The organism is Roseicella frigidaeris, assembly GCF_003258945.1.
Classification (GTDB): Bacteria; Pseudomonadota; Alphaproteobacteria; order Acetobacterales; family Acetobacteraceae; genus Paracraurococcus; species Paracraurococcus frigidaeris.
On sequence record NZ_QLIX01000002.1, the window covers coordinates 1 to 56,175 of the forward strand.

Genomic DNA, 56,175 nt, shown 5'->3' on the forward strand with positions numbered 1-56,175 from the left:
GTTGTAGGCGTGCAGCCAGGGGCGCATGGCGCGGGTGCGATCGGCGGAAGACGAGAACGGCGAGGCGTAGGCCCATTCGCGAATGCTGGTCTGAATGAAGCGTTCGGCCTTGCCGTTGGTCTTTGGTGTGTAGGGCCGGGTGCGCTTGTGCTTCAGACCATGGGTTGCGATGGCGCGGGCGAAGGCCTTGCTTTTGTAGGCAGAGCCGTTGTCGGTCATGACGCGTTGGGCGATGACGCCATGGGCCTTGAACCAAGCGGTGGCGGCGTCGAGGAAAGCCACCGCGCTCTGCTTCCTCTCGTCTGGCATCATGGCGGTGAAGGCAAGGCGGGAGGCGTCGTCGATGGCGACATGGAGGTACTCCCAGCCGGTACCGCGCTTGCTGCTTTGGCCCGTGCGGTCGCTGGTGATGCGGTGGCCGATGCCATCGATGCGGCCGAGCTTCTTGCTGTCGATGTGGATCAGTTCGCCCGGGTGCTCGCGCTCGTAGCGGATGATCTCGGGCTTGGGGTCCAGCGCCCGCAGCCGGCCCAGGCCCAACCGGCGTAACTCCAACCCGACCGTCGAAACAGGCAGGCCGAGCTGACGGGCAATGGCCGGGCCGGATCGGCGCTGGCGGCGCAGTGCCTCGATCTGCGCGGTCGTATCGAGTGGCAGGCGGGTCGGGCTCCGAAACGGCCTGGCGGATCTGTCGCGCAGGCCGGCCTCGCCCTCGGCGGCAAAACGGTCACGCCACTTGCGCACCGTCTTGGCCGTGACGCCGGCCGATGCAGCAACCGCGCCGACCAGCCAGCCGTCCCGCAGCCGCTCAACCATCAGCATTCGACCCCGCGGCGTCGATNTCTAGGCAGCGCGTCGCCGATCCTCCGCCTAAAGCATCTTCACCCGTTCGAGTGTTTCCACTCGAACGGGCTCTGCTCCAGTCTCGTGCATCAGCCCGTGGCGTAGAGATCGAGGCCCGCGGCCAGCTCCTCCCATTGCCGCAGCGTGCGCTGGATGGAGGCGCGGAAGCGCGCCGGCTCCTCGTAGCCCGGCACCGTGTCGATGGCGCGCAGCCGCCGCAGCATGCCCGGCGAGGTGGCGACCTTGCGGAAGGCCTCCGCCAGCCTCTCGCAGATCGGCGCCGGCACGCGCACCGGCGCGAACAGCCCGGTGAAGCCGGTGAAGTCGAAGCGCCGGGAATAGCCGAGCTCGATCAGGGTCGGCACCTCGGCGGCCAGCGAGGGCACGCGGTCCGGCCCGCCGGTGGCCAGCGGCCGGATCCGCCGCAGCCGGATCATCTCGCCCGAGGCCGTCATGCTGTTGAAGCTGGCATGGACGCTGCTGGCCAGCAGGTCCTGCAGCATCGGCGCCTCGCCGCGATAGGCCACCTGCGTCACCCGCAGCCCGGCCTCCTGCGCCAGCAGCGCGGCGAAGGCGTGGCCGGTCGAGCCCTGGCCGTAATTGCCGAAGGCGAGGTCGCGGCCGCGGCCCCAGGCGACGAACTCGGCGAGCGTGGTGACGGCGGCCGGCACGCTCGGCCCGATGCAGAAGCTGATGGCGGTGGTGCCGAGCCGGCCTACGGGGAAGAAGTCGCCGACCGGATCGTAGGGGAAGCGCCGGAAGGTCACCGGCGCCTGCACATGGGTGGTGATGTTGTAGAGCAGGGTGTAGCCGTCGGGCACCGCCTTGGCGGCGAACTCGGTGCCGATCATGCCGCCGCCGCCGCCGCGATTCTCGATGATGATCGGCTGGCCGAGCTCGGCCTGCAGATCCTCGCAGACCATGCGCGCCCAGACATCGGTGCCGCCGCCGGCCGGGAAGGGCACGATCATCCGGATCGGCCGGTCCGGATAGCGTGCCTCGGCGCGGTCCTGCGCCCGGGCGAGGGCGGGAATGGCGAGACCCTGGGCGGCGAGGCCCAGGACGGTGCGACGATGCATGGCGATCCTCCCGCGGATGCCGCTCTCCGGCGGCTGCCGGGCGGAAGCTTCACCGATTCGGCCCGCGCAACGGCAGCGGAATCGGCGCGCGCCGAAGATCGTGAGGACCGTCCGCTGCCCCTATCCCTCCGCGGTCAGGTTCAGCCGCTCGACCAGCGCCTGCCAGAAGCGCAGATAGGCCGCGACATCGGCGCCGAAGGCCACGGGGTCGAGATACTGCGCGATGGTGTCCATGCCGGCGAGGCGCTGCAGCACCTCCGGCTGCGCCATCGCGCCGCGGAAGGCCTCGGCGAGCTGCGCCTGGATCGGCGCCGGCACCTGCACCGGCGCGAAGAGGCCGACGAAGCCGGAATTGCCGAAATAGGCGGGATAGCCGAGCGAGACGAAGCGCGGCAGCGCCGGCAGGCTCGGGATCGGCATGCTGCCGATCGTCGCCAGCGGCCGGATGCGGCCGGCGCGGATCTGCTCGCCCGAGCCGGTCATGGAGTGGAAGGCGCAGTCGACGCGCCCGCCCAGCACGTCCTGCAGCATCGGCGCCTCGCCGCGGTAGTGCACCGCGGTCATGTCGAGGCCCTCGAGGTCGGACAGCGCCTGGGCGAAGGCATGGCCGGAGGAGCCGGGCGAATAGGTGCCATAGGCCAGGTGCCGCCCCTTGGCGTAGGCGACGAACTCCGCGAGCGTCGTCACCGGCAGGTCGGCGTGGACGCAGAAGGGCAGGGGCGTGGTGCCGAGCTTGCCGAGCGGCGCGAAATCCTCGATGCGATAGGGCCAGCGCCGCAGCACCACCGGCGTCTGCACGAAGCTGGCGATGTGGAACAGGATGGTGTGGCCATCCGGCGGCGCGTTCTTCACCGCCTCGGTGCCGATCATCCCGCCGGCGCCGGCGCGGTTCTCGATGACGACGGGCTGGCCGAGGCTGGCCGCCATGGGCTCGGCCACCAGCCGGGCCCAGATATCGGTGGCGCCGCCGGGCGGCAGCGGCACCACCATGCGGATCGGGCGGCTGGGGAAGGCGGGCTGGGCGAGCGCCGGCGCGGCGAGGCCGGCGGCCGCGAGCCCAAGCAGGCTCCGGCGGTGCATGGACGTCTCCCGAAAGGCGGCCGCCGCCTGGGCGGCCCGGCGCCAAGGGTGGCCGCGGCGGCGGCCCGGCGCAATCCGCGGATGGCGTCAGGGCCGGTAGGCGGGCAGCGACCAGCCGCGCCGGATGGCGATGGCGCGGATGCCGAATCCCGTGGCCAGCCCCGCCAGCAGGGCCGGGTCCCGCCATACCCCCTCGATCCGGAGGAGCACGAAGACGGCCGCGCCGGCGAGCGCCGCCAGCGCATAGATCTCCTGCCGCAGCAGCAGCGGGATCTCGTTGCAGATCACGTCGCGCACCACGCCGCCGAAGGTCGCGGTGACGGTGCCGAGCAGCACCGCGGCCCAGGGCTGCGCGCCGGCGAGCAGCGCGATCTCGGCGCCGAGCACCGCATAGAGCGCGAGGCCGAGCGCGTCGGCCCAGAGCAGCGCCTGGAAGCGGCTCTCCAGCCGATGCCCGAGGAAGAAGACCAGCAGCGCGACGGCGCTGGCGATGGCGAGCCAGGTGGGGTCCTGCAGCCAGAAGGGCGGCATCCGGCCGAGCAGCAGGTCGCGCAGCGTGCCGCCGCCGAAGCCGGTGACGACGGCGATGACCACGAAGCCGACGGCATCGAGCCCCTTGCGGGCGGCGACCAGGGCGCCGGATGCGGCGAAGACGGCGCTGCCCGCGAGGTCCAGCCAGCGCAGCAGGGAGGCGAAGGCATCCATCCGGGCATCCTGGAACCGCCCGGGCGGGATGCCCAGGCCGCGGCTACTCGGCCGGCAGGGGATCAGCCTTGGCGCCGGCGGCCCGGGCCGAGCCCTGGGCGCTGCCCATGCAGAGCAGCGACAGGCCGAGGAAGCCGGCGATCACCGGCAGCACCAAGCCGGGATGCCCGAAATCGATCAGCAGGCCGAGCGGCACCGGGGTGATGGCGCCGCCGAGCGGCAGGCCGGCGGAGACGAAGCCGAAGACCTTGCCGATCTGGCCCGGCGGGCAGGCATCCTTCAGCATGACGTCGCGCGGGGTGCGCGAGGTGCCGAGCGCCAGGCCGGCGCAGACCGCGACCACCGGCAGCACTGCCTCGGAGAGCGGCACCAGGCCGGGCAGCAGCAGCAGCGCCATGGCGACGAGCGTCAGCAGGGTGACGAGGCCCATCAGGTTGCGCTTGCTCTTGTCGGCGATCCAGCCGCCGATCAGCGTGCCGCCGGTCGCGCCCATCATGTAGCCGGTGAGCGCCGCCGAGGCGGCCAGCACCGGCGTGCCCCACATCTTGCCGAGCACCGTCACCAGCCAGGACTGCACGCCCGAGCCGGCCATGGCGCTGAGCAGGAAGAAGGCGAAGAAGAGCAGCATCGGCCGGCTGAGCAGCAGCTCCCGCCCGCCCGGCCCGGCCTCCTGCGTCTTCGCCTTGGCCTGGTCGCGCAGCACGCCGCTCTGCAGCAGGATGGCGAAGACCACCGGCACGCCGAGCAGCCCGACGGTCAGCAGCGCCATGCGCCAGTCCATCACCGAGAGCAGCAGGGCGATGGTCGGCGGCGCCAGGGCGAAGCCGAGATTGCCGGTGAAGGTGTGCAGCGCGAAGGCGCGGCCCATGAAGCCCTTGCTGACGCTGCCGGCGAGGATGGCGTAGTCGGCCGGATGGATGACGCTGTTGCCGATGCCGGACAGCACCGCGAGCGGCAGGATCATCCAGAAGGCCGGCGCGAAGGCCATGGCGGAGATGGAGAGCGCCATCAGCAGCGTGCCGCCGACCAGGAAGGGCCGGGCGCCCCAGCGGTCCACCCAGAAGCCGACCGGGGTCTGCAGCAGCGCCGTGGTCGCGCTCATCAGCGCCACGGCGAGGCCGAGCGTGGCGTAGGAGACGCCGAATTCCTGCCGCCAGACCAGGAAGAGCGGCGGCAGGCAGAGCATGTAGAAATGCGACAGGAAGTGGCCGGTGCCGATCAGGGCGCAGATGCGCGCATCGCGTCTGCCCGCGGCGTGGTCGGGTGGGCTGGTCATGGGCGACCCCGATGAGGCGCGGCCCCGGGCACGGCGGGGCTGGCGCTGGCGATGTCCGGCGCCTTCCGGTTACCCCTGGTCTCGCCGCCGCGCAACCGGCTTCAGGCGGCCGTGGCGAGGACCGGATCGGCCAGGCTCTCCCGCAGGAAGCGGACCAGCGGCTCGGCGAGCGGGCTCTGGCCGCCGGCATCGCCGAAGAGGCACATCTCCACCGTGCCGAGCGGCGGCAGGCCCGGCACCTCGACCAGGCCGGGGGGCAGACCGCTGCGGCCCAGCACGGTCAGCGCGAAGCCCGCCTGGGCGGCGGCGGCGACGCCGAGCAGGCTGGCCGAGGTGTAGACCACCTCGAAGGCGAGCCCGGCCCGGGCCAGCGCCGCCAGGGCGCGGTCGCGGAACATGCAGCCCGGCGGCAGCATGGCGAGTGGGATCGGCCCGCCCAGGGGGCCGCCCTCCTGCGGCCAGCCCGCGGCGGGCGCCCAGTCCGGGGCGGCCACCCAGACCACGCTCTCGGTCCAGATCGGCCGGCCCGCCGTCTCGCCGTCGCGCCGCTTGCCGAGCACCAGGTCGAGCGCGCCCCGCTCCTGCGCCGTCCGCAGCTCGTGGCTGCGCCCCACCTCCACCTCCAGCCGCACCTCCGGCCAGGTGCGGGCGAAGCGGGCGAGCAGCGGGGCGAGGTTGCGCGGCACGAAATGGTCGGCGACGCCGAGCCGGAAGCGGCCGGCGACCGGCGGCGCCACCAGCCGCCGCACCGCCTCGTCGTTCAGCGCCAGGAGGCGCCGGGCATAGGCGAGCAGCGTCTCGCCGTCGCGGGTGAGGCCGGTGCTGCGGCTCGTCCGCTCGAAGACCCGCCGCTGCAGCAGCGCCTCGAGCCGTTTCACCTTCAGGCTGATGGCCGACTGCGTCAGGCCGAGCGCCTGCCCCGCGGCGGTGAAGCCGCCGCGCTCCGCCACGGCCACGAAGCAGCGGAGGAGGTCGAGATCGAGATCGGGACTGCGCATGGCGGAAGGATCGCGGAGGCCCCGGGCGATTTCAATGCGGCCGGGCGTCGGCCGCCCGGCGCCCGGATGGCCGCGCCGCCGGCCAAGGCGAGCGCCGGCCGGGCTCAGACCTCGTCGTCGTAGCCGCCGCCCGCATCGTCGAAGCCGCCGGCGCCGCTGTCGTCGTTCTGGTAGCCGGCATTGTCCGCGTAGCCGGCATTGCCGCCATCGTCATAGCCGGCGCCGGTCGCATCCGGGGCGGCATAGGCGTCCTGGCCGCCGCTGCCCCAACCCTGATCGGCCGCCGCGCTGCCCGGATCGGTCCAGGGGGAGGAGGCCGGCACCGCTTCCTGCGCGAAATCCGCGTTGCCGGCATCGAAGCCGGCCGCATGCGCCGCGCCGCCATGGCCGGAGAAGGCGTTCATCAGCATGTTGCCGAGCACCATGCCCCCGGCGACGCCGGCCGCGGTGGTCAGCGCCGTGCCGAGGAAGCTCGAGCCGCCGCGCTGCTGCAGCATGCCGGGGTTGTAGCCCGGCGGGTAGACCGGCTGCGGCGGCGGCGACATCGGCGCGGCCGGGCGCTGCGCCCCGCCGCCGCCGAACATGCCGCCGAACAGCCCGCCGCGGGCGGGTTGCTGCGCCGCCTGCGCCTGCTGCTTGGCGTTCTCCAGCTCCCATTCCAGCCGGCGGATGCGGTTCTGCGCCTCGACCAGTGCCGCCTCCTGCACGAAGGCCGTCTGGGTGATGCGGTAGCGCGCTTCCGGGTAACGGGTGAAGAGATCAGCGATGAGCGCGTCCGCCTCGCGGTCCACCGGCGGCAGCGTGGGCCGGGCCGGCTGGGTCGCGGGCACGCTGCCGCCCCAGGGGCTGGCGGCGGGGCCGGCCTGGGCGGGGGCCGCGCCGGCCACCCGCTCGACATACTGCGTGATGATCCGGCGCTCTTCGTCGTTCATCGGTCCTGCGTCTCCCATCGGTGGGCGCGGGTGCCGGCAGCCTGCGGCCCGCCGGCCTGCCCCGCCCCATCGTGCGGCTGCGAAGTGGCCCGCCCCGCCATCGCTTTCAAGTCGGCCCGGCGGCGAAAATGAACTTCATGCAATCTTCGCCGGCAGGCCGAGGCGGCGCCATTCGATGACCGGGCAGCGATCCTGCACGAAGCGCAGTCCGGCGGCGCGCGCCCGCTCGCCCGCCGCGTCGTCGCGGACGCCGAGTTGCAGCCAGACGCTGCGGGCACCGAGGCGGATCGCCTCGTCGACCACTGCGCCGGCCTCCTGGCTGCGGCGGAAGACATCCACCATGTCGAGCGGCGCCGCGGCCTCGAGCCGCCCGGCGACCGGCGCGCCGTGCAGCGCCCGGCCGGCGATGCCGGGATTGACCAGCGTGACGGCATAGCCGCGATCGACCAGGAAGCGGGCGACGCCCCAGCTCGGCCGCTCCGGCCGGTCCGAGGCGCCGACCACGGCGATGCGGCGGGTGGTCAGGAGGATGTCGCGGATCTCGTCATCGGTCATGCGGGGGTCCTCGCTCCCGGCTGGAACGCCCGGCGCCGCCGGCGGCTCCGCAACGCTTGCCAGCCCGCGCCCCAGCCGCCATCACTCGCCTGCGGCGGGGCCTGTAGCTCAATGGTCAGAGCGGACCGCTCATAACGGTTTGGTTGCAGGTTCGAGTCCTGCCGGGCCCAGTCCGCCGCCGGTCTCAGGTGAAGTGCATCCCGCCATTCACCGGCACCGTCTGCCCGGTCATGTAGGCATTCCCCGCCACCAGCAGCACGGCCTCGGCCACCTCCTCCGGCCGGCCGAGGCGGCCGAGCGGCACCTTGCGGGCCAGCGCCTCCCGCCCCTCGGCCAGCATGTCGGTCTCGATCAGCGAGGGGGCGACGGCATTGACCGTGACGCCCTCGCCGGCGAGGCGCGCGGCATAGCCGCGGGTCAGCCCCTCCAGCCCGGCCTTGGAGGCGTTGTAATGCACGCCGATGATGCCGCCGCCGCGGGCGGCGCCGGAGGAGATGTTGACGATCCGGCCCCAGCGGCGCCGGCGCATGCCCGGCAGCACCCGCTGGATGCAGAGGAAGGCGCCGGTCAGGTTCACCGCCAGGGTGCGGGCGAACTCCGCCTCGCTCAGCGCCTCGGGCGTGCGGCGGAGGGCGATGCCGGCATTGTTCACCAGGATGTCGATGGGCCCGAGCGCCGCCTCGGCCCGCGCGACCATGGCCGCCACCGCGTCGCCCTCGGCGACATCCGCGCCGAGGGCGAGGGCGCGCCGGCCGAGCGCCCGCGCCTCGGTGGCCACCGCCTCCGCCGTCGCGGCCTCCCGGCGGTAGTTCACGACGAGATCCGCCCCCGCCGCCGCGAGGGCAAGCGCGATCGCCCGGCCGATGCCGCGCGAGGCGCCGGTGACCAGCGCGACGCGGCCGCCGAAGCCGCTCATGCCGCCGGGCCGTCGAGCCAGGCGCGGATCTCGGCGTCATGCTCGCCGAGCCCGGGGGCACGGCGGCGGATGCGGGCGGGCGTCTCCTCGAGCCGGACCGGCGGCGCCAGATGCGGCAGGACACCGAGCTCGGGATCCTCGAAGGGCACCACCAGCCCGCGCGCCTGGCCCTGCGGATGCGCCAGCGCTGCGTCGTAGGAGAGCACGGGCTCGGCCGGGATGCCGGCGGCCTCGAAGGCGGCGAGCCAGTGCGCGCTCTCCCGCTCGCCGAGCGCCGCCTGCAGGATCCCGATCAGCGCCTCGTTGTTGGCGACGCGGGCGGCGTTGTCGGCGAAGCGCGGATCCTCGGCGAGCGCCGGCTGGCCGAGGATGCCGCAGAGCGCGCGCCAGAATTTCTCCTTCGAGGCGCCGAGGGTGATGTGGCCGTCGCGGGTGCGGAAGACCCGGTAGGGGGCGGAGCCGCGATGCCGCTGGCCGAGCCGCTCGGGCCGCGTGCCATGGGCGAAGACATGCGCCGCCTCGTAGACGCCGAGCGAGACGCCGGCCTCGAAGAGCGACTGGTCGATCCGCTGGCCGCGGCCGGTGCGGTGCCGCGCCTCGAGCGCGCCGAGCACGGCGATGGCGGCATACATGCCGGCGGTGAGGTCGGTGATGGCGATCGGCAGGCGGTAGGGCTCGCCCTCGGGCGGGCCGTTGCCGGCCATCAGCCCGGACATGCCCTGCGCCATCATGTCGAGCCCGCCATGCGAGGCCCAGGGGCCGGTCTGGCCGAAGCCGGAGATGGAGCACCAGATGAGGCGCGGGTTCGCGGCGCCCAGCCCCTCCCAGCCGAGGCCGAGCCGGTCCAGCGTGCCGGGGCGGAAATTCTCCACCAGGATATCCGCCCTCGCCGCCAGGCGGCGCACCAGCGCCACGTCCTCCGGCCGCTTGAGGTCGGCGGTGATGCTGCGCTTGTTGCGGTTCCACACCGCGAAGGGCTGGCTGATCCTTCCCCCGGGCCCCGCCACGAAGGGCGGCATGCGGCGGGCATCGTCGCCGCCATCCGGGCGCTCCACCTTGATGACCTCGGCGCCCATGTCGCCGAGCAGCATGGTGCAGTAGGGGCCGGAGAGGAAATTCGTCAGGTCGAGGACGACGAGGCCGTCGAGCGCCGCCGGCATGCTCTCTCCTCCCTTGGGCAAGGGGCCTTGGGCAAGGGGGCCAGCCTCCGGGCGGCAAGGGGAAGCTGTCAAGCGAGCGGCGCTCCGCCTGCGGCCGCCCGGCGGGATGCGCTATGCTCGGCCCAACCGGACAGGGGAAGCAGCATGGACACGCATATCGGCCTCGACCAGGCGGGCGCCGCGCGGGCGGCCCGGCTCGACCGGCTGGCGGAACTCGCCATCCGCGTCGGGCTGAACCTGGCGCCGGGGCAGGAGCTGGTGATGACGGCGCCGGTCGAGGCGATCGACCTCTCGCGCCGCATCACCGAGCAGGCCTATCGCGCCGGCGCCTCGCTGGTGACGACCCTGCTGGCGGACGACCGGGCGGTGCTGGCGCGCTACCGCCACGCCAGGGAGGAGAGCTTCGATACCGCCGCCGGCTGGCTCTATGACGGCATGGCGACGGCCTTCCGCAACGGCGCGGCGCGGCTGGCGATCGTCGGCGACGACCCGGCGCTGCTCGCCGGCCAGGACCCGGACCGCGTTGCCCGCGCCAACCGCGCCCGCTCCAAGGCCTATCGCCCGGCGCTGGAACTGATCTCGGCCACCGCCATCAACTGGACGCTGGTCGCGGCCGCGACGCCGGCCTGGGCCGCCGCGGTCTTCCCTGGCCTGCCGGAGGCCGAGGCGATGGACCGGCTCTGGGACGCGATCCTCGCCGCCTCCCGCGCCGACCGGCCCGACCCGGTCGCCGACTGGGCGGCGCACAACGCGGCGCTGCTGGCGCGGCGCGAGAGGCTGAACGAGCGGCGCTACGCCGCGCTGCACTTCCGCGGCCCGGGCACCGATCTCCGCGTCGGCCTGGCCGATGGCCATGCCTGGATGGGCGGGCTCTCCACCGCGAAGAACGGCATCACCGGCAACCCGAACATCCCGACCGAGGAGGTCTTCACCACCCCGCACAAGGACCGCACGGAGGGGGTGGTGGCCGCGACCAAGCCGCTCGCCTATCAGGGCACGCTGATCCAGGACATCGCCGTGCGCTTCGAGGCCGGCCGGATCACCAGCGCCACGGCGCGCACCGGCCTGCCGGTGCTGGAGCGGATGATCGGCACCGACGAGGGCGCCCGGCGGCTCGGCGAGGTGGCGCTGGTGCCACATTCCAACCCGATCGCGCAGAGCGGGCTGCTCTTCTACAACACGCTGTTCGACGAGAATGCGGCGAGCCATATCGCGCTCGGCCAGGCCTATTCGAAATGCTTCCTCGACAAGGCGCTGACCGAGGCCGAGCTGGCGGCGCGCGGCGCCAACCGCAGCCTGATCCATGTCGACTGGATGATCGGCTCGGCCGAGACGGATGTGGACGGGATCGATGCCGAGGGCCGCGCCGAGCCGCTGATGCGCGGCGGGGAGTGGGTGCGCTAGCTTTCCCCACGACGGCGCTGCGCGCCGCCGCGAGGGCGCCGGGATTCGCCTCGGGCCCGAGGGGAGCCACAGCCTGCCGCCGCAACGCCGCGGCAGGGCAACGGGTGGCGACGGGATGCGGCGAAGGGCCGGGTGGTCACGGGCCGCATGGGCTGCTGCGAGGCGCCGCGACTCGGGCTATGCTCGCCCCATGCAGCCCGCCGCCGAGTCGCAGCCTGCCGCCCAAGCTCCCGCGCGCATGCCGTGGGACTTCCACCCCGCCCTGACCGAGGAGCGGCTCCGTCTCTGCGCCCGTATGCTGGCCAACGCCCGGCGCGACGCCCTGGCCATGGCGAGCTACGAGCTCGGCGACGACCCCTGGTCGGTCGGCTGCCGCGCCTTCGCCTTCGGCCGCCACCGGCTGCGCCGCGCCGCCGAATCCGGCGACTATCCCTGGCTGGAGGTGCTGGACGACAGCGCGCATTTCGTCTTCGTCATCGGCGGCAACGGCCAGGGCGTGCCGGTGCGCTTCTATCGCGGCGCCGCCGACGACCCGACCGACCGCACCCTGCGGCGGCAGGAGACGGAATCCGAGCAGCTCTCCCTCGCCCTCGGCGAGGAAGCGGCGGCGGGGCTGGTCTTCCGCTTCGCGGTCGAGACCGGGGAGGGCGGCCGCGTCGATCGCGTGGTGTTCCTGGCGCTGCGCGGCGAGGAGCGCGTGGAGTGCTTCTGGCCGGTGCCGCTCGAGCTGCCGCCGGCCAGCGCCGGCGCCGCCGAGCAGCTTCGGCTGATCGCCGATGACGGCTATGCCGGGCCGGCGCCGCATGTGCCGGGCGCGCCGCCGGGCCCGGCCCTGCCGCGGCGCAAGCCGGTGCCGCCGCTGCATCGCCGCCAGGCCGGGCTGTTCTAGAGCAGATCCTGTCCGGATGAACTCATCCGGACAGGTGAAGATGCTCGTAAAAACAAGTACCTAGAGCATTGCAGGTGAACGGAAGTTCGCGGGAAATGCTCTAGAACGCCCCACGAAGCCGCTTCGTGGCTTCTCGGGGCCCATGGGGTCCCTCCCGCCCGAGCCGCGACGGGACAACGGGCCGCGACGGTTCCGCCAGGCGCCATTGCCCGCTGCTTGACCACTCCGGCGACGCATGGTCGCCTGCGGCAAGGCCCGTGGGCATCCCGACCCGCGGCCGCGGAGGAGGAACGCGCCATGTCCCGGTATCCGGCCAGGGGCCGCCATGGCGGGCGGCGGGCGATCCCGGCATGAGCCTCTCCGGCCAGGCCGCCGTCACCGGCATCGGCGAGACCGACTACCGGCGCGATGCCGGCGGCCGCAGCGTGCTGCGGCTGCAGCTCGAGGCCTCGCTCGCCGCCATCGCCGATGCCGGGCTGGCGCCGCGCGAGATCGACGGCATCGTCCTGCCGATGGGCACCGGCGGCACCGTCGCCGAGGATTTCGTCACCAATCTCGGCATCCCCGACCTGCGCCTCTCCACCACCACGCCGCTCGGCGGCGCCGGGGCGGTGGCGGCGGTGCAATGCGCCGTGGCGGCGGTCGCGGCCGGGCTCTGCCGGCACGTGCTGCTGCCGCTCGGCCGCACCGGGCGCACCGGCAGCCGCATCGGGGCGCGCATCCATCAGATGCCGCAATTCCGCACCGTCGGCGAGTTCGAGGCGCCGGTCGGCGCCCTCGCCCCGGCGCAGTACTACGCGCCCATGGCGCGGCGGCACATGGAGCTCTACGGCACCACCAGCCGCCAGCTCGCCGAGATCGCCGTCACCACGCGCCGGCACGCCATCCTCAACGGCAATGCCAGCATGACCGGGCCGATGACGATCGAGGACCACCAGGCCTCGCGCCTGATCGCCGACCCGCTGCGCCTGCTCGATTGCAGCCTGGAGAGCGACGGCGCCGCGGCGGTGGTGGTGAGCGCGGCCGAGATCGCCCGCGACGCGCCGCGGCCGCGCGTGCTGGTGACCGGCGTGGCGGAGGGGCATCCGGACAGCCCGAGCGCCATCACCCAGCGGCCGGACCTGACGCGGCTCGGCCTCGCCAAGGCGGCGCCGCGCGCCTTCGCCATGGCCGGGGTGACGCCGGCCGATATCCAGGTCGCCGAGATCTACGACTGCTTCACCTATATCGTGCTGTGCCAGATCGAGGATCTCGGCTTCTGCGCCAAGGGGGAGGGGGGTGCCTTCGTCGAGGGAGGCGCGCTCGGCCTCGGCGGCAGGCTGCCGGTGAACACCCATGGCGGGCTGCTCTCGCAGTCGCACATGGCGGGCATGAACCATGTGGTCGAGCTGGTGCGGCAGCTCCGTGGCGAGGCGGGGGCGGCGCAGGTCGAAGGCGCCAGCCTCGGCCTCGTCACCGGTTATGGCGATCTCGGCGACGGCACGGTCGCCATCATGGCGCGGGGCTGAGGGGATGGCTGCGACAATGACGGAGATGCCGCGGAAGCCCCTGCCCGAACCGAGCGGGGAAAGCCGGCCCTATTGGGAGGGCCTCGCCGCCGGGCGGCTCATGCTGCAGCGCTGCGCCGCCTGCGGCCGCATCCGCCACTATCCGCGTCCGCTCTGCGACGCCTGCCACTCCTTCGAGACGGGCTGGGTGGCGGCGAGCGGCGAGGCATCGGTGCAGAGCTGGACCGTCGCGCATCACCCCTACCACCCCGCCTTCCGCGGCGAGCTGCCCTACACGCTCGTCACCGCCGACCTGCCGGAGGGCGTGCGGCTGGTCGCGCAGCTCCGCGATGCCGGGCCGGAGGCGCTGCGCCTCGGCGCGCCGCTGCGCATCGGCATCGAGGAGAATGGCGAGGGGCAGGCCCTGCCGGTGCTGCGCCTCGCCGGGGGCTGAGGCGGGAGGGCAGGGGCCCCTCCCGCGGTGGCGTCAGGCCGCTGCCTGGCCGGTGGATGCCTTGCCCCAGGATTTCAGCACCGGCAGCACCTCCTTGGCGAAGAGCCGCAGGCCCCGCTCGGCGACGTCATAGGGCGTGCCGCCGAAGCGGAAGGAGACGTTGAGCTCGAAATCGCCGAGCAGCGTCCGCCGCGCCTCCAGCCCGCGCAGGATCTTCTCCGGCGTGCCCCAGCTCGCCGCCTGCATGAAGCCCTTCACCGCGCCCTCGAGCCCGCCGGCCTTCCGCGCCAGATCGGCCTTCTGCTGGTAGGAATCATAGCCCTTCACGCTGGCGAAATGCTCACCCAGGAATTCGTAGTGATGGAAGTTGCTCTCGACGAATTTGCCCTGGTAGCGATAGGCCTCCTCCTCGCAGCGCGCGAGGTCGGTGCCGCAGATCACGAACTCGGTCATCATCAGCGTCGGCGGCTCGGTGCCGTGATATTGCCGGTGCAGCGCGCGGCCGCGCTCGATCACCGGCTGGCGCATCTCCCAGGGCCGGTCGGCGAACATCACCATATGCGCGCCGAGCTTGGCCGCGGAGTTGACGGAATCCTCGCTGGACGCCACCGCGTAGATGCGGCCCTCGAAGCTGTGCTGCGGCCGCGGGCGGAGCTCGATGCGCGGCTGCTTGTAGAACTTGCCCTTGCCCTCGATGAAGCCGGTCCGCAGCGCCTCGATGATCATCGGCGCCGCCTCGTCGAAGCGCTCGCGCGATTCGTCCATGCTGACGCGGAAGGCCTCGAATTCCCGCCGCGCCAGGCCGCGGCCCATGCCGAAGCGGAACCGCCCCTTGCTCAGCAGGTCGAGCACGGCGGCGTTCTCGGCGACGCGCAGCGGGTCGTGCCAGGGCAGGATGACGGCGGCGGTGCCGACATCGATGCCCGGGCAGGCCGCCGCCAGATAGGTCATGAGCTGGATGTTGTCGGGCACGAAGGAATAGTCGTTGAAATGGTGTTCGGCCGACCACAGGCAGTCGAAGCCGGACTCGGCCGCGATGCGGGCGAGGCGCAGCTCCTCCTCCCAGACCTGGCCATCCGGGCAGCCTTCCCAGCCGTAGCTGGAGAAGATCATCATCATCCCGACATCCATGGCGTTTCTCTCCCATTCTCTTGTCGCGGGCGCGCCGCGAGGGACCGGTGCCGGGCGGGCGTCCCCGGCGCAGGCGCCGGGGCACGGCTTTGCGGCAGGACCGGGGAAGGATGCGGGCTCTTGGTCGGGCCGGCCGCCATTCCGGGGCGAGGATCCGCGCGGCACCAGGGGATCCGACGCTATCGCCCTTCCCCGGGGGCGGCAACCGGGCGCCCGCGCCCATGCCGCGCCCATGCCGCGCCCATGTCGCGCCCCTGGCCGGATCGCCGGAGCGGCCTATGCTTCCGGCACGCGGCGCCCCGAGAGGCGCCTGAGGAGAGACGCATGACCCCGCCCGACCGCCTGCGCGCCCTGCTCGCCGAGCCCGGCTTCGTCGTGATGCCCGCCGTCTGGGACGGGCTGAGCGCCAAGCTCGCCGCCGGCGCCGGCTTCCGCACCGCCTTCCTCTCCGGCTCCTGCGTCGCGGCCAGCCGCCTCGGCGGCCCGGATCTCGACCTCGTCTCCTTCGGCGAGATGTTCGACAGCTTCACCATGGTCCGCAACGCGGCGCCGGAGACGCTGATCCTCGCCGATGGCGACCATGGCTATGGCAACGCCATGAACGTGCAGCGGGTGGTGCGGCAGTATGGCCGGGCCGGCGCCGCGGCGGTGCTGATCGAGGACAAGATCACGCCGCGCGCCCTGACCGCCGCTGGCAAGCCCTGCCTGCCGCGGCAGGAGGCGCGGATGAAGATCCGCGCCGCGGTCGAGGCGGCGCGGGAGTCCGGCATCCTGGTCCTCGCCCGGACCGATTGCCGCCCCACCCAGGGCATCGACGAGGCGGTGGCCCGGATCGAGATCTTCGCCGAGGAGGGGGCCGACATCTTCCTCCTCGACAGCCCGGCCGATGCGGCGGAGATCCGCCGCGCCGTCGCCGCGACGGGCGGCCGCCCCTCCTTCGCCGTCCTCTCCCCGGGCGGCGCCCGCGCCAACCCCTCGCGCCGGGAGGCCGAGGCGCTCGGCTTCAAGATCGGCACCTATCCGACCGCCATGCTCTCGCCGGCCGTCGCCGGCCTGCAGGCCGGGCTGGCGGCGCTGCAGGCCGGCGCGGCGGAGGCGGCGAGCGCCTTGCCGCCGGCCGAGCTGCGGACGGTTCTCGGCTATGGCGATTACGATCGCGAGGCCGCGCCCTTCGCCCCGCCGGGGTGATTTCCGTCCCGGAACGCCGGTTGCGCTCGGCATGCCGCTATTTCTTGGACCTCAAAACTGTCGATGCTAATCTTCGGGATGGTGTACGTCCGTTTTGGTGAGCGGCACGCACCGTCCATGCGGGCAACGGCAATCGATGCGAGCGTCTATCCGACCTGTCGCCGGGCAGGCCGACCAGCGGGCCGATCCTGGCGGTCGCCTGGCCGGCCTGGGTGACCATCACTGGCGGCGGGTGCCGGAACGCACCGCCGCGCCGGAGGTCGGTTGCGTGGCGGATGCGGTGCCGGCGCTGATCTGGGCGACCGACGCGGCCGGCCGGATCACCTATGTCAACCGCCGCTTCGAGGCGGCCTTCGGCCCGCTGGCCGCCGGGATGCCGGGCGATGGCTGGCAGGCGATCCTCGCCCCCGCCTCCCGGACGCCCTTCCGCGACGCCTTCGCCCTGGCCATCCACGGCCGGACGGCCCTGCGGGTCGAGGTCGAGGTCCGGCTGCGCGACGGCACGCCGCGCTGGCACCGCTGCGAGGCGACCCCGACGCTGGATGCCGAGGGGCGGCTGAGCGGCTTCGCCGGCTGCAACATCGATCTCACCGAGGCCCGCGAGGCGGAGGCGGCGCTGCGCGAGCTGAACGCGACGCTGGAGCGCCGCGTGGTGGAGCGGACCGCCCAGCTCGCCGCCGAGGCCGCCGCCCGTTCGGCGGCGCAGGATCGGCTGCGCCACACCCAGAAGCTGGAGGCGCTGGGCCAGCTCTCGGGCGGCGTGGCGCATGACTTCAACAACGCCTCGGCGGCGGTGCTCGCCGGGATCGCCCTGCTCGAGAAGCGGCACGGCAAGGCGATCGCCGCTGTCGGCCCGGGCTCGGCGGGGCTGCTGGCCGGGCTGCGCGAGGCGGCGGAGCGTGGCGCCGCCATCTCGCGCCGTATGCTCGCCTTCGCCCGGCGCGAGGAGCTGCGGGCGAGCGAGGTCGAGCCGACCGAGCTGCTGCGCAACCTTCGGGCGATCCTCGCCAATGCGATCGGGCCGGTGGTGCGCATCGCGGTCGATGCCCCGGGCGCCCTGCCGTCGCTCCGCGTCGACCGGGCCCAGCTCGAGACCACGCTGATCAACCTCGCCGTCAATGCCCGGGACGCCATGCCGGAGGGCGGCACGGTGACGCTCGGCGCCGCGCTGGAGGAGGTGGCGGCCGGCCAGCCGGCTTCCCCGCAGCGCCCCGTCCTGCCGCCCGGGCCCTATCTGCGTCTCTGGGTGGCCGATACCGGCATCGGGATGGATGGCGAGATCCTGCACCGGGCGGCCGAGCCGTTCTTCACCACCAAGCCGCGCGACAAGGGCACCGGCCTCGGCCTGTCCATGGCGGATGGCTTCGCGGTGCAGTCGGGCGGCGCCATGCGGATCGAGAGCCGCCCGGGCGAGGGCACGAGGGTGACGCTCTGGCTTCCCTGCGGCCGCGACCAGCGGGCGCCGCCGCCCGAGCCGGCATCGGGCGCGCGGCGCCGGGTCCTGGTGGTCGATGACCAGCCGATGATGCGCCGCTTCCTGGCCGATTGCCTCGGCCATGAGGGGTGGGAGGTGCAGGAGGCGGAGGATAGCGGCCAAGCGCTGCTCGACCTGGCCTCCGGGAGGCCCTGCGACCTTCTCATCTCGGATCTGAGCATGCCGGGCATGGATGGCACCGCCCTCATCCAGGCCGCCCGCGAACGGCGCCCCGGTCTCGTCGCCGTGCTGCTGACGGGCACGGGCCAGATGGCCGATCTCGCCCCGCTGGCCCGACGCGGGGGGTTCACCCTGCTCCGCAAGCCGGTCTCCCCATCCGAGCTGGCGGATTGCCTGGCGGCGCTGACGCATGCGCCGCCGGTCGCCGAGCCGATGCCATGACTGTCGCCCCCCGCCCGCGGCGCTTCCCGAGGAACCCGGTGTGATCAGCGTGGCCTATGCGAAGCATTCCGATCCGGCGACGGCCGTCCGCGGCTGCGCGGCTTCGCTCGGGACCGGCCCGCTGGAGATGCTGCTCGTCTTCTGCGGCGGCAAGCACGATCCGCATGTGGTGCTGTCCGCGCTGCGGCAGGCCTTCGGCGCGGTGCCGGTCGTCGGCGGCTCGGCCGCCGGCGCCATCGCGCGGGAGGGCTTCGGCTACAGCGGCTTCGAGCTCGGCATCATCGCCTTCCGCGATCCGGCGGTGACGCCGCGCTGCGTGACGACGCGGGAGCTGCTGCCGGACGAGCGCGCCGGCGGCGCCGCGCTCGGCATGCGGGTGGCCGAGGTCGCGCATGCCGACGACGTCGTGCTGCTGTTCTTCGACAGCGTCGCCCTGGCCTCGCCGCTGCGGCTGCACCCGGCGAGCGCGATCGTGGACGGCTTCCATGCCGGCTTCGGCGAGCGCCCGGTCTGCCTGATCGGCGGCGGGCTGCTGACCGACATGAACCTGGCCGGCGGCTGGGTCTTCGACGGCGCGGCGGTGGTCAAGCACGCCGCGGTCGCCCTGGTCTTCCCCTCCCTGGTCCGCGCCGAGACGGCGGTCATGCATGGCTGCCGGCCGGTCAGCACCTTCATGGAGATCACCCGCATCGACGGCGCCGAGGTCTGTGAGCTCGACGGCCGCCCGGCCCTGACGGTGATCGAGCGCATGCTCGGCCTGCCGCTCGGCGGCAGCCGCGGCCATGAGCTGACGCTCACCGCGACGCTCGGCGAGAAGCAGGGAGATCCCTTCGCCCCCTATGACGAGAATGCCTATGTCAACCGGCTCATCCTGCGGGCCAATCCGGAAACCGGCTCGGTGACGCTGTTCGAACAGGATTTCGCCCTCGGCACCCGGGTGCAGATCATGAGCCGCGACAACTCGCTGATGCTGGAATCGGTGCGGCGGGGCGTCGCGGAGATCAACCGGGCGGTGGCCCGCAGCGAGGCGCTCTTCGGCCTCTACATCGACTGCGCCGGCCGCGGCAGCGCCCGCAGCGGCGCGCCGGTGGAGGAGGCGGCGCTGGTGCAGACGGGGCTGGATCCGGCGGTGCCGCTGCTCGGCTTCTACTCCGGCGTCGAGATCGCGCCCTTCGCCGAGGGCCGCAGCCGGCCGCTCGACTGGACCGGGGTGCTGACGGTGCTGCGGAGGCGCGCCTGATGTCGGACGGGGCGCAGGAGATCATGATCGGCCAGCTGGAGCGCGAGCTCGCCTATTACCGACGGGAATGCAACGATCTCGGCGCCCGGCTGCTCCGCCTGCAGGAGGAGCAGAGCCAGACCTTCCGCGAGGCGCGCCGCAGCCGCACCGTCGCCAAGCTGATCCGCGAGGCCTATCGCCTGGCCGATGGCGAGCTGACGCCGGCCGAGATCGGCACGCCGATGCTCGAGATCATCATCGAGAACGCGCTCTGCGACGGCGCCGCGCTGCTCGAGGAGCAGGGGGAGGGCTTCCGGATCAGCCATGCGATCGGCGTCGGCGTCGAGGCGCCCTCGCATCCGGTCGCCATCCCCTCGCCGCCGGCCTTCTTCTACACCACGGCGCGGACGCCGATCGAGCCGCTGGCCTATGAGCTGACCGGCATCCTGCGGCTGCCCTACGTGCTCTGGGCCTATGACAAGCCGACCGGCCGCGCCCTGATCCTCGGCAACCGCTCGGAGAGCAATGTCAGCCGGCCCTTCGAGGCGGGGGACCAGGAGCTGATCGAGGGCGCCCTCTCGGTCTATATCGATATCATGCTCCGCAAGCAGGCGGAGATGGCGCTGCGCGGCGCGAAGAGCACGGCCGAGCGGGCGAGCGCGGCGCGGGCGCGCTTCCTGGCCACCTTGACGCATGAGCTGCGCACGCCGCTGAACGCCATCGTCGGCTATTCCGAGATGATGGTCCCCGGCTCGCGCTACGACCCGAGCCCGGCCGATCGCGGCCGCTACACCGAGATGATCCTCGACGCGGCGCATTACCTGCTGAAGCTTGCCGACGGGATCCTCGACTACTCCTACCTGGAGCAGGCGTTGCCCTCGCTGCGGCCGGAATGGCTGCCGGCGGGCAAGGTCATCGCCAATACGGTCGCGCTCGCCTCCGGCGAGGGCCAGAGCCGCGAGGTGGCGATCAGGGCCTTCGCGATCGACCCGGCGCTCGAGCTCTGCATCGATCCGGTGCGCTTCCGGCAGGTGCTGCACAACCTGCTCGGCAATGCGGTGAAATTCTCGCCCGCCGGCAGCACCGTCGAGGTCGCCCTGCTGCAGGGCGACGATGGCGGCATCGCCGTGACGGTGCGCGATGCCGGCATCGGCATGCGGCCGGAGGACATCCCGCGCGCGCTCGAGCCCTTCCAGCAGCTCGACCATCAGGCGGCGCGCAGCTTCGGCGGCGCGGGGCTCGGCCTGCCCATCGCCAAGCGGCTGGTCGAGGCGCATGGCGGCGAGCTCAGCATCGAGAGCTGGCCGGGGACGGGGACGCTGGCGACGGTCACCCTGCCGCCGGAGCGCGTCCGCCTGCGGCTCGAGGATTAGCGCCGTGGCGGGGAGCACATCGGCGCCGGCCCTTGCAGCGGCCGGGCGCGGGGCCCGGCCGCCGATGCACGAGGCCGGGCCGGCTCAGCGGCCCAGCGCCTCCCGCGGGGTCGCCGCCAAGCTGGCCAAGTTGTGGTCGATCGCCTGGAACAGCCCCCAATTCTCGAAATAGCCGGCCGGGAAGCCCGGCGAGCCGGCCTCGAGATCCTGCTGCCGCGCATGGATGTAGTCGGCCCAGCGGCGGGTCGCCGGCTTGCGGTGGTGGAAGTCGTGGCAGGGGGCGTCGCCCACCAGCACGAAGATCCGGGCGAAGAGGTGCACGGTCAGCATCTCCGCCCACCAGGCGGCCCACTGGCAGGCGCCCCGCAGGGTGTTGGCCCGCAGCTCGGGCGGCATGACGCCGGGGAAGACGCCGGCCGTCGCGTGGCAGACGAAGTTGCGGTCACGCTTCTGCATCGTCTCCGGCTCCGGGAAGCGGTGCTCGCAGAGGATGCGGAAGACGGTCGCCATCTGCAGCAGCACCGTCACCGGCAGCACCCAGGCGAGCAGGAAGGCGGGCAGCGTGCCGGTCGCGGCGGCGAGGCCGAAGGCGCCGAGCCAGAAGCCGCGGCTCACCAGATCGTGGCGACGGTCGCCGGTGAACATGCTGGCGCCCAGGCGACGCTGCAGGAAGCGCCAGTGGAAGACCGGCGAGGCGGTGTTGACCAGCACCCGGCGCCACAGCGTGCGCTTCGGCAGGCCGGGCTCGAGGCCGCACATGCCGAGGACGAAATCGGCGAACTCATCCTCCTCGGTCAGCAGCTTGTTCGGGCTGTGGTGCAGCATGTGCTCGCGCTGGTAGTCCTCGAAGCGCTTGAAGAGCAGCAGCGCCGAGATCAGGCGCCCGGCGCGGCGGTTGGCGGCGCGGGTCCGCAGCACGGTGCCGTGCGAGCAATGATGGAACACCACGACCTGGAAGAGGCCGAGGCCGCAGCAGGTCGCCAACCAGCCGGCCGGCAGCAGCAGCCAGCTCAGCAGCGGCGGATCGGCCAGCAGCAGGGGCAGCGCGGCGAGGGTGCAGCCCAGCACGATCCAGGCGAGGGCGCCGAGCACGAAGGCGGTCGCGGAGCGGCCGGGCGCCACCTCGCCCGGCGCCGGCTTCGCCGTCAGCCAGGTCAGGAAGGGCTGCAGGAGGCGCGGCAGGCGTGCCGCCATGCGGGCACGGGGATCCGGCGGAGAAACGATCGAGAGCTGGGGCTCCTCTGCCGAGGTGAAGTTCGTGTAAGAATTGAGGGCCGTCATTTTCCATTCCTGTTCATGAGGCGGCGGCACGGGAGCCGCTGCCGCACTAACGAGTAGCAACAAACCCCAATCACTTGTTGTAGGGTTCAATCGCGTATCGTTTTCCAGGCCGCCTCAAGACCCTGGATTTGGCGACGCGGCACGATGTTCCGAACGCTGAGGTTGTCAGAGGTGTTCGCGCATCGGTTTCGAAGCTGGACGCTTCGGATCGCATTCTGTGCAGATCCGGCAGTTGCTTCGACGTCATCGGCAGGAAATCGCGCTTGGATCGACAATTCTGAAAAAGGCTTCGTGGCCTTTGCCGACTTTCGTGGACTTCCGGCGCACCGTGCCGCTTGCAGGGCGGTGGGGACCGCGAACTTGCGGCGGATTGTCAGAGGGAAGTCACGCGCTCAGAATTGCCGGAATTGTTCTTGAATCGGCGCTGGATTACGGTGCCACCGGGTCTGCGGTGGGGCTGCCGTTACTGGCGCAGGATGGAGATTCTGTCCGGAAACCGAGCGGACGGGGCCAATATTGATCCCTGTCCCCGATAAAAGAACGATGTGGAAAATCTGCAATCTGCCAATTCCGTGCGCGATCGCCTGCCGCGATGGTCCAACCTCCGCCCGCAGGCATTTTCACTTCGCATCGATTGGCCGCGGGCACCCGGACGGGCGGGCCGATCCGCCCCGGGCCGCTGCCCCCGGGCTGGGTTGTGGGGTGCGTCGTGGGATGGCAGCGCCCCAGGCATGGCCGCCGGCCCAGGCTCCACCGGCCTGCCGGTCCTGCGGGCCGTCGCATCCGATGGGCCGGCTGGTCGCCGCCACCAGATGCGCGCACCATGCGGGCAGGAGGGACGGTGGCCATGACGATCAAGAGGAAGGCCTATATCGCCGGGGCGTTCGAGCACCCGACGCGCCTGGCGAAGGACCGGAGCGTCGCGCAGCTCCACGCCGAATGCGCGCTTGGCGCGCTCCGGGATGCCGGCCTCACCAAGGAGGATGTGGACGGCTATTTCTGCGCCGGCGACGCGCCCGGCCTCGGGCCGCTGGCCATGGCCGACTACATGAACCTGACGCTGCGCCATCTCGACAGCACCGATGTCGGCGGCTGCTCCTACATCGCCCATGTCGCGCATGCGGCCGAGGCGATCGCCATGGGCAAGTGCCGGGTGGCGCTCATCACCCTGGCCGGACGGCCGCGCTCCGAAGGGCATTCCGGTGCCGTGCCGCGGGTGCGCGGGGCGGATGCGCCGGACACGCAGTGGGAATTCCCGACCGGCATCGCCACGGTCAACGCCTATGCCATGTGCGCCGCGCGGCACATGCACCAGTACGGCACCACCGCCGAGCAGCTCGCCTGGATCAAGGTGGCGGCCAGCCACCACGCGCAGTGGAACGAGCACGCCATGCTGCGCGACCTGGTCACCGTCGAGCAGGTGGTGGGCAGCCCGCTGATCGCAACCCCGCTGCACCGGCTGGATTGCTGCGTCGTCTCGGATGGCGGCGGCGCCCTCGTCGTGGTGGCGCCCGAGGTGGCGCGCAGCCTGAAGCGGCCGCTGGTGAAGGTGCTGGGCGCCGGCGAGAGCATGAAGGGGCAGATGGGCGGGGCGGTGGACCTCACCTATTCCGCCGCGGTGCGCAGCGGCCCGGCCGCCTTCGCCGAGGCGGGGGTGACGCCGAAGGACATCAAATACGCCAGCGTCTACGACAGCTTCACCATCACGGTGCTGATCCAGCTCGAGGATCTCGGCTTCTGCGAGAAGGGCCAGGGCGGAAAATTCGTCGCCGACGGCAACCTGATCTCGGGGGTCGGCAAGCTGCCCTGGAACACCGATGGCGGCGGGCTCTGCAACAACCACCCGGCCAATCGCGGCGGCATCACCAAGGTGATCGAGGCGGTGCGCCAGCTCCGCGGCGAGGCGCATCCGAAGGTGCAGGTGCCGAATTGCGACCTCGCCCTGGCGCATGGCACCGGCGGGCTGCTCGGCAGCCGGCATGGCGCCGCAACCCTCATCATGGAACGGGAGTGACCCCGATGGCCAAGGAGCGCTCGATCCCCGCGCCGCTCACCAACCCCGAGACCGAGCCCTTCTGGGCCGCCGCGCGCGAGGGCCGCTTCCTGCTGCGCGCCTGCACCGCCTGCGGCAAGGCGCATTGGTACCCGCGCGCCGTCTGCCCCTTCTGCATGAGCGAGAAGACGGAATGGCGGGAGGCCTCGGGCCGCGGCACGATCTACAGCGTCAGCGTCATGAAGCGGGCGCCGGAGGTCTATGCGGTCGCCTATGTCACGCTGGAGGAAGGCCCGACGATGATGACCAACATCGTCGATTGCGACTTCGATGCGCTGGCCATCGGCCAGGCGGTGGCGCTCACCTGGCGGCCCACGCAAGGCGACGGGCCGCCCTATCCGCAGTTCAGGCCGGCCTGATCACGCCCCGCGAAACCGCGTCGCGGCTTTGCGGGGTCCACAGGGAATCCCTCATGGTCGAGGGACGTCACAGCCTGCCGCGGCGAAGCCGCGGCAGGGCAACGGGCAGCGGTGGCTCTGACCGGCACCCCAAGAGCAGGCGAGGGCGGCACAGCCGGCAAGCGAGCCGCCCCTGGCCTGCCTCAAACAGGCGCCGGCGCCTCCAGCCGGAAGCCCTCATAGCCCTTGGCCGCCACATCGGCGCAGATGCCGCGATAGCGCGCCATGCCGCCGGCATAGGGCATGAAGACCCGCGGCTTGCCCGGCACATTGGCGCCGAGATACCAGGAATGCCCGGCCTGCGGCAGCAGCGTCGCATGCGCCGCCTCGTTCACATGCGCCACCCAGCGCTCGACCGCCGCCGGCTCCGGCTCCATCCGGGCGATGCCGTTGCCGCGCAGATGCGCGATGCAGTCGGCGATCCACTCCGCATGCTGCTCGATGCAGACCGGCATGTTGCAGAGCACCGAGGGGCTGCCCGGCCCGGTGATGGTGAAGAGGTTGGGGAAGCCGTCCACCTGCAGGCCGAGATAGGTGCGCGGCCCGGCCGCCCAGGCTTCGGCCAGCGGCAGCCCGTCGCGGCCGGTGATGTTCAGCCGCAGCAGCGGCCCGGTCATGGCATCGAAGCCGGTGGCGAAGACGATGATGTCGAGCGCGTGCTCGGTGCCGTCGCGCAGCCGGATGCCCTCGGGCGTGATGCGCTCGATCGGGTTGGCGCGGACATCGACCAGGGTGACGTTGTCGCGGTTGAAGGTCTCGAAGTAGTGGGTGTCGATCGGCGGCCGCTTCGCCGCATAGGGATGGTCGATATCGGCGAGTTTCGCCGCCGTCTCCGGGTCCTGCACGATCTCGCGGATCTTGGCCTTCAGGAAGGCGGCCGCGGTGTCGTTCGCCGCCTTGTCCATCAGCAGGTCGCGGAAGGCGGCGCGGAATTGCAGCCCGCCCTTCTCCCAGGCCGCCTCGTAGATCGCCTGCCGCTCGGCCTCGGTCACGTCCCAGGCGGAGCGGTCGGCGATGATGAAGGGATGGCCGTTGGGCGTGGATTGCGTCGTCTCGCGGATCGCCTGCCAGTTCTCCCGCGCCCAGGCCTTGAACTCGGCCGCGAGGGGGCCGTTGCGGGCCGGGACGCTGTAATTGGCGGTGCGCTGGAAGACGGTGAGGTGCTTCGCCTCGGCGGCGATGACCGGCACGGCCTGGATGCCGGTGGAGCCGGTGCCGATCTGCCCGACCCGGGCGCCGGTGAAGTCCACCCCCTCATGCGGCCACTGGCCGGTATGGTACCAGCGCCCCCCGAAGCTCTCGAGGCCGGGGATCTTCGGCACGTTGGCGGTGGAGAGGCAGCCGACCGCGGTGATCAGCCAGGTGGCGGTCAGCCGCTCGCCGGTCGCCGTCTCGACCTCCCAGAGATTGGCCGCCGCGTCGTAGCGGCAGGCGGTGACGCGGGTGTCGAAGGCGATGTCGCGCTTCAGGTCCAGCCGGTCGGCGACCCAGTTCATGTAGCGCATGATCTCGGCCTGGCCGGGATAGCGCTCGCTCCACTCCCACTCCTTGTAGAGCGCCTCGGAGAAGGTGAAGCAGTAGGAATGGCTCTCGGAATCGCAGCGGGCGCCGGGATAGCGGTTCCAGTACCAGGTGCCGCCGACGCCGCCGCCCTGCTCCAGCACCCGCGCCTTCAGCCCCAGCCGGTCCCGCAGCAGGTGAAGCTGGTACATGCCGGAAAAGCCGGCGCCGACGATGATGGCATCGAAATCCGCCGCGCCGGCGCGCGGGGCGGACTGCATCATGGTATCGGGCATGGGATCGTTGCCTCCGTCCGTTCGGGCGGAGGATAGCAGCCGTCACCCACGGGCGCAGCCCCCGGACGGTCGCCCGACCAGACCGCGCCGGCCTACCTATTGGATCGTGTAGCCCCCATCCACCACGAGGTCGTGACCCTGGATGAAATGCCCCTCGGCCGTCGCCAGGAAGGCGATCACCTCGGCGATCTCGCGCGGCTGGCCGAGCCGGCCGAGCGGCACCCGCCCGGCCATCTGCTCGGTCCGGCCCGGGATGCGGCCATAGCTCTCGATATTGTACTGGGTGGCGATCGGGCCGGGGCTGACGGAGTTCACCTCGATCCCGTCCTTCGACAGCTCATAGGCCATGTTGCGGGTGAGCTGGATCAGCGCCGCCTTCAGACTGCCATAGAGGGCGTTGTCCTCGAAGGCGACGCGCCCGGCCTGGCTGGCGACATGGATGATCCGGCCGCCACCCTGCCGCCGCATGGCCGGCAGCACCGCCTGGCTGGCGAAGAAGGCCGCGGCGAGGTTGACCGAGACCAGCGCCGTGAACTCCTCCCGCGTGAAGCTGCCGAAGGGCTTGCGGCAGCGGATCGCGGCATTGTTCACCAGCACGTCCACCCGGCCGAAGCGCTCGAGGGCGCTGCCGACCATGGCCTCCGCCGCCCCCGGCGCGGCGAGGTCGACCAGCGCCACGGCGACCTCCGGGGCCCCGGCCCGGCGGCAGGCCGCCTCCGCCTCCGCCAGCTCGGCCTCCGTCCCCTCGGCCACGAGGAAGAGGCTCAACCCCTTCGCCGCCAGCGCCTCCGCGCTCTCCCGCCCGATGCCGCGCGAGGCGCCGGTCAGCAGCGCCACCTTCCCGATCCCGGCCATGCCGCCCTCCCTGATCCGGGGATCGAGCATGCCATGCGGGCGCGGGCCTGCCACGGTCCCCTGCCGGGCCCGGGCCGGACTTCCCATCCGCGCCGCGCCTGCCCACCATGCCGGCGGGACGGAACGGCGCGCGCCGGTCGATCACGGGGAGCCCCAAGGGGAGCCCCCAAGGGGAGCCCCAAGGGGAGCCCAAGGGGAGCCAGGATGCAGTTCGGATTGTTCGGCGGCGCCCGCACCGGGACAGGCCATGGGCCCGGCGATGGACCCGGCGCCGGCCTCGCCGACAGCCAGGGCTATGAGAGCTTCATCGACTATGTGACGGAGGCCGACCGCCTCGGCTTCCGGCACATGTTCATGGTGGAGCACCACGCGACCGGCCAGGGCCAGGTCTCGGCCTCCATGACCCTGCTGGCCTATCTCGCCGCCCGGACCCGCCGGATCCGCCTCGGCACCGCCGTGTTGGTGCTGCCCTGGCACAATCCGGTGCTGATCGCCGAGCAGGCGGCAACCCTCGACCTGCTGAGCGGCGGGCGCTTCGATTTCGGCGTCGGCAAGGGCTATCGCCGCGCGGAGTTCGACGCCTTCTGCATCCCGATCGAGGAGGCAAGCGAGCGCTTCGACGAAGCCATGGCGGTGATCCGCAAGGCCTGGACCGCCCGCGGCCGCTTCAGCCATCACGGCCGGCGCTGGCATTTCGAGAACATGCTGGTGGAGCCCGCGCCGCTGCAGCGCCCGCATCCGCCGCTCTGGCTGGCCGCCGGCAGCGCCGAGAGCATCCGCCGCGCGGCGCGCGAGGGCTACAACCTGCTGCTCGACCAGCTCGCCTCCATCGAGCAGATCGGCGAGCGGATCGCGCTGTTCCGCGCCGAGTGCCGGCAGGCGGGCCGCGCCTTCCGCCCCGAGTTGGTCGGCACCGCCCGGGCCCTGCAGATGATCCATGCGGAGTCGGAGCGCGCGGCGGCCTACGAGACCCGCCGGCGCGTGCTCGGCGTGATCGGCGACCTGGCGCGCGGCCCGCTCGCCCGCCGCATCGAGGAGGACACCGCGCCGCTGCTCGGCCTGCCCGGGGAGATCGTCGCCCGGCTGCGCCAGCTTGAGGCGGTGGGCGCGACGAATATCCTGCTCGTCGATCCCGAGGCCTCGCCCGAGCGGCTCCGCGCCTTCGCGCGCGAGGTCATGCCGGCCTTCGGGGCCGAGCCCGGCGCGCCGTGACGTTGCCGCATCGATGCCTGCCGTCGCCCGGCGCGCCGCCGGCTGCACGCCGGACTTGATGCGGGCCGATAGAACCACCCGTTCCAGGAGGAGACAGCCATGCCCCGCCTTGCCACCCCGAGCCGCGACGCGCTCGACCCCGCGCAGCAGGTGGTCTGGGACCGCATCGCCTCTGGCGCCCGGGGCGGCGTCGGCGGGCCCTTCACGGCGCTGATCAGCAGCGCCGAGCTCTGCGCCCGGGTCGAGCAGCTCGGCGTCTTCATCCGCTACGACTGCAGCGTGCCGATGCGGCTGCGCGAGATCGCCATCCTCTGCGTCGGGCAACACTGGAAGGCGGCGTATGAGTGGTATGCGCATGCGCCGATCGCGGCGAAGCAGGGCGTGCCGGAGGCGGTGATCGCGGCCATCGGCCGCGGCGCGGCCGAGATCCCCTTCGAGGCGGAGGCGGACCGCGTGGTGGTCGGCTTCGTGCGCGAGCTGCTCCGCGCCGGCCAGGTCGGCGACGAGGCGTACCGCGCGGCGGTGGCGCTGCTCGGCGAGAAGGGCACGGTCGAGCTCACCGGCCTGGTCGGCTATTACAGCCTGCTGGCGATGCAGCTCAACGTCTTCCAGGTCGCGCCGCCGCCGCCCTTCGAAGCGCCCTGGGGGTGAGTCCCCCAAGGCCGTGGCGCGCCCCTCAGGCGAGCAGCGCCATGAGGCCGGCGACATCCGGCGCCGCGTCGAGCGCCCAGATGGCGGCGATCTGCGCCGCCGCGCGGTCGGCGAAGCCGCCGAGCGCGGCATTCTCGCGGAACTTCGCCTCCAGCTCGGCATCGCTGAGCGGCCGTGCCTCGCTGCCGCGCGGCGTCAGCACCGTCGCCTCCGCGCTACGCCCGTCCAGGAGGCGCAGCGTGACGCGCGCCGCGCCGCGCGGCAGCGTCTCGTCCCGCACCGCGCGCACCCGCGCGCGGAAGGCGGCCAGCGCCGGGTCCTCCACCGCCGCCGCCTCGAACTCGGCGACGCTGGCACGCCCGCGCAGCAGGCCGAGCGCCGCGGCGTGGTGGATGCTCACCCGGGCGTCGCGCGCATTCCGCACCGGCCGGTCGCCGCGGGCGAGCAGCAGCGCGTCGCCGGCGACGGTGACGCTGTCGATCGCCTCCGGCACCAGGCCGGGCCGGGCGCGCAATTCCAGGCAGGCATCGATCACCGCATGGAAGACGATGCCGGCCGGATAGGGCTTGTAGGTGTTGCGCGCGATCTCCCATCGCTCGCCAAGCCCCGCGGCGATGGCGGCGGGATCGGCCGCGTCGCCGGCGGCCCGGGCCCAGCCGAGCCGCCCCTCGATCGCCTGCGCCGCCGCCTCCCAGCCCTCGGCGGCGAAGAGCGCGGCCAGGATCCCCTGCCGCGCCGCGTTGCCGACGCCGACATTCTTCGCCGCGGTGGGCAGGTTCTCGACCGTCCCCGCCGCCTCGCTGCTGGCGATGCCGATCGCCGCCGCGACCTGCGCGGCATCGAGGCCGAGCAGCTTCGCCGCCGTCGCCGCCGCCCCGAAGGTGCCGCAGGTCGAGGTGATGTGCCAGCCGCGGTCGTAATGCCCCGGCGAGACCGCCAGGCCGATGCGGCAGGCCACCTCGCCGCCGAGCAGCAGGGCGTGCAGCGCCGCGGCGCCCGAGAGGCCGCGCTGCTCGGCCAGCGCCAGGGCCGGGGGCGCGACCGGTGCGGCGGGATGGATCACCGTGTCCAGATGCGTGTCGTCGTAGTCCAGCAGGTTGCCGGCGACGGCGTTTACGAAGGCCGCGCCCATGACGTCGAGCCGCGCGCCCTGGCCGAAGACCGTCGCCTCGACCCGGCCGCCGAGACCCCGCATCACCCGCAGCGCTCCCCGCACCGCCGGATCGCGCGCCACGCCGAGGGCGCAGCCGATATGGTTCAGCAGCGCCCGCTTCGCCTCGTGCCGCAGCGCCGGCGGCAGCTCCTCCCAGCGGGAGGCGGCGACGAAGCGGCCGAGCGCCTCGGTGGCGGTGGGGTCGGGCATGGCGGCGGGCCTTCTTCCTGGACCCGCCCGGCATAGGGCATCGCCGGCGGGGCGCCAGCCCTTTGCGCCGGCGGCGGGGCATGGAATGAATGCGGCAGGGGAAGGAGGGGATGCCCATGCGACGCCGCGGCCTGCTCGCCGCGCTGGCCCTGCCGGGGCTGGCGGCACCCTGGCCCGGCCGCGCCCAGCCCGGCTGGCCGTCGCGGCCGATCCGCCTCGTCATTCCCTTCCCGCCCGGCGGCACCACCGACATCCTGGCCCGGCTGATCGCGCCGCCGCTCGCCGCCGCGCTCGGCCAGGGCGTGGTGATCGAGAATCGCAGCGGCGGCGCCGGGGCGGTCGGGGTGGTGGAGACGCTGCGGGCGCCGCCGGATGGCCACACCATCGCCATCACCATCAGCACGCTGATCACCGCCGCGCTGCTGACCCGCCAGCCCTATCACCCGGTGAACGACGTCGCGCCGATCCTGCACCTCGCCAACGTCGCCAACATCCTGGTGGTGAACAAGGCGCTGCCGGTGACGAGTGTCGGCGAGCTGATCGCCCATGCGAAGGCGCGGCCCGGCCAGCTCTCCTACGGCTCGCCCGGCATCGGCACCTCGGTGCATCTCTCGGCGGTGATGTTCGAGCAGGCGGCGGGTGTCGAGATGGTGCATGTCCCCTATCGCGGCGGCGGGCCGGCGCTGGCGGATCTGGTCGGCGGGCAATTGCAGCTCATGTTCGGCAATGCCAGCTCGACGCTGCCCTTCGTCCGCGCCGGCGATGTCCGGCCGCTGGCGGTGACGGCGGCGCAGCGGCAGGCCTATGCGCCGACGCTGCCGACCATCGCCGAGGCGGCGATCCCGGGCTTCGAGGTCGCGGAATGGTATGCGGTGATCGGCCCGGCCGGCCTGCCGCCCGAGATCGCCGCGCGGCTGAACCGCGAGATCCTCGCCATCATCGGCACGCCGGAGGGACGGGCGAAGCTGCTCGAGCTCGGCGCCGAGGTGGTCGGCGGCACGCCGGAGGAATTCGGCGCCTTCCTCCGCGCCGATTTCGCCCGGACCGAGGCGGTGATCCAACGGGCCGGCATCAAGGCGGAGTAGGCGGCATGGCGCGCGGGTTGCGGGGCAAGGTGGCGCTGGTGAGCGGCGCGAGCAGGGGCATCGGGCGTGCCATCGTGCAGCGCCTGGTCGAGGAGGGGATGCAGGTGCTCGGCGTCGCGCGCAGCGGCTGCACGGTGCCGGGCGCCATCGGCCTCACCGCCGACCTGCGCGACCCGGCGGCGCCGGCCGCCGTGGTGGCGCGGGCCGTCGCGGATTTCGGCCGGCTGGACCTGCTGGTGAACAGCGCCGGCGCGACCCAGCGCGGCGACTTCCTGGCGCTGGACGATGCCGCCTGGCAGGACAGCTTCGCCGGAAAATTCTTCGCCGCGGTCCGGCTCAGCCGCGCCGCCTGGCCGCATCTGCAGACGACGGCGGGCAGCGTGGTGCAGATCGCCGGGGCCGGCGGCAAGATCGCCAGCGCCGATTTCACCATCGGCGGCTCGGTGAACGCGGCGCTGATGAACCTGACCAAGGCGCTGGCCGATCGCGGCGTGCGGGACGGCGTGCGGGTGAACTGCATCAATCCCGGCAGCATCCGCACCGACCGCCTGACCGGCCGCATCGCCACGGTGATGCGCGAGCAGGGCCTGGACGAGCCGGCGGCCGCCGCGGCGCTGGCCCGGGCCACCGGCGTCGCGCGCTTCGGCGAGCCGGAGGAGATCGCCGCGACGGTCGCCTTCCTCGCCAGCGCCGAGGCCGGCTACATCCAGGGCGCCATCCTCGACGTGGATGGCGGCTGGATCCGCGCCGTCTAGCTCCCCGCAAAACCGCGTTGCGGCTTTGCGGGGCCCCGGTGATTCGCATCGAGCCCAAGGGACGCCACAGCCTGCCGCGGCAAAGCCGCAGCAGGGCAACGGGCAGCGACGGCTTCGACCGGCGCTGCAAGCTGCGAGGCCCGGCTACACCCGCGAGCTTGGCCGGTAGAAGGGCTCGTGGCGCGAGGGGTCGATATAGTCGGCATAGAAGCGCCGGGCATGCGGTAGCAGCGCCTTGGAGAGCTGCCGCCGCTCCACCTCGTCATCCGAGAGCGCCCGCGCCAGGTCGTCATGCAGCGCCTTCAGCGCCCCGTCGCGGTCGACGCGGGTGAAGGCGCCGTCCTTGTAGATCACCTCGCCGTCGCACATCACGGTGGTGACGGCGCTGGCCTTGGCGCGCTGGATGACGGCATCGAGCGTCGGGGTCAGCTCGTCGAGGAAGGGGTAGGAGACGGCCTGCCAATCCACCAGCGAGAGGTCGGCGCCCTTGCCGACCTCCAGCGTGCCGAGGGTCTCGCGATAGGGCGTGGTGCGGCTGCCGCCGATCGTCGCCATGCGCAGCACCTGGGCCATGCCGGGCACCTCGCTCTCCCCCATGCCGGGCACGCGATGCGCCCGCAGCACCAGCCGCATCTCCTGCAGCATGTCGCGGTCGTCGTTGATGCCGGCCTCGTCCAGCCCGATGGCGGTGTTCACCCCCATCGCCTCGAAGCGGTTGAGCGCGGCGACGCCGGAACGGAGCCGGAAATTCGAGGAGCAGTTGTGGCAGATGCAGGTGCCGCTCGCCGCCACCTTCTCGATGTCCCGCTCGTTCAGCCAGACGCCATGGCCAAGCGTGAGGTTCGGCCCGAGCATGCCGAAGCGCTCGATATAATCGAGCGCCGTGCCGCCGCCGCGGCGCCGGGCGTATTCCTTCTGATAGGCGGTCTCGACCAGATGCATGTGCATCGGCACGTCATGGGTGCGGGAGAGGTCGGCCAGCGCCGCCAGCGCGGCATCCGAGCACCAGTGGAGGTTGGCCGGGGCGAGCTGCACCTTCACGCGGCGCTTGTCGGCATGCCCGCGATGCAGGTTGCGGAACAGGTCGAGGCTTTCCTCCAGCCCCATGCGGAAGCGCTCGAACCAGCGGCTCATCGGGCCGCGCAGCTCCTGCGGCAGGCTGGCGACGAACTCCTCGTCGGCCTGGTAGACCAGCCGGTTCTGGTCGCGCAGGGCGAAGCAGTAGGACACCCGCATGCCGATATCCTCATAGGCGCGGATGACCTCGTTGGAGCGCGCCTCCACCTCCGGCAGCGTCCCCGGCATCCAGCCATGGATGTGCTGCACCGTGGTGATGCCGGAGGCGATCATCTCGAAGGCGGAGTAGAGCGTGTCGAGATAGAGGTTCAGGTTGCGCGCCACCATGCGGGTGACGAACCAGAGCTCCAGCGGCATGTCCGGCGAGCCGAGCTGCACCGGCGTCAGCCCGACATGGTGATGGCCGTTGACGAAGCCCGGCAGCAGGATCTCGCGCCCGCTGCCGATGACGGGGACCGTCGGATGCCGGGCATGCAGGTCGGCATAGGTGCCGATGGCGGTGATGATGCCATCCTCCTGCAGCACCGCGCCGTCCGGGATCTCCTCCCATTCGGTGGCGGACAGGGTGCGGGTGATCATCGCGCGGCTGCGCACCAGGGACACGGCCATGCCGTTCTCCTCCTCGTTCTGGTCGATGGGTGACGTTCGTGGGTCGCCGAGGCGGCGGGGCTCAGCCCGCCGCCAGGGCCTCCTGCTCGGCGAAGGCGCGGTCCACCTCGCCCTTCAGCTCCTCGGTCAGCAGGCGCCGCAGCGCCTCGCTCTCCGGCGCGAAGGGGTCGCGCGGCCGCGGCAAGGTCACCGGAATGATGCTCTTGATCCGGCCGGGCCGGGCGGTGAAGACCACCACCCGGTCGGCCAGCGCCACCGCCTCGTCGATATGGTGGGTGACGAAGAGCACCGAGGCGCCGCTGTCGCGCCAGACATCGAGCAGGAAATCCTGCATCTTCGCCCGGGTCTGCACGTCGAGCGCGGCGAAGGGCTCGTCCATCAGCAGCACCTTCGGCCGCATCGCCAGGGCGCGGGCCACGGCGACCCGCTGGCGCATGCCGCCCGAGAGCTCGTCCGGCCGCTTGTCCATGGCTTCCGAGAGGCCGACGCGGGCGAGCGCCTCGCGCGCCACCGCCCGCCGCTCCGCCTCCGGCGCGCCGCGGATGGAAAGGCCGAAGGAGACGTTCTGCCAGACCGTCAGCCAGGGAAAGAGCGAGGTCTCCTGGAAGATCAGCGAACGGTCGGGGGAGGGGCCCTCGACCGGGTCGCGGAAGGCCCAGATCCGCCCCGCGGTCTGCCGCTCCAGCCCGGCGATCAGGTAGAGCAGCGTCGACTTGCCGCAGCCCGAGGGGCCGAGCAGGACGACGAACTCGCCCGGGGCGACGTCGAGATCGATGCCGCGCAGCGCCTCATGCGCCCGCGCCGTGCCCGCGGCCCAGGTCTTGCCGACGCCGCGGCAGACCACGGCGTCCTGCGAGGACCAGTCGGCATAGCTGTCAGAGGCCACGGAGCACCCCCGCCGTTTCCGGCACCCAGTAGAGCACGCGCTTCTGCACCAGCCGCAGCAGCCAATCCGAGAGGAAGCCGAGCAGGCCGATCAGGGCGATGGTGAAGAAGACCAGGGACGGGTTGAAGGTGTTGCGCGCCATCATGATCACCTGGCCGAGGCCGAAGCCGACGCCGGTGCTCTCGGCCACCAGCACCACCATCCAGGCGCCGAAGAGATTCAGCCGCAGCACGATGAGGAGCTGCGGCAGGATCGCCGGCACGATCACCCGGGTGTAGATCTGCCGCTTGGTGGCGCCCATGGTGCGGGCGACGTTGATGAAGGCGCGGCTGACATTGTCGATCTGGCTGATGGTGGACAGCACCATGTGGAAGAAGAGCGCGACCACCACCATGAAGATCGCCGGGGCGTTGCCGATGCCGAAGATGAAGATGGCGACCGGCAGCCAGGCGATGGGCGAGACCGGCGAGAGCAGGGTGATGGTGGGCAGCACCAGCTTCTCGAGCAGGCCGAAATAGCGGATCAGCACGCCGATGCCGATCGAGAGGGTGGCGGCGATCAGCAGCCCGACCAGCACCCGCATGCCCGTCGCGCCGATGGTGATCGCTACCGCCTCGTAGGGCGAGGGGCCGTCGGCCGGGTTGACGCCGATCTGCCAGCGCGTCGCGGTGTTGAAGTAGCGTGCCTGGTCGGGGATGTCGCCGAGGAAGACATGCGGCGGCGGCAGCAGCTTCGGGTCGGCCCAGCCGATCGCCCAGAGCAGCTCCCAGATCCCGGCGAAGAGCCCGACCGAGAGCACCGCCCAGCCGCAGCGCGCGAGGCTCTGCCGCAGGCCGGGCGAGAGGCCGAGGCTCGCCAGCCATGGCACCGGGCGCGGCGGCGCCGCCACGCCCGCGATGTCGCTTCGCATGGCCCGCCCTCAGGCCGACTTGTATTTCAGCGAGGCGTAGAGCGCGGCGTTCTCGGCGATCACCTGCTCCAGCAGCGTCCAGTCGATGGCGTCACGGCCGGGCTTGTTCTTGATGTAGCCCATCTCGACCAGGCTGTCGGTGCGCTGCAGGATGAAGTCGGTCTGGCTGCGGGCATCGACCACGGCGGGCTGCTTCTCCATCGCCAGCTGCGCGTTCGGCATCGAGGTCTTGTAATAGGTGCCGACCAGCTTCGGCAGCACCTCCTCGGGCTTCGTTTCGGCCATGGCCTGCGCCTTCATCATCGCCTTGATGACCGATTTCAGCGCCGCCGGATTGTCCTTGATCAGGCTCGCGCGGCAGGCGAGCACGCAATCCGTGTAGCCGGCACCGTAGATGTCGCGGCCGTCGGAGAGGCGGACGGCGCCGGGCACGTCGTTCACCAGCGCCGTCGCATAGGGCTCGATGGTGCAGATCCAGTCGATGGCGCCGGCCTTGAAGGCCTCCACCGCCTCGGGCGTGTTGCCCATGTAGCGGACCTTCACGTCCTTGAAGCTGACATTGTGCTTCTTCAGCCAGTCATAGGGCATGACCTCCAGCGTATCGAGCTGGAAGGTGCCGAGCGTCTTGCCCTTCAGCTTCGCGGCGCTGTCGAGGCCGGGGCGGGCGACGATGCTGCAGCCCTCGATGCCGCCGCCGGCGATGATCTTCACCGGCGCGCCGGCATTGAAGAGCGCGATGAAGGAGGTGTAGGGCATCAGGCCGAGATCGACCTGGCCCATGCCAAGGAAGGTCACCTGCTCGGCGAAGGTCGGCGTGTTGACGAACTGGATCTCGAGCCCGTCCTCCTTCGCCAGCTGCAGCGCATGGGCGAGGAAGAGGTTGAGGTTGCAGAAGCCCGTGCCATGCGTCGATTTCAGGCTGCCCTTGGCCTGGGCATGCGCCGGGCCGCCGAAGCCGGCGATGGTCAGCACGCTGGCCGCCGTCGCCTGCAGCATGCCGCGGCGGCGCAGCGCCAGGCCATCCTGGGCCCGGCCGATGGCGGCATAGTCGGGCAGGATCGAGGTTCCGTACCGGTCACACATCGCTGGTCCCCTCCAGGGACGGGCGATGGGATCGGCCCGTCCCTCCTGTTCAGGATGACGCTGGCACGCCCACCGAAGCGGCCGCGGGCGCGGCGCTGCGCTGGCGCAGGGAAAGCAAGCGTCATGCCAGCGGAACGGGGCGCCTGGTGACGGGGGCCTGAGGGCGCGCTGCCAGCCGCGCGGGCAGCATCTGCCGAAAGCAGCGGCAGGGGCCGGCGGCGGGCGATGCCGGCGGGGTCAGTGGGCGGGACCGGACGTCCGGATCAGGAGGCGTCCGGGAGATGCACCGACCAGACCGGGGGCGGCGCGTCCCAGTCGAGCATCATGCCCCGCGCCTGCCGGGCCGAGGCCACGGCGCTGCGGGCGGCGGCGGCGAGGGCATGAATGGCGGCGGCCCGCTCCGGCATGTCCGGCCCCGGGGCAGGGCCGCGGGGCGAGGCTGTTCTGCCAGTGCCATCCCGGTCGGGCGCAGAGGCCTGGGGCATGGCGTGCTCTCCTCCGTTGCGGCCTGATCGGGCGACGATCGTCCTACGGGCCGGCCGATCATGTCTGGAAGGCAATCATGGCCATGGAAGGGCGATGGCGCGCCCTCGGGACGGCAAGCGGGCCGGAGGCCGCAGAGTCGGGCACCCAACCATAAGTTGCCATCAGCGATGGCGATGACGCTTGTGCAATGCCACTGCAGATCCTATTGCGCCGCAGCATCACAAAATAGTGAGTAATAGAAACGCAAAAATGGCGCTTCGCGCGGAAAGTGAGACGGCGCGCCTCCGCTCGTCACGGCGCTTCGGGACCCTCCTGGCGGGAAGCCCCGTCCCGCCAAGGGAATGGCGCTGCCGCTTCCCGCCTCAAGCGTGGAGGCGCAGATAATATTTCTACCTTAAGTAGCAATGCGCGGGACGCTCCATCCGGCCCGCGGCCAGCTCCATGCCCTGCGATGCAAACCAAATAAGGGAAAATCTTGCTTCCAATCTTGCCTTGAACGAGGGTGGCGCCGGTTAGCGTCCTGAAGAGAACCGAGCCGGTTCGATGGGGCGCAGCACATCGGACAACGGGACGCCCATGTCGGACACCACGCTTGCAGCTCGGGGCGCGGCCCCCGCCGCCAGGCTTCCGCGGCATCATCGCGCCAGCTGTCCAGCCGGCCTCCAAGGCCGTCTCAAGCGCGCCCTGGATGTCCTCGGCGCCGCCACCCTCCTGCTGTTGATCCTGCCCATCCTGCTGCCCATCGCCCTGGCGATCCGCGCCGATGGCGGGCCGATCCTCTTCCGCCACGCAAGGATCGGCCTCGGCGGCCGCAGCTTCGGCTGCCTGAAGTTCCGCTCGATGGTGACGGATGCGGATGCCCGGCTGGCACGGCTGCTCGCCGAGGATCCCGCTGCCGCGGCGGAATGGGCGTTGCGGCGCAAGCTCCCCCGGGATCCGCGCATCACCCGGATCGGCGCCTTCCTGCGCAGCACCAGCCTCGACGAGCTGCCGCAGCTCCTCAACGTGCTGCGCGGCGAGATGAGCCTGGTCGGCCCCCGCCCGGTCGTGCAGCAGGAACTCGATCAGCACTACAGCCAGGCTGCCGCCGACGCCTACTGCGCGATGCGCCCCGGCATCACCGGGCTCTGGCAGGTGAGCGGCCGCAGCGACACGACCTATGCCGAGCGCGTCGCCCTCGACACCCGCTACGCCCGCGAGTGGTCGATCCTCCTCGACCTCCGGATCCTGCTCCGCACCATCCCCGCCGTGCTGCAGCGCCGCGGCGCCGTCTGAGGGCCGGCGCCGCAATGGCGACGCCGTCCCGATCCCTGCCGCCCTCCCGTCCTCGTCGTCCCGCCCCGCGCCGGCCCATCCACGGCCGGTCCGCCATGGGCGCCCGCCTGCCGAAAAGAGGCATTGCATGACGCTCGTCCTCAGGACGCTCCCGCAGAAGCCCGGCCCGGTCCGGCGCTCGCCCGAAGCGCCGCTGCCGAAGGAGATCACGGGGGAGGGGCCGGCCACCCATCCCTTCGTCACCATCGTCGTGCCGACCCTGAACGAGGCCGGCTACATCGAGGCCTGCCTGGCCAGCCTGGTGAAGCAGTGGCCGGCGGCGGCTTGCGAGATCCTGGTGGTCGATGGCGGCAGCCGGGACGAGACGCTGGCCCTGGTGGAGGACTTCGCCGGCCGCCATCCGGTGCCCGACTTCCCCGCCATCCGCGCCCTGCCCAACCCGCAGCGAATCCAGTCCGCCGCGGTGAACCTCGCCGCCCGTCTCGCCTCGCCGCGTTCGACCATCCTGATCCGGGCGGATGCGCATGCCCGCTATCCGGGCGGCTTCGTGCGCCGCTGCGTCGCCGACCTGCTGCGCACGGGGGCGACCTCGGTCGTGGTGCCGATGCGCAACGAGGCGCAGCAGGGCCATGGGTTGCAGCGGGCCATCGCCACGGCGCAGTCGAGCCGCCTCGGCAATGGCGGGTCCGCGCATCGCGCCAAGCCGCGCTCGGGCTTCGTCGACCACGGGCATCATGCCGCCTTCGACCGCCAGTTCTTCCTGTCGGTCGGTGGCTACGACGAGAGCTTCACCCATAACGAGGATGCCGAGCTCGACCACCGGGCGCAGCTCGCGGGCGGGCGGGTCTGGATGTGCGCCGAGGAGCCGGTCACCTATTTCCCGCGCAAGGACCTGCCGGCGCTGGCGCGGCAGTATTTCAAGCACGGCGCCGGCCGGGCGCGCACGCTGCTGAAGCACCGGCTGCGGCCGCGGCCGCGGCAGATGGCGCCGGTGGCGGCGCTCGGCTGCAGCCTCGGCGGCCTGCTCGCCGCGCCGCTCGAGCCCAGCCTGGCGCTGGCCGCCGCCGCCTATCCGGCCGCCTGCCTCGGCTGGGGGGCGGTGCGCGCGGCGCGGGCGAGGGATGCCTGGCTGCTCGCAGCCGGTCCGGCGCTGATCACCATGCATCTGAGCTGGGCGGCCGGCTTCCTGCGGTCCGTGGCGACTCGCGGCGGGGCGCAGCCGCCGATCGCCGTGCCGCCGGCGGCGCCGACGGTCGCGCCGGCCGCGGCGCCGGTGCGCGTGGCCGAGCGTTATCGGGTCGGGTAGGGGCGCGCCGCCCGATCGGCCACCTGCCGGCGGCGATCGTGCCGGCACCCGCCGGGCGGCGGCGCCGCGGCCGGGCTGCCGGGCGATGACACCCGGAGAGCGGCGTGCGTCCCGGCTGTGTGGCCAGGACGCTCTGGGGGATAGAAAATCGCGGTGTGCTGCACCGCGAGGTTGAACTCACGCTGTAGTGACGATAGTTTGCTCCTTGCAGTATTCACGTTTTAGAGAATTCACCGCGGCGCCTGCCTCCAACCCCCTCGGTGCCTGTCCCCGGGCTGCCTCTGACCGGACCCTGGCCGGGGCGCCGCGGGGCTGGCCGGGCGGCCGTGCGGGACCGGCCGGGGCGCCCGGCGCTCGATAAGGACATCGGATGGCAGCCTCGGATCATGCCCGGCCCCTCGCGCGGCGCTTCCTGCTTCGCGCCGGCGCCACCACCGCGGTCCTGGCGACGGCGGGGTGCAACAGCTTCCTGCCCAGCAGCGGGCCGCGCATGGAGGGCGTCGTCGGCCCGGCCACCGCGCGGGCGGGCGATCCCGGCCCGAATTCCGATCCGAGCCTGCACTATGCGGTGCTGACCCTCGATCCCGGCGTCGTCGCGGCGGCGGAGGCCGACGGCCCCGGCAAGCTCTTCAGCGCCGGGCTGCAGGGGCAGGGCGCCGCCGAGGTGCGCTTCGGCACCGGCGACATCCTGGCCATCACCATCTTCGAGACCCAGGCCGGCGGCCTCTTCATCCCGGTCGATGCCGGGACCCGGCCGGGCAATTTCATCACCCTGCCGCAGCAGCAGGTGGGCCGCACCGGCATGGTCACGATCCCCTTCGCCGGCACGGTGCCGGCGGTGGGCCGCACGGCGGGCGAGCTCGAGCGGGCGATCGCCGGCCGGCTGCGGCAGCGGGCGCTGGAGCCGCAGGTCATCGTCTCCCTCGTCGAGCGGCGCTCGGCCAATGTCTCGGTCGTCGGCGATGTCGACCAGTCGCTGCGCTTCTCGCTCGATCCCGGCGGCGAGCGGCTGCTCGGCGCCATCGCCCGGGCCGGCGGCACCCGCTTCGCGCCGCACGAGACGCTGGTGACGCTGCAGCGCGGCGGCGTCTCCGAATCGGCGATCATGGCGGAGATCGTCGACAACCCGCGGCTCAACCTGCAGCTCGCCCCGGACGACACCATCATCGTCTCGCGCCAGCAGCGCTACTTCCTGGCCCTCGGCGCGGTCGGGCAGAGCGCCAGCATCACCCAGCTCAACCGCCGCTTCCCCTTCGACGACCGGCATATCAGCCTCGCCGATGCGGTGGCGCGGGCCGGCGGGCTGCAGGACGACCGGGCGAATCCAAGCGCCGTCTTCCTCTTCCGCTTCGAGCACCGGCCGATGCTCGAGCGCATGGGCGTCGCCACCGCGGCCTTCCAGGGCAACGAGATTCCCACGGTCTACCGGGCCGACCTGCTCAATCCGAGCTCGATGTTCCTCACCCAGCGATTCCCGATGCGCCACAACGACCTGATCTTCGTCTCCAACGCGCCGAGCACCGACCTGCTGAAATTCCTCCAGGTGCTGCTGCCCATCGCACAGACCGGCTACTTCGCGGCCGGCATGCAGTAGGCCATCGCCCCCAACCGCCCTGGCCCCGGCCCGGCCCCGTCCGCGGGGACGGGTTCCGGTCTGGTTTGCACTTGAGTCGCGCTCCCGCAATCGCCATGACAGGGTGAAGGGGAGGGGCGGCAGATCAGTACGATTTTGCACCTGTTTGCTCGACATGCGCTTTCGTGATTGAGTATTGTACACAAGCGTGCGATGCTCCTGCCTCTGCTTCGCGATACCGCGATCGGGTGGGGCCGGCGTGGTGCACGTGGGTCGAGGCCGATCTCCTTCGGCGCCGGTCGCAAGCCTTTACCGGAGGCCTCATGTCCAGCCCCTGGCGCGCAGGCGACCGTTCCGGCGTCCTTTGGTCCAACCCATCCGAGGCCCCCGGCGGTCCGGTAGCCATGTCTGCCTTCATGATCGCCTTCGCCGCGGCGGCCGGCCTGCTCGCCCTGGTGTTCACGGTGCCCATCACCGGCACGCTCGAAGCCTCCGGGGTGGCCGGCCTGCCCCTCCTCTGGGGCGGCCTCGCCGTCGCCGCGCCGGCCCTACTCGGCGCCGGCGTGCTGCACCGGGCCCATCACCGCGAGAAGGCGCTGCGGCGCGAGAAGGCGGCGCTCGAGGAGCGGCTGCACACGGTCGCCGACCTGTCGCATGCCTTCGAGCTGAGCGCCGTCATGCTGCGCGACGCCGATGGCACCATCCGCCACTGGTCGGCCGGCTGCGAGCGGCTCTTCGGCTTCACCGCCGCCGAGGCGATCGGGCAGCGCTCGCACGAGCTGCTCGGCACGCGCTTCCCCGATGGCGGCCGGCGGGCGGCGCAGGACAGCCTGCTCGCCAGCGGCGAGTGGCAGGGCGAGTTGCGGCACCGCCGCCGCGGCGGCCAGCCGGTCGTCGTCGCGGCGCACTGGATCCTCCGCCATGGCAGCCATGCCGGCGCCGTGGTCGAGGTGCATGCGGATGCGACCGAGCTGAAGGCGACCGAGGCGGCGCTGCGCGCCGGCGAGGCGCGGCTGCGCCTGGCCCAGGAGGTTGCCGGCATCGGCACCTGGGAATGGGACCCGGAGGCCGACCGCTTCCTCTGGTCGCCCGAGCATTCCACCCTTTTCGGCGGCGCCTCGGCGGCGATGCCGGTGACCCTCGAGGGCTTCCTCGGCCTGGTGCATCCGGATGACCGGGCGGCGGTCCGCGCCGGCGCCTGGCGGGCGCTTGAGAGCGGCGAGTACGAGGCGGAGTTCCGCATCCTGCGCCCGGGCCGCGATGGCGGCGAGGAGATGCGCTGGCTGCTCGGCCGCGGCCGCCGCATGCCCGGCCCGGCCGGGCGGGTCGGGCCGATCCTCGGCGTGCATATGGACTTCACCGCCCGCAAGGAGGCGGAGGAGCGGCAATCCCTGCTGATGCGGGAGGTCGACCACCGGGCGAAGAACGCGCTCGCCGTGGTGCAGGCGGTGCTGCGCCTGACCAAGGCCGACAACGCGCAGGAATTCGGCCGCGCCATCGAGGGCCGGGTGGCGGCGCTCGCCCGGGCGCAGACCCTGCTGACCGAGAGCCGCTGGATGGGCGCGGACCTCAACGCCATGCTGCGCGGCGAGCTCGATCCCTTCCTCGGCAATGCCGGCAGCACGCGGGTGATCCTGGACGGGCCGCCGCTCACCGTCTCGCCCATGGCGGCGCAGCCGCTCTCGATGACCCTGCACGAGCTCGCCACCAACGCGGCGAAGTATGGCAGTCTCTCCGCCCCCGGCGGCACGCTCGAGCTGCGGTGGGCGGTCGATCCGGCGCAGGACCGGCTGCGGCTGCGCTGGGCCGAATCCGGCGGGCCGCCGGTCGCTGGGCCGCCGCGCGGGCGCGGCTTCGGCTCGCGCGTCATCCGCACCACCATCCACGACCAGCTTGGCGGCGAGGTGACTTTCGAGTGGCAACCGACCGGTCTCGTCTGTCTTATGGAATTGCCGCTCGGCCGCGTCGTGACCCGGGCGGAGAGCGGACGCCGCGCCTGAAGGTCCTGCCATGGCGATGATCCTGATCCTCGATGACCGCGCGACGAACCGCAGCATCTATGCCCGGCTCGCAACGGTGATCGAGGACGATGTCTCGGTGGAGGTGTTCGGGGACCCGCTCGACGCGCTGGAATGGCTCGAGGGCAACCGCATCGACCTGGTGATCACCGACTTCAAGATGCCTGGGATGGACGGGGCCGAGTTCACGCGGCGGCTGCGGGCCCTGCCGGGCAAGTCGGCGGTGCCGGTGCTGGTGGTGACGGCGCATGACGACCGCGGCTTCCGCGTCCGCGCCCTCGATGCCGGCGCGACCGATTTCCTGCAGAGCCCGATCGACCATTTCGAGCTGGTGACCCGGGCCCGCAACCTGCTGGCCCTCGGCCGCCGTGGCCAGTCGGCGCCGCCGGCCGCGGGCCTCGCCGAGCCGCTGCCGGCGCCGCCCCTGCCGCCCGGCGCCGACCCGTTGCAGACGCATGGCACCGACGGCCTCGCCCGCATCCTCGACAGCCTGCCCGCCCAGGTGAGCGCGATCGACCGCGAGGGCCGGTGCATCTATGCCAATGCCGCGATGGCGGCGGCGCTCGGCGCCCGGCCGCGGGAGCTGGTCGGGGTCGGCGCGGCGGCGCTGTTCGGGCCGCAACGCGCCGAGCGGAGCCGGGCCGCCGACCTGGCGGTGTTGGCGACCGGCGCCTCGCTGCCGCCCTATCGCGAGGAAGGGGCGGGCGGCCAGCTGCTCACCACCAAGGCCCCGCTGCGCGACGCCAGCGGCGAGATCACCGCGGTGATCACCACCTCGATTCCGCTGGGGCCGGAGCCGGAGCGGTGAGCGGCCCCGCCGCGTTGCGCGCGCCCATCCTCGGCCGGGCGCGCGGCCGCGTCGGGACGGAACAGGAGATGAGCGTCAACCGGCTCGCCTTCACCGCCGTCTTCGCCCTCTACCTGCCCACCCTCGGCGCGCCCATCCTCAGGATGGGCCTGCCCCTGCTGGTGGTCTGGGCGCTGTGCGGGCTGTTCATCGCGCTGCACATCCGGCTGCGGCCGGAGCCGAACACGCCGCGGCGGGCCTTCGCCCTGCTGCTCGACATCGGGGTGCTCTCCGGCTTCCTGCATCTTGGCGGCGCCCATGCCGCGCCCTTCTTCCCGGTCTATCTCTGGATCGCGCTCGGCAACGGCTTCCGCTTCGGCCCGGCCTGGCTGCTGGCCGGCATGCTGGCCTTCATCGCCGGCTTCGGCGCCGTGGCCGTGACCACGCCCTATTGGCAGGCGATCCCGGAGCTTGCCATCGGGCTGCTGGTCGGGCCGGTGATCCTCGCCCTCTATGCCGGGCGGCTGATCCGCAAGCTCTCCCAGGCGCGGCTCGCCGCCGAGCAGGCGAGCGAGGCGAAGACCCGCTTCCTGGCGGGGGTGAGCCATGAGTTGCGGACGCCGCTGAACGCCATCATCGGAATGGGAGGCCTCCTCCGCGGAACGGCGCTGGACCGCGAGCAGCAGGAGATGGCACAGACCATCGATCTGGCGGCGCGCGGCCTGCTCGGGGAGATCAACGGGCTGCTGGACATATCGAGGATCGAGGCCGGCGCGACCGTGATGCGTTCCGAGAGCGTGGACCTGCCCTCCCTGCTCGCCGAGGCGCGGGGGCTGCTGCTGGCCCAGGCGCGGGAGAAGGGGCTGCGGCTGCGGCTGCACGTCACCCCGCGCACGCCGACCCGCATCCTGTCCGATGCCTCGATCCTGCGCGACCTGCTGCTGAACCTCGGCGGCAACGCGGTGAAATTCACCACCGTGGGCAGCGTCACCATCGCGCTCGACGCCGAGCCGGGGGAGGGCGATGCCCTGCACCTGCGGCTCGAGGTCAGCGACACCGGCATCGGCATCAACGAGTCGGCGCAGGCGCGCATCTTCGAGCGCTTCGCCCAGGCCGACGAGACGATCATGGGCCGCTTCGGCGGCACCGGACTCGGCCTCGCCCTGTGCAAGGGGCTGGTGGAGCTGGCCGGCGGCACGATCGGCGTGCGCAGCCAGCCCGGCGCCGGCAGCTGCTTCCATGTCCTGTTCCCGGTGCGCCGCGACCCGGGCCTGGCCGAATCGCCGCCGCCGCCGCAGGCGCTGCTGCTCGGCCCCGATGCGGCGGCGCTCGCCGGGCTCGCGGCGGCGCTCGCCGGCCTCGGGGTGGCGCCGCTCACCAGGACCGTGACACCGGCGACCTTCGCGGCGCTCTGGGGCGGCGATGGCCCGTCGCCGCGGATGCTGGTCGCCTGCATCGGCGAGGGGGCGGCGCCGGCGACCGAGGAGATCGCGGCCGGGCTGCGCGGCACCGGGCCGACGGCGGAGATGCTGGTCTTCGCCCTCGGCGGCGAGGCCGGCCCCGGCCTGCCGGACCAGCTTCGCCGGCGGCAGGTGGCGAGCATCCTGCCGGCCGAGCCGGGCGCCGCGGACTGGGCCATGCCGCTCGCCCTGGCCGGGGCGCTGCTGCCGCGCCTGCGGATGGCGGCGCCGTCGCCCGGCGGGGCGGCGGTCGCGCCGATGCGGGTGCTGGTCGCCGACGACAACCGGGTGAACCGCCTCGTGGTGCAGAAGATCCTCGACCGCGAGGGCCACCGGGTGACGCTGGTCTCGGACGGGGAGGCGGCGCTCGATGCCCTGGAGGCGGGCGAGTTCGACCTCGTCCTGATGGACCTGAACATGCCGGGGACGGACGGCATCACGGCCACCAAGCTGTATCGCTTCAACGCCCTCGGCCGGCCGCATGTGCCGATCCTCGGCCTGACGGCGGATGCGACGCCGGAGGCGGCGCAGCGCTGCCGCGAGGCCGGCATGGATGGCTGCCTGGTGAAGCCGATCGAGCCGGCGCAGCTCGCCGCCGCGGTCGCCGCCTATGCGCCCGACGCGGCGGGGCCGCCGGAGGCGGGGGCGCCGGCTCCGGCCGTGACCCGGATCGAGGCGCATCCGCGCTTCCGGCCCTCGCTGCCGCCGGCGCTGGACCCGGCGGTGACGGCGGATCTCATCGCCCTTGGCGGCCGCCGCTTCGCCGCCGACCTGGCGCGCGACTTCGTCACCGATGCGAGCGATCTGCTCGACGGCATCGAGGCGGCGCTGGACCAGGGCGATGTGGCGCGCTTCCGCGCCGCGGCGCATGGGCTGCGCAGCAGCGCGGCGAATATCGGCGCGCGCGGCCTCTTCGCCCTCGGCAGCGCGGCCGAGGCGCTGCCCGCCATCGAGGTGGCGAAGGCTGGGCGGCAGCAGGTGGCGCTGATGCGCGAGGAGCTCGAACGGGTCCGTGCCGCCGGCCAGGCCGCGGCGGACGGCGCGGCCTAGGGGCCGGTGCCGTTCGGGGGGCAACGCTCGAAGGGGTGACGGTGCCCCGGGGCGTGGTCGCCCGATCCGCTGCGCCGACCCGGACGGGATTCTGGGCCGGCGTCCCGGCCCATGCGGCGGATCGGCGACCTGCTGCGACCAGGGGCCGTGCCGGATCGGCGGTGGGCAGGAGCGCCTGGAAGCCGGCCTTGGCGCCACTGGCATGATCGGGATCGCCGCGAACGCGGCAGGCCCAGGTCCCCTCGGGCCGGGGCCGGTGGGGGCGCCGGCGGCGAAGCGCCAGGGGCGATCTCTGCTGGCTTTGGGCCGGCGGCAGGCCGCGGGGCGCGGCGGCTCGCCTGGAGGAGGCCGTTCTGGCCTCGCGGCGTCACAACGATGGCAGGCGTCCGACGTGGTCCCGGGTCGCCTCGGGCGCTGGTGCGTCGTTCAGGCGAGGCCGATGCGGCGATCCTGCGCGGCGCAGAGGCGCGCCATCCGTCGCAGGTCCTGCTCGGAGAGACGCAGCGCCGCCTCGGCCCAGACCTCGACCACCTCGCGCAGCTCCTGCAGGGTCACCGGGTCGACCTTGCGGCGGGCGCGGTACAGGGCCTGCTGCGCATTGTGGAAGCGGCCGCTCTTGTCGAGATGCGCGAGCAGCGCCGCCTCGCCCTCGCCATCCTCGGCCAGGACATCGACCAGGCCCATGGCCTGCATCTCCTCGGCGGTGTGGATGGTGCCGGAGAGGATGAGCTTCTCCGCGGCGGCGCGGCCGATGCGGCGGGAGAGGAAGCTGTAGGCGCCCATGCCCGGGAAGAGGTTGAACAGCACCTCGGGCAGGCCGAATTTGGCGCTCCGCTCGGCGACGATGAGGTCGTGCGCCAGGGCGCATTCGAAGCCGCCGCCGAGCGCATCGCCCTGGACCAGCGCCACGGTGATCATCGGCAGGTCGAGCGCGGTGTGGTTGCGGTGGATGGCCTCCACCGCCGCATGGCCATAGCGGACGAGGCCGTCGCGGTCGCCGGCGGCGATGAGCTGGCGGAACAGGCCGAGATCGCCGCCGAGGTTGAAGATCCCGGGGATGGCGGAGCCGCAGACGAACCAGCGCGGCGGCGGCAGCGGCGCGTCCTTGGCGAAGAGCTCGGGGATGGCGGCGTGCATGGCGGCGATGTCGCGCAGCAGGGCCGGGCTGAAGCAGGGCCGCTCGGTCGGGCGCAGCCGGCACCAGTAGACCCCGCGCTCGGCGTCATAGGCGGTATCGAGCGTCTCATGGGTCGCGGCGGGGCGGCCGGAATGGCTGGCATTGGCCAGGACCTGCTGGGCGAGGGCGGGGAAGCCGGCGGCCATCGGGCTGCGGACAAAGGTCATGATCAGGGCCTCGTCGTTGAAGCACGTCGGCGCCGGGATCGGCGTCCTGATCAAACCTTAGCGCCTCACGAATATGTTATACAATAGTCGATGCGCGCACAGGTTGCTTTTCTCCGGTTTGGTTCGGAAAGCGTATCCGAATTGCCACAGGGGGTCAGCCGACCCTGCGGAGAGTACAGGCCGCTCATTTTCTATCAATGGGAGAATGCCTCGGCCAGGCGCCGACGCCGCCGGCCCTGGGCCACCTCCGGCGCGTGGCGTCGGACTCAGTCCTCGTCGAGGAGGCTGGCAAGCTTCAGCGCTACGCCCTTCGAGCCCTCGATCCGCAATCGCCCGGTCGAGAAGGCGAGCATCGGGCTGAGCCGGCCGGCCATCAGCTTGCCCAGGTTCTCGGCCGACATGCGCAGCACCGTATCCGCCTCCGCCGTGTCGTCCACCTGCTGGATCACGGCCTCGGGCCCGGTCGCATCGAGCAGCACGCTCTCGCCGAGATCGGTGAGGTCGAAGCGCATCCGGTAGCCAAGCTGGCGGAGCAGGGGCGCCCGCTCCTGCATCGCCGCCATCAAGGTCGCTGCATCGGTCATGGGCGTTTTGCCTTCCTTGGCATTCAGTAATATCCTATACAGGCATAGTGTCCCCGTTGCGTCACCCGGATGCCGGGTGGCACGCCCCATCGCCGGCCGAGGGGCGCGAGCAAAGGGCGAAACGAATCGCGTGGGGAGGGCGCCGAGCGGCATGACCAGCACGCGGTCCCCTGGCCTCGCCTCCATCGCCGCCGGCCTCCTCCTCGGCAGCCTGCCCCTGGCCGGCCCTGCCGGCGCCACCGGCTTCGAAGTGCGCGAGCAGAGCGCCATCGGGCAGGGCGCGGCCCAGGCCGGCGTCGCGGCGCGCGACGACGATCCCTCCATGCTGTTCTTCAACCCGGCCTCCATGGCCTCCCTGCCGGGAGTCCAGAGCGCCGTGGTCGGCTCCGGCATCTTCCCCCATGCGGCGATGACGGAGGGCATGGCGAGCCGCAACGCCCTCGTCGGCGGATCGCGCGTCACCGGCAGCCTCGGCGGCGATATCGGCGTCGATGCCTTCCTCCCGGCCGTCTACAACACCGTCCAACTGGCAACGGACTGGCATCTCGGCCTCGGCGTCACCAGCCCCTGGGGACTCATCAGCAAGAGCCCGGAGGACGGCATCGCCCGCTACCATGCGCTCACCTCCACGCTGCGGACGGTGAACATCACGCCGGCCCTGTCCTGGCAGGCCACGCCCAGCCTCGCCCTCGGCGCCGGGCTGCAGGTCCAGTACGCCACCGCGCGCCTCTCGAGCGCCATGGATTTCGGTGCCATCGGCGCGGCGCAGCGGATCCCGGGCTTCGTGCCGGGCGCGCGGGACGGGCGCTCCACCCTCTCGGGCGACGACACGGCGCTCGGCTGGCAGGTCGGCGCGCAATGGCAGCCGCTGCCGGGCACCCGGCTCGGGCTGGCCTTCCGCTCCGCCGTCTTCCACACGCTCGGCGGCGACGCCCTCTTCGAAGGCGTCCCCTCGGCGCTCGCGCCGGCCTTCGCCAAGACCGGCGGCAAGGCGAAGCTGACGACGCCGGAGACGGCGACGCTCGGCCTGCGGCAGCGCCTCGACGACCGCTGGACCCTGCTCGGCGGGCTGGAATGGACCAACTGGTCCCGCTTCCGCGACCTCACCATCAGCTTCGCCAATGGCCGCCCGCCCTCGGTCACCGAGGAGCGCTGGCGGGACAGCGTCTTCGTCTCGCTCGGCGGCGAGTATCGCTGGAGCGAGGCGCTCACGCTGCGCGCCGGCTTCGCCTACGACCAGACGCCGGTGCCGGAGGCCACCCGCACGCCGCGGATCCCGGACAACGACCGCTACTGGCTCTCGGTCGGCGCCAGCTACGAGGTCTGGCGGAACGTCACGCTGAGCGCCGCCTACACCCATATCTTCGCGCCTGGCGCCACGGTGAACCTGCAGGATCCCGGGCCGGGCAACACCAACCTGTTCCGCACCAACCTGGTCGGCACCTACCAGGTCTCCGTCGACATCGTGACCGCCCAGCTCCGCTTCGCCTTCTGACAGGGATGGCCCGCCGCATGGTCATGCATTCCACCGCGGCCTCTCCCCGTTGCCACAGCGCCTATCCGCCCGGCATCGCCTGGGACATGGCGCTGCCGCCGGAGACGCTGGTCGAGATCTTCGAGGCCTCCGCGCGCCGCTTCGCCGACCGTCCCTGCCTCGACTTCCTCGGCCGGCGCTGGCGCTATGCCGAGGTCGGGGCGCTGGTCGAGCGCGCCGCCGCCGGGCTGCAGCGGCTCGGCGCCGGGCCGGGAACCCGCATCGGCCTCTGCCTGCCGAACGGCCCGCACTACGTCATCGCCTTCTTCGCCGCCCTCCGCTGCGGCGCCACGGTGGTGAACTGCAACCCGCTCTACAGCACCGCCGAACTGGCGGCGCAGCTCGCCGATTCCGACACGCGCATCCTGGTCGCGCCCGATCTCGCGCCGATCCTCGGGCGGGTGCTGCGGCTGCGCCAGGACGGCGTGCTGGCGCAGGTGATCGTCTGCCCCTTCGCCGAGGCGCTGCCGCCGCTCAAGGGCCTGCTCTTCCGCACCCTGCGCCGGCGCGCCATCGTCGCGATCCCGGCGTTGCCGGGCCTGCTGCGCTGGGAGGCGCTGCTGCAGGGGCCGCCGCTGACCCAGCCCCGCCCGCGGCCCGAGGATGTCGCCGTGCTGCAATACACCGGCGGCACCACCGGCACGCCCAAGGGGGCCATGCTGACCCATGCCAACCTGGCCGCGAATCTGCGGCAGGTGCAGGCCTGGTCGCCGCAATGCCGCCCCGGCGAGGAGCGCACTCTCGCCGTGCTGCCCTTCTTCCACGTCTTCGCGCTCACCGCGGTGCTCGGCGCCTCGATCGGCTGGGGCGCCGAGCTGGTGATGCTGCCGCGCTTCGAGCCGAAGCAGCTCATCGCCACGCTGCGGCGAAGGCGCCCGACGGTCTTCCACGGCGTGCCGACGCTGTTCCGGGCGGTGATCGAGCAGGGGGCGACGCGCCGGGACCTCGCCTCGGTGCGCATCTGCATCTCGGGCGGCGCGCCGCTGCCGGCCGAGGTGAAGCGGGAATTCGAGGCGCGCAGCGGCTGCCGCCTGGTCGAGGGCTACGGCCTGACCGAGGCCTCGCCGGTCTGCTTCTGCAACCCGCTGGAGGGCGAGGCGCCGGAGGGCAGCATCGGCCTGCCGCTGCCCGGCATCCGGGCCGAGATCCGCGCCCTCGACGACCCGGGCCGTGCCCTGCCGCCGGGCGAGAAGGGCGAGCTCTGCGTCGCCGGGCCGAACGTCATGGCCGGCTACTGGAACCGTCCGGAGGAGACCGCGAACGCCATCGATGCCGGCGGCTTCCTGCACACCGGCGATGTCGGGATCATGGATGCCGCGGGCTACGTCACCCTGGTCGACCGCATCAAGGACCTCATCATCTGCAGCGGCTACAACGTCTATCCGCGCGCCATCGAGGAGGCGCTCTACGCCCATCCGGAGGTGGCCGCGGCGACGGTGGTGGGCCAGCCCGACCCCTATCGGGGCGAGAGCCCGGCCGCCTTCGTGCAACTGCGCCCGGGCAGCGCGTTGACGCCGGAGAGCCTGCGCGCCTTCCTGAAGGACCGTCTCTCGGCGATCGAGATGCCGAAGCTGATCGAGATCCGGGCCGAGTTGCCGCGCACGCCGATCGGCAAGCTCTCCAAGAAGGAGCTGAAGGCGGAACTGCTGCAGCGGGCCGCCGACCGGCCGGGGCGCGGCTGAGACCCGGCGCGGCCGGAGAGGAGCGAGCATGACCGATGTGGTGATCGCGGCCTATCGCCGCTCCCCCTTCCAGCCGGCGCACAAGGGCGCGCTGACCCGGCTGCGGCCGGACGAGATGGCGGCGCAGGTGGTCCGCGCCCTGGTCGATGAGACGGGCATCGACCCCGCCACCATCGAGGATGTGGTGCTCGGCTGCGCCTTCCCCGAGGGCGAGCAGGGGCTGAACGCGGCGAAGCTGGTCGCCTTCATCGCCGGCCTGCCCGAGGGCGTCGCCGGCGCCACGGTGAACCGCTTCTGCGGCTCCTCCATGCAGGCGGTGCACCAGGCGGCGGGCGCCATCCATCTCGGCGCCGGCGAGGCCTTCCTCTGCTGCGGCGTCGAGAGCATGAGCCGCGTGCCGATGATGGGCTTCAACCCGATGCCGCATCCCGGCCTCGCCGCCCGCTATCCCCAGGCCTATGTCTCCATGGGCGAGACGGCGGAGAACGTCGCCCGGCTGCACCAGGTGGGGCGGGCCGAGCAGGAGGCCTTCGCCCTGTCCAGCCACCGCAAGGCCGCGGCGGCGCAACGCGAGGGGCGCCTCGAAGCCGAGATCGTACCCGTGGAGGTGGGCGGCCAGCGCGTCGCGCAGGATGGCTGCATCCGCGCCGATGCCTCGCCCGAGGGGCTCGCCGCGCTGAAGCCGGCCTTCCGCCAGGACGGCACGGTGACCGCCGGCACCGCCTCGCCGCTCACCGATGGCGCCGTGGCGCTGCTGGTCTGCTCGGGCGATTACGCCCGGACGCATGGGCTCGCCCCGCTCGCCCGGGTGCGGAGCATCGCGGTCGCCGGCTGCGGGCCGGAGGTGATGGGCATGGGGCCGGTCGGCGCCACGCGGAAGGCGCTGGCGCGGGCCGGCATCACCGCGCGCGAGCTCGACGTGGTGGAGCTGAACGAGGCCTTCGCCAGCCAGGCTATCGCCTGCCTGCGCGAGCTCGGCCTCGACGAGGCCAAGGTGAACCTCGATGGCGGCGCCATCGCGCTCGGCCATCCGCTGGGCGCCACCGGCGCCCGCATCACCGGCAAGGCGGCGCAGCTCCTGCGGCGCGAGGGCGGGCGCTACGCCCTGGCGACGCAATGCATCGGCGGCGGCCAGGGCATCGCCACCGTGCTGGAGGCGCCGTGATGGACCCGATCCGCCGCGTCGGCGTGATCGGCGCCGGGGTGATGGGCGCGGGCATCGCCGCGCAGGTGGCGAATGCCGGCATCCCGGTGGTGCTGCTCGACATCGTGCCCGGCGCGGCCGAGGCGGCGGTCGCGCGCATGCTGAAGACCGAGCCCGCCCCCTTCATGCACCGGGCGGCGGCGCGGCTGGTCGCCTGCGGCGATCTCGACCGCGACCTGGCGCTGCTCGCCGAGTGCGACTGGATCTGCGAGGCGATCGTCGAGCAGGCCGAGGCCAAGCGCGCCCTCTATGCCCGGCTGCAGCCGGTGCGGCGGCCGGGCGCGATCCTCTCCTCCAACACCTCGACCATCCCGCTCGCGGCCCTGACCGAGGGCATGGCGGCAGAGGCGGCGGCGCAGTTCCTGGTCACGCATTTCTTCAACCCGCCGCGCTACATGCGGCTGCTGGAGCTGGTGCAGGGACCGGCGACGCGGCCGGAGGTGGCGGCGCGCATCGCCGATTTCGCCGATCGCGGCCTCGGCAAGACGGTGATCGCCTGCCGCGACCGGCCCGGCTTCATCGCCAACCGCATCGGCGGCCATTGGCTGCAGAGCGCGGTGAACCATGCGGTCGATCTCGGCCTCACGGTGGAGGAGGCGGATGCCGTGATGGGGCGGCCCTTCGGCATCCCGAAGACCGGCGTCTTCGGCCTGCTCGACCTCGTCGGCCTCGACCTCATGCCGCATGTCGCGGCCAGCATGAAGGCGGCGCTGCCGGCGGACGACCCCTATGTGCGGGCGATGCGCGAGCATCCGGTGATCCTCGGCATGATCGCCGAGGGCCGCACCGGGCGGAAGGGCAAGGGCGGCTTCTATGCGCGCGAGCGCGGCCCGGGCGGCGAGCGGCTGAAGCGCACGGTCGATCTCGCCACCGGCCGCTACCGCGACAGCGAGAAGCCGGTGCTGGAGAGCCTGGCGCTGCGCGACCTGCGGGCGCTCGCCGGGCATCCCGATCGCGGCGGGCGCTATGCCCGCGCCGTGCTGCTCGACCTGCTCGGCTATGCCGCCGCGCTGGTGCCGGAGGTGGCCGAGGGCATCGCTGATGTCGATGCGGCGATGCGCCTTGGCTACAACTGGCGCTACGGACCCTTCGAGCTGATCGACCGGCTCGGCGCCGGCTGGCTGCGGGCGGCGCTGGCCGCGGCGGGGCGGCCGGTGCCGCCGCTGCTCGAGCGGGTGGGGGAGGGCGGCTTCTACCGCGTCGAGGCCGGGCGGCTGGAAGCCTTCGGCCTGGACGGCGCCTATCATCCGGTGCCGCGGCCGGAGGGGGTGCTGCTGCTCGCCGACATCAAGCGCCGCTCGACGCCGCTGGCGCGCAACGGCTCGGCCTCGCTCTGGGAGATCGGCGAGGGCGTCGCCTGCCTCGAATTCCACAGCAAGATGAACGCCCTCGATCCCGGCACGCTGGAGATGCTCGGCACATCCGTGGCGATGGGCAGGAAGGGCGCCTTCCGGGCGCTGGTGATCCACACCGAGGGCGAGCAATTCTCGGTCGGCGCCAATCTCGGCCTCGCCCTCTTCGCCGCCAACATCGCCGCCTGGGGCGAGATCGAGGGGCTGATCGAGCAGGGGCAGAAGGCGATGCGGGCGCTGCGCGACGCGCCCTTCCCGGTGGTCGGCGCCCCCTCCGGCATGGCGCTCGGCGGCGGCTGCGAGATCCTGCTGCATTGCGACGCGGTGCAGGCGCATGCCGAGAGCTATATCGGCCTGGTCGAGGCCGGGGTCGGGCTGATCCCCGGCTGGGGCGGCTGCACCGGCCTGCTGCGCCGCTGGGCCGAGGATCCGCGCGCGCCGCAGGGGCCGATGCCGCCGGTCGCCAAGGCCTTCGAGGCGATCTCGACCGCGCAGGTGGCGAAATCCGCCTTTGAGGCGCGCGAGATGCGGCTGCTGCGCCCGACCGACGGCATCACCTTCAACCGCGACCGGGTGCTGGCGGAGGCCAAGGCGCGCGCCCTGGCCCTGGCCGAGGGCTACGCCCCGCCCCCGGCGCCGGCGCCGCTGCACCTGCCGGGGGCGAGCGGGCGCGTCGCCCTCGGCCTCGCGGTGCGGCAGCAGGCGGCGCTCGGCCGGGCGACGCCGCATGACCTCGTAGTCTGCGACCATCTGGCCGAGACGCTGACCGGCGGCGGCAGGGACCCGGTCGATGCGGTGACCGAGGCCGAGCTGCACGCCCTGGAGCGGCGCAATTTCATGGCGCTGCTGCGCCTGCCGGCGACGCTGGCGCGGGTCGAGCACATGCTCGAGACCGGCCGGCCCCTGCGGAATTAGAGCCGATGCCCCTCTACGACGCGCCGCTGCGCGACATGCGCTTCCTCCTCGACGAGCTGGCCGAGGCCGGCCGGCTGCGCGCGCTGCCGGGCTGCGCGGAGGTCACGCCGGAGCTGACCGGCCCGGTGCTGGAGGAGGCGGCGCGCTTCGCCCGCGAGGTGCTGCTGCCGCTCAACCAGACGGGCGATGCCGAGGGCTGCCGGCTGGAGAACGGCGTGGTGCGCACGCCGGCCGGCTTTCCCGCCGCCTACCGCGCCTTCTGCGAGGGCGGCTGGACGGCGCTCGGCGCCGATCCCGCCTATGGCGGGCAGGGGCTGCCGCGCTCGGTCGGGCTGCTGGTCGAGGAGATGGTCTGCTCGGCCAACATGGCCTTCGGCATGTATCCCGGCCTCTCGCACGGCGCCTACAGCGCCATCGCCAGGCACGGCACGCCCGAGCAGCGGGCGCTCTACCTGCCGAAGCTCGCCAGCGGCCGCTGGTCCGGCACCATGTGCCTCACCGAGCCGCAATGCGGCACCGATCTCGGCCTGATCCGCACCCGGGCGGTGCCGGCCGGCGACGGCAGCCACCGCATCACCGGCGCCAAGATCTTCATCAGCGCCGGCGAGCACGACCTGGCCGAGAACATCGTGCATCTGGTGCTGGCGAAGCTGCCGGACGCGCCGCCCGGCACGCGCGGCATCTCGCTCTTCCTGGTACCGAAATTCCTGCCGACCGAGGATGGCGGTCCGGGGGCGCGCAACGGCGTCGCCTGCACCGGGCTCGAGCACAAGATGGGCATCCGGGCCAGCGCCACCTGCGCGCTCGCCTTCGAGGAGGCGACGGGCTGGCTCGTCGGCCGGCCGCACAAGGGGCTCGCCGCCATGTTCACCATGATGAACGAGGCGCGGCTCGGCGTCGGCGTGCAGGGCCTCGGCATCGCCGAGATCGCCTACCAGAACGCCGCCGCCTATGCGCGCGAGCGGCTGCAGGGCCGCGCCCTCGACGGCACGCGGGCGCCCGAGCGGCCGGCCGACCCGATCCTCG

The 56,175-nt window shown here is 72.7% G+C and carries 47 protein-coding genes and 1 tRNA gene (1 of these 48 only partly in view); 26 read left to right on the forward strand and 22 right to left on the reverse strand.

From position 1 onward, the window contains the following. From DOO78_RS02930 to DOO78_RS02965, 8 genes are all read right to left on the reverse strand, one after another. On the reverse strand, positions 1 to 822 hold an 822-nt coding region (locus DOO78_RS02930; RefSeq protein ID WP_111468692.1), incomplete at its 3' end, for an IS481 family transposase. Between the two features lie 110 nt (positions 823 to 932). Continuing rightward, positions 933 to 1,922 carry a Bug family tripartite tricarboxylate transporter substrate binding protein gene (locus tag DOO78_RS02935; protein WP_111468249.1) on the reverse strand — a complete coding sequence of 330 codons (990 nt, stop codon included), beginning with the start codon at positions 1,920 to 1,922 and terminating at the stop codon, positions 933 to 935. 120 nt (positions 1,923 to 2,042) lie between these two features. Then, the gene (locus tag DOO78_RS02940; protein WP_111468250.1) at positions 2,043 to 3,002 is read right to left on the reverse strand and encodes a Bug family tripartite tricarboxylate transporter substrate binding protein; all 960 of its coding nucleotides are present in this window, start codon (positions 3,000 to 3,002) and stop codon (positions 2,043 to 2,045) included. A gap of 87 nt (positions 3,003 to 3,089) precedes the next feature. Further along, entirely contained in the window at positions 3,090 to 3,707 is a 618-nt protein-coding gene (locus tag DOO78_RS02945) for a trimeric intracellular cation channel family protein (protein WP_111468251.1), read from the reverse strand. 43 nt (positions 3,708 to 3,750) lie between these two features. Beyond that, positions 3,751 to 4,983, reverse strand: a complete 1,233-nt coding sequence (locus tag DOO78_RS02950) for an MFS transporter (protein WP_111468252.1) — start codon at positions 4,981 to 4,983, stop codon at positions 3,751 to 3,753. Between the two features lie 101 nt (positions 4,984 to 5,084). Next, complete coding sequence (locus DOO78_RS02955) at positions 5,085 to 5,981, reverse strand: LysR family transcriptional regulator (RefSeq protein ID WP_111468253.1); 897 nt, start codon at positions 5,979 to 5,981, stop codon at positions 5,085 to 5,087. Positions 5,982 to 6,085: 104 nt separating this feature from the next. Then, positions 6,086 to 6,913 (reverse strand): DUF2076 domain-containing protein, encoded by an 828-nt coding sequence (locus DOO78_RS02960; protein ID WP_111468254.1) that lies wholly within the window; start codon positions 6,911 to 6,913, stop codon positions 6,086 to 6,088. A gap of 135 nt (positions 6,914 to 7,048) precedes the next feature. After that, positions 7,049 to 7,468, reverse strand: a complete 420-nt coding sequence (locus DOO78_RS02965; protein WP_111468255.1) for a CoA-binding protein — start codon at positions 7,466 to 7,468, stop codon at positions 7,049 to 7,051. A 97-nt stretch (positions 7,469 to 7,565) separates the two neighbouring features. On the opposite strand from DOO78_RS02965, the gene DOO78_RS02970 reads away from it, so the two are divergent. Beyond that, positions 7,566 to 7,638: transfer RNA gene (locus DOO78_RS02970), tRNA-Ile, on the forward strand. Between the two features lie 14 nt (positions 7,639 to 7,652). Here the strand turns inward: DOO78_RS02970 and DOO78_RS02975 are convergent. Together DOO78_RS02975 and DOO78_RS02980 are read right to left on the reverse strand one after the other, a co-directional pair. After that, entirely contained in the window at positions 7,653 to 8,384 is a 732-nt protein-coding gene (locus DOO78_RS02975) for an SDR family NAD(P)-dependent oxidoreductase (protein WP_111468256.1), read from the reverse strand. Next, positions 8,381 to 9,544: a CaiB/BaiF CoA transferase family protein gene (locus DOO78_RS02980; protein WP_111468257.1), complete on the reverse strand. Its 1,164-nt coding sequence runs from the start codon at positions 9,542 to 9,544 to the stop codon at positions 8,381 to 8,383. Before DOO78_RS02980 ends, DOO78_RS02975 begins: the two co-directional genes overlap by 4 nt. A gap of 144 nt (positions 9,545 to 9,688) precedes the next feature. Here DOO78_RS02980 and DOO78_RS02985 point away from each other — a divergent pair, with 144 nt between their 5' ends. The 4 genes from DOO78_RS02985 to DOO78_RS03000 all read left to right on the forward strand — a co-directional run bounded on the left by DOO78_RS02985 (position 9,689) and on the right by DOO78_RS03000 (position 13,778). After that, positions 9,689 to 10,948, forward strand: a complete 1,260-nt coding sequence (locus DOO78_RS02985; protein ID WP_111468258.1) for an aminopeptidase — start codon at positions 9,689 to 9,691, stop codon at positions 10,946 to 10,948. Positions 10,949 to 11,186: 238 nt separating this feature from the next. Further along, a complete protein-coding gene (locus DOO78_RS02990) occupies positions 11,187 to 11,837 on the forward strand; it encodes a hypothetical protein (RefSeq protein WP_128079990.1) in 651 nt (216 codons plus the stop codon). Positions 11,838 to 12,187: 350 nt separating this feature from the next. Next, positions 12,188 to 13,345 carry a thiolase C-terminal domain-containing protein gene (locus DOO78_RS02995; protein WP_111468260.1) on the forward strand — a complete coding sequence of 386 codons (1,158 nt, stop codon included), beginning with the start codon at positions 12,188 to 12,190 and terminating at the stop codon, positions 13,343 to 13,345. A gap of 16 nt (positions 13,346 to 13,361) precedes the next feature. Beyond that, on the forward strand, positions 13,362 to 13,778 hold the full coding sequence (locus DOO78_RS03000) for a Zn-ribbon domain-containing OB-fold protein (RefSeq protein WP_165838685.1): 417 nt from the start codon (positions 13,362 to 13,364) through the stop codon (positions 13,776 to 13,778). A 33-nt stretch (positions 13,779 to 13,811) separates the two neighbouring features. On the opposite strand, the gene DOO78_RS03005 is transcribed toward DOO78_RS03000, so the two are convergent. After that, positions 13,812 to 14,909, reverse strand: a complete 1,098-nt coding sequence (locus DOO78_RS03005) for an LLM class flavin-dependent oxidoreductase (RefSeq protein ID WP_165838686.1) — start codon at positions 14,907 to 14,909, stop codon at positions 13,812 to 13,814. A gap of 324 nt (positions 14,910 to 15,233) precedes the next feature. On the opposite strand from DOO78_RS03005, the gene DOO78_RS03010 reads away from it, so the two are divergent. The 4 genes from DOO78_RS03010 (at position 15,234) to DOO78_RS03025 (ending at position 20,565) form a co-directional block, all read left to right on the forward strand. Continuing rightward, positions 15,234 to 16,097, forward strand: a complete 864-nt coding sequence (locus DOO78_RS03010) for an isocitrate lyase/PEP mutase family protein (RefSeq protein WP_111468263.1) — start codon at positions 15,234 to 15,236, stop codon at positions 16,095 to 16,097. A gap of 136 nt (positions 16,098 to 16,233) precedes the next feature. Continuing rightward, positions 16,234 to 17,973, forward strand: a complete 1,740-nt coding sequence (locus DOO78_RS03015) for a PAS domain-containing sensor histidine kinase (protein ID WP_111468264.1) — start codon at positions 16,234 to 16,236, stop codon at positions 17,971 to 17,973. 40 nt (positions 17,974 to 18,013) lie between these two features. Next, positions 18,014 to 19,213, forward strand: a complete 1,200-nt coding sequence (locus DOO78_RS03020; protein WP_165838687.1) for an FIST signal transduction protein — start codon at positions 18,014 to 18,016, stop codon at positions 19,211 to 19,213. Beyond that, positions 19,213 to 20,565, forward strand: a complete 1,353-nt coding sequence (locus DOO78_RS03025) for a sensor histidine kinase (protein WP_111468266.1) — start codon at positions 19,213 to 19,215, stop codon at positions 20,563 to 20,565. The genes DOO78_RS03020 and DOO78_RS03025 overlap by 1 nt, the downstream gene beginning before the upstream one ends. Before the next feature lie 84 nt (positions 20,566 to 20,649). Here the strand turns inward: DOO78_RS03025 and DOO78_RS03030 are convergent, their stop codons facing one another. Next, on the reverse strand, positions 20,650 to 21,759 hold the full coding sequence (locus DOO78_RS03030; RefSeq protein ID WP_165838688.1) for a fatty acid desaturase: 1,110 nt from the start codon (positions 21,757 to 21,759) through the stop codon (positions 20,650 to 20,652). Positions 21,760 to 22,693: 934 nt separating this feature from the next. Here DOO78_RS03030 and DOO78_RS03035 point away from each other — a divergent pair. Continuing rightward, on the forward strand, positions 22,694 to 23,860 hold the full coding sequence (locus DOO78_RS03035; RefSeq protein ID WP_207802771.1) for a thiolase domain-containing protein: 1,167 nt from the start codon (positions 22,694 to 22,696) through the stop codon (positions 23,858 to 23,860). Between the two features lie 5 nt (positions 23,861 to 23,865). After that, positions 23,866 to 24,258, forward strand: coding sequence for a Zn-ribbon domain-containing OB-fold protein (locus DOO78_RS03040; RefSeq protein ID WP_111468269.1), 393 nt, complete (start codon positions 23,866 to 23,868; stop codon positions 24,256 to 24,258). A 182-nt stretch (positions 24,259 to 24,440) separates the two neighbouring features. Here the strand turns inward: DOO78_RS03040 and DOO78_RS03045 are convergent, their stop codons facing one another. Continuing rightward, positions 24,441 to 26,081: a flavin-containing monooxygenase gene (locus tag DOO78_RS03045; RefSeq protein WP_111468693.1), complete on the reverse strand. Its 1,641-nt coding sequence runs from the start codon at positions 26,079 to 26,081 to the stop codon at positions 24,441 to 24,443. 108 nt (positions 26,082 to 26,189) lie between these two features. After that, positions 26,190 to 26,948 carry an SDR family NAD(P)-dependent oxidoreductase gene (locus DOO78_RS03050; RefSeq protein WP_165838689.1) on the reverse strand — a complete coding sequence of 253 codons (759 nt, stop codon included), beginning with the start codon at positions 26,946 to 26,948 and terminating at the stop codon, positions 26,190 to 26,192. Between the two features lie 204 nt (positions 26,949 to 27,152). Between DOO78_RS03050 and DOO78_RS03055 the strand changes: the two genes are divergently transcribed. Together DOO78_RS03055 and DOO78_RS03060 are read left to right on the forward strand one after the other, a co-directional pair. After that, positions 27,153 to 28,160, forward strand: a complete 1,008-nt coding sequence (locus DOO78_RS03055; protein WP_165838690.1) for an LLM class flavin-dependent oxidoreductase — start codon at positions 27,153 to 27,155, stop codon at positions 28,158 to 28,160. A gap of 99 nt (positions 28,161 to 28,259) precedes the next feature. Beyond that, positions 28,260 to 28,811: a carboxymuconolactone decarboxylase family protein gene (locus DOO78_RS03060; RefSeq protein WP_111468272.1), complete on the forward strand. Its 552-nt coding sequence runs from the start codon at positions 28,260 to 28,262 to the stop codon at positions 28,809 to 28,811. A gap of 25 nt (positions 28,812 to 28,836) precedes the next feature. Here the strand turns inward: DOO78_RS03060 and DOO78_RS03065 are convergent, their stop codons facing one another. Then, on the reverse strand, positions 28,837 to 30,174 hold the full coding sequence (locus tag DOO78_RS03065) for an MmgE/PrpD family protein (RefSeq protein ID WP_111468273.1): 1,338 nt from the start codon (positions 30,172 to 30,174) through the stop codon (positions 28,837 to 28,839). Positions 30,175 to 30,290: 116 nt separating this feature from the next. On the opposite strand from DOO78_RS03065, the gene DOO78_RS03070 reads away from it, so the two are divergent. Beyond that, positions 30,291 to 31,259, forward strand: coding sequence for a Bug family tripartite tricarboxylate transporter substrate binding protein (locus DOO78_RS03070; RefSeq protein ID WP_165838691.1), 969 nt, complete (start codon positions 30,291 to 30,293; stop codon positions 31,257 to 31,259). A 5-nt stretch (positions 31,260 to 31,264) separates the two neighbouring features. Continuing rightward, on the forward strand, positions 31,265 to 32,014 hold the full coding sequence (locus tag DOO78_RS03075; protein ID WP_111468275.1) for an SDR family oxidoreductase: 750 nt from the start codon (positions 31,265 to 31,267) through the stop codon (positions 32,012 to 32,014). A 144-nt stretch (positions 32,015 to 32,158) separates the two neighbouring features. Here the strand turns inward: DOO78_RS03075 and DOO78_RS03080 are convergent, their stop codons facing one another. The 5 genes from DOO78_RS03080 to DOO78_RS27320 all read right to left on the reverse strand — a co-directional run bounded on the left by DOO78_RS03080 (position 32,159) and on the right by DOO78_RS27320 (position 36,986). Next, positions 32,159 to 33,700 (reverse strand): amidohydrolase family protein, encoded by a 1,542-nt coding sequence (locus DOO78_RS03080; protein WP_111468276.1) that lies wholly within the window; start codon positions 33,698 to 33,700, stop codon positions 32,159 to 32,161. A gap of 61 nt (positions 33,701 to 33,761) precedes the next feature. Further along, entirely contained in the window at positions 33,762 to 34,586 is an 825-nt protein-coding gene (locus tag DOO78_RS03085) for an ABC transporter ATP-binding protein (protein WP_111468277.1), read from the reverse strand. Then, positions 34,576 to 35,496 carry an ABC transporter permease gene (locus DOO78_RS03090; RefSeq protein ID WP_111468278.1) on the reverse strand — a complete coding sequence of 307 codons (921 nt, stop codon included), beginning with the start codon at positions 35,494 to 35,496 and terminating at the stop codon, positions 34,576 to 34,578. The genes DOO78_RS03085 and DOO78_RS03090 overlap by 11 nt, the downstream gene beginning before the upstream one ends. A 9-nt stretch (positions 35,497 to 35,505) precedes the next feature. Then, positions 35,506 to 36,579, reverse strand: a complete 1,074-nt coding sequence (locus DOO78_RS03095) for an ABC transporter substrate-binding protein (RefSeq protein ID WP_111468279.1) — start codon at positions 36,577 to 36,579, stop codon at positions 35,506 to 35,508. Positions 36,580 to 36,842: 263 nt separating this feature from the next. Then, a complete protein-coding gene (locus tag DOO78_RS27320) occupies positions 36,843 to 36,986 on the reverse strand; it encodes a hypothetical protein (RefSeq protein ID WP_165838692.1) in 144 nt (47 codons plus the stop codon). Between the two features lie 655 nt (positions 36,987 to 37,641). On the opposite strand from DOO78_RS27320, the gene DOO78_RS03100 reads away from it, so the two are divergent. The 6 genes from DOO78_RS03100 (at position 37,642) to DOO78_RS03125 (ending at position 46,534) form a co-directional block, all read left to right on the forward strand. After that, positions 37,642 to 38,340: a sugar transferase gene (locus tag DOO78_RS03100; protein ID WP_279387765.1), complete on the forward strand. Its 699-nt coding sequence runs from the start codon at positions 37,642 to 37,644 to the stop codon at positions 38,338 to 38,340. 127 nt (positions 38,341 to 38,467) lie between these two features. Continuing rightward, positions 38,468 to 39,646 (forward strand): glycosyltransferase family 2 protein, encoded by a 1,179-nt coding sequence (locus tag DOO78_RS03105; RefSeq protein WP_111468281.1) that lies wholly within the window; start codon positions 38,468 to 38,470, stop codon positions 39,644 to 39,646. Positions 39,647 to 40,016: 370 nt separating this feature from the next. After that, positions 40,017 to 41,240, forward strand: coding sequence for a polysaccharide biosynthesis/export family protein (locus tag DOO78_RS03110; RefSeq protein ID WP_111468282.1), 1,224 nt, complete (start codon positions 40,017 to 40,019; stop codon positions 41,238 to 41,240). Between the two features lie 383 nt (positions 41,241 to 41,623). Beyond that, a complete protein-coding gene (locus DOO78_RS03115; protein WP_165838693.1) occupies positions 41,624 to 43,219 on the forward strand; it encodes a sensor histidine kinase in 1,596 nt (531 codons plus the stop codon). A gap of 10 nt (positions 43,220 to 43,229) precedes the next feature. Further along, positions 43,230 to 44,045: a response regulator gene (locus tag DOO78_RS03120; RefSeq protein ID WP_111468284.1), complete on the forward strand. Its 816-nt coding sequence runs from the start codon at positions 43,230 to 43,232 to the stop codon at positions 44,043 to 44,045. Then, positions 44,042 to 46,534 carry a hybrid sensor histidine kinase/response regulator gene (locus DOO78_RS03125; protein WP_128079991.1) on the forward strand — a complete coding sequence of 831 codons (2,493 nt, stop codon included), beginning with the start codon at positions 44,042 to 44,044 and terminating at the stop codon, positions 46,532 to 46,534. Before DOO78_RS03120 ends, DOO78_RS03125 begins: the two co-directional genes overlap by 4 nt. Before the next feature lie 426 nt (positions 46,535 to 46,960). Here the strand turns inward: DOO78_RS03125 and DOO78_RS03130 are convergent, their stop codons facing one another. Beyond that, positions 46,961 to 47,878, reverse strand: coding sequence for a crotonase/enoyl-CoA hydratase family protein (locus tag DOO78_RS03130; RefSeq protein WP_243634330.1), 918 nt, complete (start codon positions 47,876 to 47,878; stop codon positions 46,961 to 46,963). A gap of 266 nt (positions 47,879 to 48,144) precedes the next feature. Then, positions 48,145 to 48,462 (reverse strand): SCP2 sterol-binding domain-containing protein, encoded by a 318-nt coding sequence (locus DOO78_RS03135; RefSeq protein ID WP_111468286.1) that lies wholly within the window; start codon positions 48,460 to 48,462, stop codon positions 48,145 to 48,147. A gap of 151 nt (positions 48,463 to 48,613) precedes the next feature. Between DOO78_RS03135 and DOO78_RS03140 the strand changes: the two genes are divergently transcribed. The 5 genes in view from DOO78_RS03140 to DOO78_RS03160 are tightly spaced (at most 28 nt apart) and all read left to right on the forward strand, a layout consistent with a single transcriptional unit that may run on beyond the window. Beyond that, entirely contained in the window at positions 48,614 to 49,957 is a 1,344-nt protein-coding gene (locus tag DOO78_RS03140) for an OmpP1/FadL family transporter (RefSeq protein ID WP_165838694.1), read from the forward strand. 17 nt (positions 49,958 to 49,974) lie between these two features. Beyond that, a complete protein-coding gene (locus DOO78_RS03145; protein ID WP_165838695.1) occupies positions 49,975 to 51,678 on the forward strand; it encodes a long-chain-fatty-acid--CoA ligase in 1,704 nt (567 codons plus the stop codon). 28 nt (positions 51,679 to 51,706) lie between these two features. After that, complete coding sequence (locus tag DOO78_RS03150) at positions 51,707 to 52,843, forward strand: thiolase family protein (RefSeq protein WP_111468289.1); 1,137 nt, start codon at positions 51,707 to 51,709, stop codon at positions 52,841 to 52,843. After that, positions 52,843 to 55,149: a 3-hydroxyacyl-CoA dehydrogenase/enoyl-CoA hydratase family protein gene (locus DOO78_RS03155; protein ID WP_111468290.1), complete on the forward strand. Its 2,307-nt coding sequence runs from the start codon at positions 52,843 to 52,845 to the stop codon at positions 55,147 to 55,149. Before DOO78_RS03150 ends, DOO78_RS03155 begins: the two co-directional genes overlap by 1 nt. Positions 55,150 to 55,154: 5 nt before the next feature. Then, positions 55,155 to 56,175, forward strand: the 5' portion of a protein-coding gene (locus DOO78_RS03160; protein WP_111468291.1) for an acyl-CoA dehydrogenase C-terminal domain-containing protein. It continues 758 nt past the right edge of the window; the window shows 1,021 of its 1,779 coding nt (coding positions 1–1,021); it begins with the start codon at positions 55,155 to 55,157; its stop codon lies beyond the right edge, outside the window.

Excerpts from the sequence above, each read along its gene's own strand:
- DOO78_RS02935 (WP_111468249.1), bottom strand. The coding sequence starts at position 1,922 with ATGCATCGTCGCACCGTCCTGGGCCTCGCCGCCCAGGGTCTCGCCATT.
- DOO78_RS02940 (WP_111468250.1), bottom strand. The coding sequence starts at position 3,002 with ATGCACCGCCGGAGCCTGCTTGGGCTCGCGGCCGCCGGCCTCGCCGCG.
- DOO78_RS02945 (WP_111468251.1), bottom strand. The coding sequence starts at position 3,707 with ATGGATGCCTTCGCCTCCCTGCTGCGCTGGCTGGACCTCGCGGGCAGC.
- DOO78_RS02950 (WP_111468252.1), bottom strand. The coding sequence starts at position 4,983 with ATGACCAGCCCACCCGACCACGCCGCGGGCAGACGCGATGCGCGCATC.
- DOO78_RS02955 (WP_111468253.1), bottom strand. The coding sequence starts at position 5,981 with ATGCGCAGTCCCGATCTCGATCTCGACCTCCTCCGCTGCTTCGTGGCC.
- DOO78_RS02960 (WP_111468254.1), bottom strand. The coding sequence starts at position 6,913 with ATGAACGACGAAGAGCGCCGGATCATCACGCAGTATGTCGAGCGGGTG.
- DOO78_RS02965 (WP_111468255.1), bottom strand. The coding sequence starts at position 7,468 with ATGACCGATGACGAGATCCGCGACATCCTCCTGACCACCCGCCGCATC.
- DOO78_RS02975 (WP_111468256.1), bottom strand. The coding sequence starts at position 8,384 with ATGAGCGGCTTCGGCGGCCGCGTCGCGCTGGTCACCGGCGCCTCGCGC.
- DOO78_RS02980 (WP_111468257.1), bottom strand. The coding sequence starts at position 9,544 with ATGCCGGCGGCGCTCGACGGCCTCGTCGTCCTCGACCTGACGAATTTC.
- DOO78_RS02985 (WP_111468258.1), top strand. The coding sequence starts at position 9,689 with ATGGACACGCATATCGGCCTCGACCAGGCGGGCGCCGCGCGGGCGGCC.
- DOO78_RS02990 (WP_128079990.1), top strand. The coding sequence starts at position 11,187 with ATGCCGTGGGACTTCCACCCCGCCCTGACCGAGGAGCGGCTCCGTCTC.
- DOO78_RS02995 (WP_111468260.1), top strand. The coding sequence starts at position 12,188 with ATGAGCCTCTCCGGCCAGGCCGCCGTCACCGGCATCGGCGAGACCGAC.
- DOO78_RS03000 (WP_165838685.1), top strand. The coding sequence starts at position 13,362 with ATGACGGAGATGCCGCGGAAGCCCCTGCCCGAACCGAGCGGGGAAAGC.
- DOO78_RS03005 (WP_165838686.1), bottom strand. The coding sequence starts at position 14,909 with ATGGATGTCGGGATGATGATGATCTTCTCCAGCTACGGCTGGGAAGGC.
- DOO78_RS03010 (WP_111468263.1), top strand. The coding sequence starts at position 15,234 with ATGACCCCGCCCGACCGCCTGCGCGCCCTGCTCGCCGAGCCCGGCTTC.
- DOO78_RS03015 (WP_111468264.1), top strand. The coding sequence starts at position 16,234 with ATGCGAGCGTCTATCCGACCTGTCGCCGGGCAGGCCGACCAGCGGGCC.
- DOO78_RS03025 (WP_111468266.1), top strand. The coding sequence starts at position 19,213 with ATGTCGGACGGGGCGCAGGAGATCATGATCGGCCAGCTGGAGCGCGAG.
- DOO78_RS03030 (WP_165838688.1), bottom strand. The coding sequence starts at position 21,759 with ATGGCGGCACGCCTGCCGCGCCTCCTGCAGCCCTTCCTGACCTGGCTG.
- DOO78_RS03035 (WP_207802771.1), top strand. The coding sequence starts at position 22,694 with ATGACGATCAAGAGGAAGGCCTATATCGCCGGGGCGTTCGAGCACCCG.
- DOO78_RS03040 (WP_111468269.1), top strand. The coding sequence starts at position 23,866 with ATGGCCAAGGAGCGCTCGATCCCCGCGCCGCTCACCAACCCCGAGACC.
- DOO78_RS03045 (WP_111468693.1), bottom strand. The coding sequence starts at position 26,081 with ATGATGCAGTCCGCCCCGCGCGCCGGCGCGGCGGATTTCGATGCCATC.
- DOO78_RS03050 (WP_165838689.1), bottom strand. The coding sequence starts at position 26,948 with ATGGCCGGGATCGGGAAGGTGGCGCTGCTGACCGGCGCCTCGCGCGGC.
- DOO78_RS03055 (WP_165838690.1), top strand. The coding sequence starts at position 27,153 with ATGCAGTTCGGATTGTTCGGCGGCGCCCGCACCGGGACAGGCCATGGG.
- DOO78_RS03060 (WP_111468272.1), top strand. The coding sequence starts at position 28,260 with ATGCCCCGCCTTGCCACCCCGAGCCGCGACGCGCTCGACCCCGCGCAG.
- DOO78_RS03065 (WP_111468273.1), bottom strand. The coding sequence starts at position 30,174 with ATGCCCGACCCCACCGCCACCGAGGCGCTCGGCCGCTTCGTCGCCGCC.
- DOO78_RS03070 (WP_165838691.1), top strand. The coding sequence starts at position 30,291 with ATGCGACGCCGCGGCCTGCTCGCCGCGCTGGCCCTGCCGGGGCTGGCG.
- DOO78_RS03075 (WP_111468275.1), top strand. The coding sequence starts at position 31,265 with ATGGCGCGCGGGTTGCGGGGCAAGGTGGCGCTGGTGAGCGGCGCGAGC.
- DOO78_RS03080 (WP_111468276.1), bottom strand. The coding sequence starts at position 33,700 with ATGGCCGTGTCCCTGGTGCGCAGCCGCGCGATGATCACCCGCACCCTG.
- DOO78_RS03090 (WP_111468278.1), bottom strand. The coding sequence starts at position 35,496 with ATGCGAAGCGACATCGCGGGCGTGGCGGCGCCGCCGCGCCCGGTGCCA.
- DOO78_RS03095 (WP_111468279.1), bottom strand. The coding sequence starts at position 36,579 with ATGTGTGACCGGTACGGAACCTCGATCCTGCCCGACTATGCCGCCATC.
- DOO78_RS27320 (WP_165838692.1), bottom strand. The coding sequence starts at position 36,986 with ATGCCGGAGCGGGCCGCCGCCATTCATGCCCTCGCCGCCGCCGCCCGC.
- DOO78_RS03100 (WP_279387765.1), top strand. The coding sequence starts at position 37,642 with ATGTCGGACACCACGCTTGCAGCTCGGGGCGCGGCCCCCGCCGCCAGG.
- DOO78_RS03105 (WP_111468281.1), top strand. The coding sequence starts at position 38,468 with ATGACGCTCGTCCTCAGGACGCTCCCGCAGAAGCCCGGCCCGGTCCGG.
- DOO78_RS03110 (WP_111468282.1), top strand. The coding sequence starts at position 40,017 with ATGGCAGCCTCGGATCATGCCCGGCCCCTCGCGCGGCGCTTCCTGCTT.
- DOO78_RS03115 (WP_165838693.1), top strand. The coding sequence starts at position 41,624 with ATGTCTGCCTTCATGATCGCCTTCGCCGCGGCGGCCGGCCTGCTCGCC.
- DOO78_RS03120 (WP_111468284.1), top strand. The coding sequence starts at position 43,230 with ATGGCGATGATCCTGATCCTCGATGACCGCGCGACGAACCGCAGCATC.
- DOO78_RS03130 (WP_243634330.1), bottom strand. The coding sequence starts at position 47,878 with ATGACCTTTGTCCGCAGCCCGATGGCCGCCGGCTTCCCCGCCCTCGCC.
- DOO78_RS03135 (WP_111468286.1), bottom strand. The coding sequence starts at position 48,462 with ATGACCGATGCAGCGACCTTGATGGCGGCGATGCAGGAGCGGGCGCCC.
- DOO78_RS03140 (WP_165838694.1), top strand. The coding sequence starts at position 48,614 with ATGACCAGCACGCGGTCCCCTGGCCTCGCCTCCATCGCCGCCGGCCTC.
- DOO78_RS03145 (WP_165838695.1), top strand. The coding sequence starts at position 49,975 with ATGGTCATGCATTCCACCGCGGCCTCTCCCCGTTGCCACAGCGCCTAT.
- DOO78_RS03150 (WP_111468289.1), top strand. The coding sequence starts at position 51,707 with ATGACCGATGTGGTGATCGCGGCCTATCGCCGCTCCCCCTTCCAGCCG.
- DOO78_RS03155 (WP_111468290.1), top strand. The coding sequence starts at position 52,843 with ATGGACCCGATCCGCCGCGTCGGCGTGATCGGCGCCGGGGTGATGGGC.